The following is a 52,959-nucleotide window of genomic DNA, read 5'->3' as shown; positions in this document are numbered from 1 at the left end:
CGATCTCCAACCATTCCGTTCCGCTCCTATCGATGAAGGAGCTTATCTCACGGCCCCCATCACAAAAGAAAAGGTGGGCTGTTCGTCGCGCTCACTGATGAAGTGGGCACGCTGCGCCAGGTCCTGAAAACCGTCATCCGCCATAAATGGCTCAGCCATCTTCCCGACCCGTCGCCGCCCTACAAGACGCAGGGGAAGGTGTGCACCGGTCGTGGTTCAGCCCTGCCGAATACAAACAGCTTTATGAGGCAACCCGCCAGAACGCCAAGGAGCCGAAGAACAAGCACTTCCGTTGGGAAGCCGAACAGTTGCACGACTTCGTGCTGTTCATGGGCAATACCGGCCTTCGGCCCGACGAGGCCGAGCAGCTCCAGCATCGTGACGTGACCATTGTCGTGGATCCCGACAGCCGCGAGCGCATCCTTGAAATCGAAGTGCGCGGAAAGCGCGGCATCGGCTGGTGCAAATCCATGCCCGGCGCGGTGAAGCCTTATGAGCGCCTGCGCGATCGATTGAAGCCTGTGCGCGGAAATGGCAAATCGGAAAACGGAGAGCTTCCGGCACCGACTGATCTGCTCTTCCCCGGCAATTATCTCGAGATGTTCAGCAATCTTCTTGATGCGCAACATCTCAAGCTGGACCGCGATGGCAAACCTCGGACAGCCTACAGCTTACGTCACACCTATATATGCCTTCGGCTCATGGAACGTGCTGATGTTTATGCGATTGCCAGAAATTGCCGCACGAGTGTCGAAATGATCGAGAAATTCTACGCGGCGCACATCAAGACTACTTTGGACGCTTCCGTCATCAACGCGCGCAAACCCAGGAGGGCGAACCGCGATCGGAAGGGGAAGAGAGCGGCGGAACCGCCGCTCTACCACGGAAACGAGGCTCCACAGCCTCGTCGCGACACCCGAACGGGTGTCCAGACGAACCGCTTGCCGGTTCGAAGCGCCCGCTTGGCGGGGCGCTCATAGAATGGTTTAGCCTTCTCTCAATCCGGCCACGTCCTCCGGCGTGGCTTTCTGTGAACAATATTGACAATATATGTTACAAATCCCACAATAAAAGGAGAACGAGAGGATATGCCTATGGCATCAGGAAACATTCATGTGCGCGTGAGCGGCCAATTGGAAGCTCACCTTCAGCAGCAGATCGGCGAGGGCGGTCTCTACGAGAATGCCAGCGAGTATATTCGTGCCCTGATCCGCCGTGACCTGCAGACGCGCGAGGAAGCGTGGGAGACCTTGCAGAAGGAATTGGCCCCTGCCATGCGGGCCGATGACAGTGAATTCGTCACCGTCACGGCCGAGGATGTCATTCGCCGCAACCAACGCCGCTAACCATGGTGGCCTATCGGTTTTATCCGCGAGCGGATGCCGCTCAAGACAAGATCTGGGAAGATACCGTCAAGGATTGGGGCGAAGAGCAGGCCGTGACCTACGTCACAGGCTTGCATGCCCATTTGCGGCGCCTATGCGACAATCGAATGATATGGCGGAAGTTGCCGCAAAAGCTTGCGGTTCCTGTTGATGTCAAACGCGAGGCGTATTTCAGCCGGTACGAGCGGCACTGCATCTTCTTTCGCGTGTTGGACAACGGCGATCTTGGTGTCATGAGCATTCTTCACGAGCGTATGGACGTGCCGGTACGTCTGAAGGAAGACTTGGCTGCCCTCATCGCGAAGCAGGACAAGGCCGACGAAACTTAAAATCGACCGGAGCGTAGGCGAGGGGAAAGTGGTGGAAGTTCGGCCGATTCACACGTTCAACGCGCGTGGCAATGTGTTCCTAGAAGTGACACGCGATTATTTCAACGTCTCCTCTCCTGCGATGTTCCGTGAAATCCAGCGTCTCAGACGAGAGACCGAGGAAGCGCTGGCGCTGAAGGGTATTCGTTACGCGGACCTGAAAACCGCGCTCGTTACCGACAGGCAACGGAAAGAGATGGCTGTCCTCTCCGGCACTTCTTTATCTCACGAAGAAGCGCGAAAATCATAAGACAAGCATGTGCCGGAGCGTGTGGCGACCCAGGGCGACCAGAAGGGCATCGTCGAAATAGAAGCCGTCCATTGGGAAGAGCGCAGCGGTATCGCGCGCATCTCCATTGAGGATTGCGACGGCGTGTTCGGCCATGGCCGGGTTCAGTTTCTGACAGGCGAATTATAGGAGCACGAGGCCCGCAGGCTTTGTGATCACGACGGGCTGATCAGGGGGCTGATCGAAGCTTCGCTCAGTGATTCTGCATCGCTATGATCCTGCTCCCTCTCACGTCCGGCTGTGTTGATCTCATTTCGCGCCCAGAGGCTGGTGCTGGCGATAACGGCGCCACCGATGATTAGCACTCCGGCCCATAAGAGGGATAGGTCGAACGCGGCCGTTGTGAATGACGCGACGAAAAGGGCTCCGACAAACGGCTCGACATAAGAGAAGGCCCCGAGCGCCTGAATGTCCCCTTTCTTAAGCCCATGGTCCCAGAAATAGATGGCGAGCCCCATAGGCAAGCAGCCAAGCGCAGCCATTGCCAGCCATTCAGCCGTCGTGGGCCTAACCCACTCTTCAAACGACAGGTGGGCGACGTATGAGACGATGGCGGACGCTGCGTAAAACATTCCGAGAGCCGAGGAAGGAACTTCCGGCAGTGTTCTCGTCAGAACAGAATAAATCCCCCAGAGCGCCGCCGCAACGCCGATCAGCGAGAGATAGAAGGTCGCTCCCGCCGAAAAGGACGCTTCGCTGCTGCCGGCATCTACCAGACTGATGACGCCCGCCAACCCCATCAGCGCGCCGACAATGTGCCACCATCGGAGCCTCTCTCCCGGGAGGAAAGCAGACCCGAGCACGATCATAAGCGGTGTCGTTCCCTGAAGAAGGGCCGCGGCTGCCGCGGGCGCCTTCTGCGTAGCGTAGTAAATGCAGGCATGGTAGCCCACCAGCGAAATCACCACCAGCAGCCAGACGCGGGGTGGTTGGCGAAATGCGGCAAGCGGGTGGCTGCCTGTGACAAGCCACACGAAAGGCGACATGGCGGCGGCGAAGAGAAATGCGGTCGCCACCGTCTGAAGAGGCGGAATGGCCGTGGTGAAGGTAACGAGTGTCGTCTCGGTGGCCCAGAGGATGACTCCCACAGCTCCGACCAGCGAGGCGACCAAACGGCTGGAGCTGAATAAAGACATCGCGCTTTGCCTTTATTCACCCAGTGCCACGACGGTGTCGGCATAGAAGCCGTTGAACTGCGTGCGCATCGACAGGCTGTACGCACCCATCATGCCGATTTCGATCCAGTCGCCCTCGCGAACGTCTTCAGGCAGATTGAACGGTGCTCCCAGCACATCGTTCGAATCGCAGGTGGGCCCATAAATCTTGAAATCGACATTGGGGGCCGCCCAGCGTGTGCCGTTCCTGATAAGCCGGGTCGGGCGGTGCTCCTTGGGGTGACCGAGCTCCTGCAACGTACCAAAAACGCCATCATTGATGAAAATGTTCGATCCTCGGCGCATCACCACCTGAACGATTGCCGTCCCCGCCGTTGCCACGAGGCTTCGGCCGGGCTCGCAAAGCACGATGCAGCCGCGCGGCAGCTCGATCATTCGCACCGCTCGGACGATGTTCCCGAAATAGTGCTCTCGCCCCTCGATCTTGTCGCCGGGATAAGGTGCTGGAAAACCGCCCCCGACGTTCAGCACACTCAAGGGAACGCCCGCCTTGGTCGCGATCTTTCCAGCGAGTTCGACGGCTGCGGCAAACGCGCCGGGTGCCAGACATTGCGAGCCGACATGGAACGAGATCCCGGCCCTGATGCCTCGCGCGTGAATGGCCTTCAACATTTCGGCTGCGTCGCTGGGCTGGGCACCGAACTTGGTGGCGAGAACATACCTTGCGTCAGCGGGACGGGTAGCCAGGCGGACGGCGATCACCAGGTCGTCCCTGGAGCCAGCTTCGTCGACGATCTTTTCAATCTCTTCCATACAGTCGGCGGTATAGAAGCGAATGCCATGATGTTCGCTTGCAGCACGTATGGCGGGCCGTGTTTTCGCCGGGTTGTTGAAAAACTGGCCGGCAGCCTTCCCAAACATGCCGTCGATCAGTCGGATCTCATCCAGCGACGCGACGTCAAAATCCGTAATGCCGGAGCGATAGAGGGTCTCGAGCACGAATGGGTGAGGATTGCACTTGACCGCATAGAGCGCTCGGCCGGGAAACGACTGAAAGCTCTGCGCAGACTCCCGCAACTTCGCGGGCGAAATGCAAAAAACCGGTTCTGTTGGCTGCAGGTGAGCAATAACAGTGTTCACGTCAGGATAGCTCGCGAGTGGAGTACCTGTGTGGCGAGCCTTCTCCAGCGATGGAATGGAACTTTGTATCCGTGCCTGAAGCTGGCGCGGGGACAAATCCGGCTCGTCTAGGACGGCAGACGCGGTTTGCGCAGTCATTTCAATTTTCCTGTTTGATTTCTGTTTGCGGCTAGGCTGCTACAATTGATAGTATGTCCGACGCTTCCCAGCGATCGATGAACGCGGTGAGTTCCGTTGCTGTGATGGGCTTACTGAAATAAAATCCCTGGAGTTGGTCGCATCCTTCCTTGGTGAGGAAGCTGGCCTGCTCGATCGTCTCCACTCCCTCGGCGGTCGTCACCATGTTCAAGCTCTGACCGAGACTGATGACCGACTTCACAATCGCGCCGGACTTATCCTTGCTGCTCATATCTCCGATGAAGGATCTGTCGATTTTGATTTTGTCGAACGGAAACGAGTTGAGATAACCCAAGGATGAATACCCGGTGCCGAAGTCGTCCATCGCAATCCTGACACCGAGGCTCTTCAGACCGTTCAATATCTCGAGCGCGGCTGTGGCATCGTTGATAAGGACACTCTCGGTAATTTCCAGTTCCAGACGTGCTGGATCAAGGCCCGTTCGAACAAGAACACCCTTTACGCTGTCGACAAGGTCACGGCCTCGAAATTGGATAGGCGAGAGGTTGACGGCGACCCGGAGCTGCGGCCACTCGAGCGCCTGCAGACAAGCTGTTTCAAGAACCCATTCGCCAATAGCGACGATCAGGCCCGTCTCCTCTGCGAGTGGAATGAATTCCGCTGGTGAGACAAGACCCCGTGTGGGGTGGCGCCACCGCACTAGCGCCTCGACCGCTGCCACTGCACGCGCCTCAAGATCGATGAGTGGCTGGTAGTGAACTTCAAGCTCGTTCTTGAGGACTGCCTGGCGCAGGTCATATTCCAACGCCTTGCGGGCTTGAAGCTCCACGTCCATTTGCGCTTCGAAAACCCTATAGGTCGCGCGGCCGGCTTGCTTTGCCCTGTAGAGCGCGATGTCGGCATTCTTCAGGAGCCGCTCGGGATCGTTGTCACGAGTATCCGCAACCGCGATGCCAACGCTGACGCCGATATGAAGGTCCTGGCCGTCGAGTTGGAATGGAGCTCTCACAACCTCGATAAGCCGTCTGCTGAGTTGTTCGGATTCAAGAGGCTGGTTCACACCGACCTGGATGATCGCGAATTCGTCGCCGCCGAGCCGGGCGACGGTGTCGCTTGCACGGACACAGCCCAAAAGCCTGCTCGACAGTTGCTGGAGAAGGATGTCGCCGGCACCGTGCCCAAGTGTATCATTGATCTCTTTGAAGTGATCGAGGTCGAGACAGATGATGGAAACGCGCGATGTCTCGGCGGCATTCGCCGCCAAGGCAATGTTGAGCCGTTCGCGGAAAAGTACGCGGTTCGGCAGGCCGGTCAGAGCATCATGGTGTGCCAAGTGCGTTGCGCGCTCCTGTGCCTTGACCTCCTCGGTGATGTCGGTTGCCGTGCCACGGAAACCGAGGAATTCACCGCTCGCACCTGTAATGGGACGTCCTGCGAGCCGGCAGATGCGCGTTTGGCCGCCTGCATCGCGATAACAGCATCTCAGATCCCGGAATGACGTCCGCTCGTTGGTTTCCTCGATCAGCCGGCGCCAACCGTCGGTATCGGCGTCGCTGGAAAAAAACTGTTCAAGCGTCTTGCCCAAGACGCTCGCCGCCGCAACTCCCGTCACTTCCGTGAAGCGGGTCGAGAAGTATACCAGCCGCAGAACATTGTCGCTCTCCCAGATCCAGTCCGAGGATGCCTCCGCGACATCCTTAAAGCGAGATTCACTCTCCTTGAGCGTCTGTGCATAAGCTTCGACTGTCCTGGCCGACTCCTCCAGAGCGCGAGTGGACCGGCGGGCATTGCGGACCACCAGTATGGAAAAAGCGGCGAGGATAACAAGCGCGACTGCCAACGGCGGCAGGAGGAAGCGGAGCAACTGGTAACCAGGCTTGGCTGGAAACCAGGTAATCGAGCCCAGGTAAACCCGGTCCTGCGTCAGCAAGGGGATCGAAGCCTCTGCGTCGGTGGGATTGGTGGGCGAGATCGCCAGCCCATCTAGAAGATAGTCGCGGCCGATGCGGTCAAGGAACTTCTGATCTAGTTTCTTGGCAAACACCAGCATCGACAAATCCGCAGGCCGAACCGTCGATCTTTCGATGGAAGGGGGAAGAATTCCGGTGGCGGCGACAATGAACACGTCTTCCCCGGACTTGATGATGCTTGTGACCGGATCAGTCTGTATCGAGGCGACATGTAGGAGATCTTTCAAGCCATGCGGCATCACTTGAAGCGCATCGACGTTTTGGGGCGTTCCGTGGACCACCGCGTATACGGTCTTGCCGCTTGGATTGATCGCAAAGGCCATCTCGTAGCCTAGACCTTCGTAAATGTTCGCCCCAACGTTTCCGTCGGTTGCGGCCCATTCGGCGTTCACGGTGTCGTGGAGGTTCTTGTATACATCTTCCCAAACTGCGTAGTCACGGAGGTTGCGGGCAACTTCCCTCGCCTTAACCTGAAGGGCGGTGGTTGCGAGTTTGGTCGAGGCTTCGACCTCAAGTTTGTTCTGACCGCTTGCGGATACAAGCACGAAACCCAGCACGACCGCGATTGCGACGACCACGATGCTGGCCATGGGGAAAATAATACGTCTGGTGAAAGTCTCTGCCGACAGAGTCTGACTGTTTAAACTGACTGTATTCATGGCGCCCCGCCCCCAGTTCTGTTTCATAAACACTATGCTTCAACTGCAAACGATAGGTTAAAATCTGAAGTTGCATAACTCTACGGTTAATTCAAAGCTTACATTTGATGCGAATTACTACGGTCTATAATCCTCGCAGGTCGATCCCGGGCTACGGACTGGCTGCCAGATCGTAGACGAGTGACGTGCCCCCGTTTAATCAGGCTGACGTGCCCCGCTGCGGTTCAGCACCAACGCCGCCGTCTGGCATTTTTCGGCACGTCCTAAGATCGCATTACAATCTCATCTGCGTGGCGACGTTGCAAAAGATCTGTCGCCAAAACTCCGCTTGCAGGTGGATTGAGACGCCTGACCATCCTTTCGACGCTACCGGCTACTGCCGGCCGCTGCCGATCCGATGTTGCGGGTGAGGAGGCGAATGCGGAAGATCGTTTCGAGGCTCTGAATGGGGAGAATCAGTTCGGCAGACTGCATGGTGGCCATCCACCGAGGAGACCGGTTGCACGCAGGATCTCGTTGATCCTTGCTGTTTCCATTTGATTGAGCGCGGCGCGCGGGCGCGGCATGACGGCGGTATCGATGATGCCAAGGCTCTTCATTGCGGTCTTGAAGCCACCGATGCCGGAGGCGCCGCCGCTGACGCGGCCCTGGGCAACCCAGACGATTTCGAAGAGACGGCAGAGCCGCTCCTGCTCCTTGCGTGCGGCGACCCAGTCGCCACGCTGGGCCGCATCCCACAGGCGTACGTAACCATGCGGATCGACGTTTGCGATGCCCGGAACAACGCCGTGGGCGCCCATCAGCAAGGCACTGTCGACGGCAATCTCCGACCCGGTCATCAGGAACACGTCCGGCTGGTCGGCAAGATCGAGCAGCACATAACGGAAATTGCCGTCGTCGCCGCTGGAATCCTTGAGGCCGATAATCGTGCCTTCTCTTGCCAATGTCACCGTCGTCTGGCGTTGCAGCTTGACGTGCACACAGACAGGAATGTCGTAGGCGACGAGCGGGATATCGACGGCGTCACGGATAAAGCGGAAGTGGTCCAGGATCTCCGATTGGCTGGTGACGGTATAGAACGGCGCGGTGGCGACCACGGCATCGGCGCCCGCCCGCTTGGCGAAGTCTGCATGATGAATGACGCGATCCGTGGTCGGATCGATGACGCCGACGATCAGCGGCACGCGCCCGTTCACCACCTTTGCTGAGTGCTCGATGATCTCGCGGCGCATCTTGTCGTCGTGAAAGATCACCTCGCTGGTCGAACCAAGCACGAAAACGCCGTGGCATCCGCCCTCGATAAGATGCTCCAGAACCCGCGTATAGGAGGGATAATCGACCGTGAAATCCGCATTGAGAGGCGTCACGACTGGGGGAATTACACCCTTGAATTCTGTCATTGTCTCTTTCTTTCGCGGGATCAGTTTAGGTCAGCGCGGGGGTCAAAAACGGCCCCAAGACCGTCGCCGATGAGGTTGATGGCAGGCACCGCGACGAGGAGTGTGGCGCATGGGAACAGCCGCTGCCAGGCCGGGCGGGTGACGCCCGACGCCACGGCTGTTGCCATCATCGGCGATCGCGATCGCCGAAAGTCGCGGCAAATGTTTCACTGCGTTCCTCCCACATTTGAACTTGTCTTGCTGGTTGCGATAACCTGGGTGATACCCTCGTAATGGTGGTCGAGGCGCCGGCGGGCCTCGTCCAGCTCCCGGGCTTCAACAGCATCGACAATGGCGACGTGATCCCGCCAGGTGGCCATCGGATCGACATTGACGAGATTGACGAAATCCGAGGCCTTATGGAAAGCGAGCCAGAACACGTCGATCAGCCGGCTCAGCGTCTCGTTCTCCTGGCAGCGGAAGAGCAGGCGATGAAAAAGCTGATCGTCCTCGGCAAACGATTCCCCGCGTTCGGCATGCGCCTTCATCCGATTGACAGTAGCGCGCAGCTCAGCAATGTCGTCCGTGCCGATTGTCTCAATCGTCTTTCCAATCAGGCCGACCTCGAGGGTTCGGCGGATCTCGATGACTTCCTCGATCTGGCGAAGAGCGCCTCCAAGACCATAGGCAAGATTGTCGAGCAACGGCTCAAACGAGAACGTTTTGACGAATATCCCGACGCCGCGCCGCGATTCCAGCACGCCGAGAGATTCAAGTGCCTTGATACCCTCACGCAGGGAGTTGCGGCTGACGCCAAGCTGGGTCGCAAGCTCGCTCTCGGCCGGCAGAAGGGTTCCCGGTTTCAGGTCATTGTCACTGATGAAGGCGCGCAGGCTCTCCTGCACGGAAACATGCAGCAAGGGGGCTCTCGTCAAAGGCTTCATGATCTTGAGGGGCATGTCGATCTCACTGCGGAAACGTCTGATGGCGAGATACATATCTACTTGTAGGATATCCGTCAAATGAGCGTGCGCCAGGAGTGCCAAGGAAGATTCGTGCTCGGGATTTCATTGGGAAAATTAGGAGCGGGGGCGGTGCTTCGTCTTCTGACAGTCGCGGTCGCCCTACATCGACCACTCGACCGGTTTGCCGATAGCTTGCAGCCAGAACCTAAGCGGTATCGACGTTTGCATAAACGCTGTCGGGCCTTCGGCAGGTTTTTGCAGGGGACGTAGCCCAAGTGTCATAGCTTTTTGTTATCGTAATGATCAGTAAATCCAACTTAGCATTATAGCCTGGTTCCGATATGAAGGGGTAAAGGGAGGATACGCGTCGACCGGTACCCTCGGCTTGAGTGCCGAAAACCGTTTCCAGACGGCGCAGCTGAACCTGATGGTTGGCAGATATCCCTTTGGACGGCAGAAAATTCAAAGCAATCAAGGAGAACGATATGGACCAGAAACCCGACAGCGCAGGCAAATGTCCTGTCGCGCACGGCAGCACGCCCCGTGGTCGATCCAACCGCGATTGGTGGCCGGACCGGCTGGACGTTCAGATTCTTCACCAGCATTCCGGTCTTTCCGATCCGATGGGCAAGGCGTTCGACTATGCCGAGGAATTCAAGACGCTCGACCTCGATGCGCTGAAGAAGGACCTTCATGCGCTGATGACCGATTCGCAGGACTGGTGGCCGGCCGACTTCGGTCACTACGGCGGTCTCTTCATCCGCATGGCCTGGCACAGCGCCGGCACCTATCGCATTACGGACGGCCGCGGCGGTGCCGGTGCCGGTCAGCAGCGGTTTGCGCCGCTCAACAGCTGGCCCGATAATGCCAACCTCGACAAGGCCCGCCGTCTTCTGTGGCCGATCAAGCAGAAATACGGCAACAAGATTTCCTGGGCCGACCTGTTGATCCTGACGGGCAACGTCGCGCTCGAGTCCATGGGCTTTAAGACCTTTGGTTTTGCCGGCGGCCGCGCCGACGTATGGGAGCCGGAGGAACTCTTCTGGGGTCCTGAGGCCACCTGGTTGGCCGATGAACGCTATAGCGGTGAACGCGAATTGGCAGAGCCGCTAGGCGCCGTGCAGATGGGCCTGATCTACGTCAATCCCGAAGGTCCGAACGGCAATCCCGATCCGGTCGCGGCTGCCCGCGACATCCGCGAGACCTTTGCCCGCATGGCTATGAACGACGAAGAGACGGTGGCGCTGATCGCCGGCGGTCATACCTTCGGCAAGACGCATGGTGCTGGCGATCCGTCGCTGGTCGGTGCCGATCCCGAAGGCGGCGCGATCGAGGACCAGGGCCTTGGCTGGAAGAGTTCCTTCGGGACAGGCGTGGGCAAGGACGCCATCACCGCCGGCTTGGAAGTGACCTGGACGCAAACGCCGACAAAGTGGAGCAACTTCTTCTTCGAGAACCTGTTCGGTTACGAATGGGAACTGACCCAAAGCCCGGCCGGTGCGAAGCAGTGGAAGGCCAAGAATGCCGAAGCCTCCATCCCGGATGCCTTCGACACGTCGAAAAAGCATCTCCCGACGATGCTGACCACCGATCTGTCGCTCCGTTTCGATCCGGCATATGAGAAGATCTCTCGCCGCTTCCTCGAAAATCCGGATCAGTTTGCGGATGCTTTCGCTCGCGCCTGGTTCAAGTTGACCCACCGCGACATGGGCCCGAAGGTGCGCTACCTCGGCCCGGAAGTCCCGGCGGAAGACCTGATCTGGCAGGATGTGATCCCGGCCGTTGATCACAAGCTGGTTGACGACGCGGACATCGCCGAACTGAAGGAGAAGGTTCTCTCGACCGGCCTGTCCGTGCAGGAACTGGTCTCGACCGCCTGGGCATCGGCCTCGACCTTCCGCGGCTCCGACAAGCGCGGCGGCGCCAATGGCGCACGCATCCGGCTTGCGCCTCAGAAGGACTGGGAAGCGAACCAGCCGGCCCAACTTGCCAAGGTGCTTAGCGTTCTCGAAGATATCCAGAGGGACTTCAATGCTGCTCAGACGGGTGGCAAGAAGATCTCGCTCGCCGACCTGATCATTCTCGCCGGTGCCGCCGGTGTTGAGAAGGCGGCAAAGGCAGGTGGCCATGACGTCACCGTTCCGTTTACGCCTGGCCGCACGGATGCCTCGCAGGAACAGACGGATGTGGCCTCGTTCGCTGCGCTTAAGCCGCGCGCCGACGGTTTCCGCAACTATGTCGGCGGTCGCCAGTTCATGAAGCCGGAAGAAGCTCTCGTCGATCGCGCCCAGCTGTTGACACTGACCGCACCGGAAATGACGGTTCTCGTCGGCGGACTGCGCGTGCTGAAGGCCGGCCAGCCCGAGCACGGCGTCTTCACGTCTCGTCCCGAAGCGCTGACGAACGACTTCTTCGTCAACCTGCTCGACATGGGCACCCAGTGGTCTCCGGTTGCCGGCAAGGAAGGCGTTTACGAAGGACGAGACCGCAAGACAAACGAACTCAAGTGGACCGGCACCCGCGTCGACCTGATCTTCGGTTCGCACTCGCAGCTTCGTGCCCTTGCGGAAGTCTATGGCCAGTCCGATGCCAAGAAGAAGTTCGTCAAGGACTTCGTGGCAGCCTGGACCAAGGTGATGAACGCTGATCGTTTCGATCTCCTTTGATCGTTAAATCTTGCTTGGACGCGGCCCGGGCCGCGTCCAAGCTCTTTCGCACACAGGACCACCTTGATGGGGGCTGATGGGCGAAAATGGAGGGCGATCCGATTGCCCTTCAACAGTGGCTCCGCGGGGACAGGCCGTCCCCGCGACGCCGCAAGGATCGGCATGTCCGGCGAAACGTGCGGTTCCCGATGATTGCGGGTGGCCGAAGCTGAGTATGGAAGCTTCCTGCGCCGCCACATAGTTGCGTAGAGTTTCGGTCGACGCCAAATTCAATCTTAAATGGACATTTTCGAAGCATGCGGGAAATGTTATGTGTTTCCGTATAGGGCCAGCTAGACAGAAAAGTCCTCCCTGGGCGGGAATGCGGATACGACGGAGCATATTCGCCGGCTGCAACACGGCCTGTCGCCGCCCGTGGTCGCGGAGGCTTTTTCTGGTGACACGCGGCTGGTAAGCCGTTGGCACAATGTTCCTTTTGAATATGATCTGCCGCCGTTCGAACACCATGACATTTCCGCGATCTATGCCGGCTCCGGCACTGCTTCGGTAAAAATGGGTGGCCAGGTGATCTCGGGCGTTCCCGGGATGGGTACCGTCACGTTGGCTCCGCGGGGGCACGGCGGCTTGTGGCGAGCCGACTGCTCCATCGAAGCCTAGAACGGTTAAAGCAGCTCCAATCGGCTGCTCGGCCGGAGAGGCGGGTATCGTGCTTATTGCGCGGGTCCGAGTTTCCAGTCAGAGTCGCCGGACGGGCAGGCAAGGCCCTTGAAGCGGGTTTCTCCCTCGAGCGTGCGCTGGGTCGTTACAAAGGCGCGGCATGAACTTTGAGGATCAACGCCGATTTCTTCAATCACGCCGGCACTTCCGGTCGATGGGTTGGCCCAGGCAAGGGGCTTCACTCCGACGGGGCCGCGGCTGACTGTATCAGCAATAACCGCCTGATCCGTCTTCGCGGGTGTCGGGATCGCCTGTGTGACGGCGGCGGTTTCCAAGGGCTCGACCTTGGTACATCCCGCCAGCAGCACGGCCAGAAGAGCCAATTGCAATGCGCCTTTACTTTTCCGCGTCATCTGGACTTTCCGATGGTTGTTCTCCCGCATCGTAGCGTGCAATTCTGACAGCAAGCTGAGGAGCTACTATAGAAATGGGAGCAGTGCCAGTCCGTTCCGTCGATTCCGATGTTTTGCTGGTATGTTCCACCACAATCTGGTCCTTTCCCGGCTCAGGCCGGAACTCGATGCTGATGCCGCTCCCTGTGCCGTCGGGGTCTTTGGGAAGGCCTTCGATGAGCTTCGATTGCGGGCCTAAACCTAACCTGGACGGTTGGCAGATGTCTGATGAGCAAGCCAGCTCCTGACCGCAGCCACGGATGCGGGATGACGAGGCCTGCGTGGCGAGACCACGTAAAAATCGGTGCCAACAGTAAGTTCCGTTGGTAGCACGCGGACAAGGCGACCGGCTGCTAAATCATCCTCCACGAAGAACGTGCTCGTCAGAGCAAGGCCCTGACCGGCAATCGCGGCCTCAATCGCCAGCGACGTTTGATTGAACCGAATGTTCTTGGCGCCCGTCAGCGGAGTGGCGGGAAATGCCAACTCGAGAAATTGTGGCCAAAAATCGTGGCCGTCGTGAAGAAGCGGGTAGCGTGCGAAATTGCCATCTTGAGAGGGGCGGCCGAGCTTCTCCACCAGCAGGGGGCTGCCGACGGCAATAATGACGTGGTCGAATAAAAGTTCTGCGTTCAGGTTCGGTCCAAAGGGAGGGCGACCATGGCGGACGGCGAGATCCACTGCGTCGGTTTGGAAATTGGCAATGCGGTCACTCGCCAGAATGCGCAGATCGATGTTCGGATGGGTTGCCGTAAAATCGGGCAGGCGCGGGATCAGCCACTTCGAGGCGAATGTCGGCGTAACGCTGATCGTCAGACGGAGCGGTTCCGGCTTCAGCGTTTCGGTTGCTTCAAAGATCAGTTCGAATGCGCGGCGGATATTCGTCACATAGCTCTGGCCCGCCTCCGTCAACGCCAGCGTTCGCGGAAGCCTGTCAAACAGCTTCAAGCCCAGCTCTGCTTCCAACCCCCGTATCTGTTGGGCTACAGCCCCCTGAGTCACCCCGATTTCCTCCGCTGCCAGGCGGAAGTTCAAGTGCCGCGTGACGACCTCGAACACGCGAAGGCCATTAAGAGAGGGAAGACGCCTGATACCTTCTGCCATTCGATAGATTTTCTACTGCTTGCTGAGAATGGAACTCGTTCGCATTGCTGATGTCGTAGTGATATCACGCTTCACATGCGACTGCAGACGGCAATAGTGCGGATCCCTTTGAAAATAGGAGAAAGTATAATGTCAGTAGAAAAGGTAGCGGTGATTACGGCCGGCGGCAGCGGAATGGGCGCCGCCGCAGCGAAGCGTCTTGCAGCGGATGGGTTCAAGGTGGCAATCCTGTCATCGTCGGGCAAGGGGGAGGAGCTTGCCAAGACACTCGGGGGTGTCGGTGTGACCGGCTCGAACCAATCGCCCGACGATCTCGGCAAGCTCGTTGAGCTTGCAGTCTCGGCATGGGGACGCATTGATGTGCTCGTAAATAGCGCCGGCCACGGCCCTCGCGCGCCCATCCTCGACATATCAGACGAGGACTGGCACCGCGGCATGGAGGTCTACCTCCTGAACGTCATCCGCCCGACGCGCCTGGTGACGCCGCACATGCAGAAGCAGAGGGCCGGATCCATCGTCAACATTTCCACGGCATGGGCTTTCGAGCCGAGTCCAATGTTCCCGACGTCGGCGGTGTTCCGCGCCGGGTTGGCGTCATTCACAAAGATATTCGCGGAGACATATGCGGCTGAAAACATCCGCATGAACAACATTCTTCCCGGCTGGATCGATAGCCTACCGGCCACCGAAGAGCGCCGCGATAGCGTTCCGATGAAGCGCTACGGCACGAGCGAAGAGATTGCCGCGACTGTTTCGTTCCTTGCGTCGGCAGGTGCAGCCTACATGACAGGACAGAACATTCGCGTTGACGGCGGACTGACCCGTTCTGTGTGATGCTGGCGGGCACTGCTGCGGAGCCAAGTTGCCTCCGGGGTGGCGTACGACAGAACGTCGATCAGAAGCGGATGACCGCTCCGAAAATCGGGCCGTGCTCGATCACGTCGTAGGTGAAGCCATCGTTGCTGTAGTCGACACCGAGGGCGCGGTAACCCGCAACTGCGGAGATCGTGTCATTGAACTGATAGCCAACGCCTGCCAGCACGTCCCAATCCAGGTCGGCGCCACCGGCACCGATCATGCCCCAGCCGGTGAGATAGACTTTGTCGGTCAGCGAGTAGTTGCCCTTGACGCCCGCAACCCCGTCCACCCAGTTCGCAGAGTCGGTCCGCGACACGTTGCCGATAATGCCGCCGCTCAGCCCGATCGTCGTTTCGGCATGCCAGTATCTGGCGCCGGCAATCACATCCAAGCGAGCCTTCGGATCTTCGTAGACGGTGTATCCGACGCCCAGCAGTGAGCTGAACGTGACCGACTTGACATCGACCTCGTCGGCAATGACGCCGCGCGGCGTTGCAGCGTCCGTCGTTATGCGAGCATAGATTATGTCGGTGAAGATGCTGAACCGGTCATAGCGGGCTTCACCGGCTGCCATGAAGGCAAAGTCCAGATCCTTCAGGATGTCGCCGAAATCCTGACTTATGTCGACGGTCGGCAGGCCGAACACCTGGGTCTTGCCTCGAGGCCCGCAAACCAGAAGTAGGGCGCGAAAGAAAACGTCCAGCCATTCGGTTGCGCAGTCTGAGGCTGCGGTGCCGTGGCGGGCAACAGATCCGCGGCGTGCAGAGGCGCCACGAACGCCAAAGCGGAAACGGTGCATGCGATCAGCGAAATCCTGCTCCTCATGGTCAACCTGTCCCCTCTCGTGTTCAGGTTACAATCGCCCCGATTCACTGACCTGAACTGATAACGCAGGTTGCACCAAGTCCTGTGTCTCGCAAAGTGATTATATTCTGGTTCTCATATATGAAACCCGAAATCCCCGTTTGTCATTTGGCATCGTCCGGCATTCGGCTTCAGCGATCGCGTCCGGTCAGAAGTCCTCCGCATGGCGTCGGGCTTGTCCGCTTCATCCCCGCCAGAACCTTTTTCGCTCCATCAATTCATCCAGGGATGATTGTGCGGCGCTGACCAGTTTCTCGCTGTTGCCATGGACGATCAGGGAGTCGGCGTCGGAATGTGACTCCAGCTCCAGGGAGCGAACGACTGCCGGCGCGGTTGCCATGTCGTTCAGAAGGCCGAGTTCGTCCTGCAGTTGTTCCATCGTCTTGATGAACTTGCCGTATCGTCGCTCTGCCTGCCTGCTGGTGAACAACGAGCCCAGGAATTCGCTTGCATATCTAAGCTTCTTCGCCACCTTGCGCGCTTCGTGCCGATGCGCGTCGTCGGCTTCCGCCAGAGATTTACCCCGCTTTTTCAGCTTCTTGCGTTGACGATCGAGAACCTCGATTGCGAAATCGACCACCGGTCCGTTACGGATCTCCGCCGTTTCCGGCAGCGTCAGATACTCCCCGCAGTGGAGCCATTCGTTCAGGTCAAGCATAAGGGCCTTGGCGCGGGAGCCGTAGAGCGCGTTAAGCACCTCTTTATAGGCGCTGTCGCGCGCTTCGAGCAGGCGGCCTTTGATGTCGCCGCTTCCGACCCTGGCAATCATCACATCAATATTGCGCGCCGCTCCGAGAACGCCAGTCAGCCACTTCAACTCGTCCTTGAGCCGCTGGGATTCGGCATCGACCAGGATCTGCTTGTAGAGCGAGAAGGCAGAGCGCAGTCGCCGCAGCGCCACGCGAGCCTGATGGAGTGCCAGCGGATTTGCATTATCCAGGAGGATGGATTCGTTCAGCCGGAAATGCCGAAAACATGCTTGAGCAATGACCTGGAACGAAGCCCCGACCCGCAGGTCGCGATCGAGATGCACGGGTTCAGCCTTGAAAACCGATGCCTGCTCGCCGAGCAGGCGGTATCCTCTCTCCGCCTTTGAAGCGACACCAAAGCGGACAGGGACAAGCGCTTCGATCTTGCGAGCAAGGATGAACAACGCGCTTGGCTTACCGTCCTTCAGCTCCAGCTCCAACTCCCGTACCTGCATCTGGCGATCGCCGGCGACGATCAAGCCCATGTCCAGGGCAACTTCAATCTTGCTCCCGTCCTCGTCGACGTTCCACCGGTGCCGTTCCACCGGGGTGGAAAACTGTTGGATGAGAGCGCTGTCTTCGATATCGAGCTCCGCCCGCAGCGGCGTCGTGTAATCAATCACAGGCGTGTCGCCTGTCACCGCCGCTTCCCATTCGGAGCGCGCAAAGATGGCACTGTTCGGGCCCATCGCCTTTACGGTTTGGACGTGCGCTGCGCCAACCGTACGGATTCGCAGAGAATAGCCGCCCTCCCATACCTCGTGGTCGGGCGTGTCAAAATAGATGGACGTCAGGGGATCCGCCGAGACGGGGTTGCCCAGCAAGCCGGATCCCAGGAGTGTGTCAACCGCGTCAGCGCTCAGCTCTAGCTTCAATTCTGTTTCGATTGCCAAGTGCGGTCTCCGCTCGGTCACATGATGATCGGTGGATACAATTCTCTGACGAGAGATAGAGCGGTGCCATGCGGACAAAACGTCTTGATGACAAAAACGTCTGTGGCAGTACGACCGTAGCGACATCCCACAGGAAAATCCGGCCGTCAGAGCTCAGACGATCGACCGGAGCAAGAATTTGGCTTGGGCTACGTTCGATCTAGGATCCCGATTGGCGAGCCGCGGTATCCAAAGCAGCGAAATCCTCGTCATCCAGAGCGATGCTCGCCGCAGCGACATTCTCCTCAAGATGCTTCACCTTGGAGGTTCCGGGGATCGGCAACATCACGGGGCTGCGCTTAAGCACCCAGGCCAGCGCAATCTGGCTCGGCGTCGCCTCATATTTCTTGGCCAGCCTGTCGAGGATGGAGCCTGGCCGGGCAAGCGCACCCGCTGCCAGCGGATACCACGGAATGAAGCCGATGCCCTCGCGCTCGCAGTAATCGAGCACGTTCTCGCTGCCACGGTCGACGAGGTTATAGCGGTTCTGAACTGTCGCGACAGGAAATACCATTCGAGCCGCCTTAATGTCTTCGACTGAAACTTCGCTTAGGCCCGCATGAGCAATGAGGCCCTGGTCCAGAAGCGTCTTTACCGCGCCGAACTGCTCGTCGCGAGGAACTTTCGTGTCTATGCGGTGCAACTGCCACAGATCGATCCGGTCGATGCGAAGTTTCTTGAGGCTGCCTTTCGCTCGCTCGAGAAGATAGTCCGGCCGCCCGTTCGGCGTCCAGATGTCCGGTCCTTCGCGGGTCAGACCGGCCTTGGTCGCAATCAACAGCCCCTTGTAAGGATGCAGCGCTTCGCTGATGAGCTCCTCGGACACGTCGGGGCCGTAGGAATCGGCTGTATCTATGAAATTGACGGCGATCTCCGGTAACCGGCGCAAGGTTGCAAGTGCTTCGGCCTTGTTCGCAGGCGGTCCCCATATGCCGGGCCCCGTGACACGCATGGCGCCGAAGCCGAGACGATTGATGGTGATGTTGCCGATCGAAAATTGACCCGATGCGGCGGCTGAGATCGTGAAACCGTCTGGCACTGACCTTCTCCCGATTGCCTGTCTTGGTGGGCTCAATCGGGCTTAAGGTGGAGCGAGCTGGGCACAATGCAAGTCCACCTAGGCGCAATCCGCCATTGCCTTCCGCGGGCTGGTCCCCAAGGGCGGCAAAGTGCGGTCCCGGCGCGGAATTTCAGTGGATAGCGACAGCGCCGGGTCTAGGGATCAGGGCCGCCCTCAATCTACCGGTCGTCCTGAGATCATGCGCAGCCATGGCGGCAGGTGGAAGACGCACATCAGCAGATACATCGCCGTCATGCCGTCCATTGGAAAAGCGTCCGGCATTGCGGAGCAGATCATATCTGCTCCGCCGCCTGCCAAGGTGACAATCGCCATGATGGCGAAGATTGGCGCCGCTGCAAGGCACAGCCAGTTGCCGATGCTTGCTGCATTGTCTGTCGGCGTCTTGACCGAGGCGCCGTGCCGTGTTTGGCCGAAGGAAAGCATGACCGTCATCCCCGGCCGTATTCGTCGTGAAGCCGCCACCAGATGCCTTGCTCGTTGCGGCCCAGGGGTGCGCGGTCGAGCCACTGATACACGCCCCAAATACCGTCCACGCCGCGTGCATAGCTGGAGTAGGTGTGGTAGACCACGCCGCCATCGAGCACGAAAGCGCTGAGGCCCGGCCGGTCGCGCGTGTAGGTGGCGACGTCGGTTCCGGTCATTGCGGCGATCTGAGCGACTGGGCTCTCGCTGCCGCGCAGTTTCCATTCCTGCACGGTCTGGCCTTCCAGCGGTACGCGAGCTGGCGGTTCACGGCGGTAGTTGTATTCTATCCCGCCTTCGCGCTGCTGCTGCTCGCTGAACAAGACGCTGAAGTCGAGGTTGAAATCGCTACCGAAGGAGGATGCCCAGTCGAAGGTCCATCCCATCCGTTCCTTGAAAGCCTGCAGCTTTGGAAGCGGCGCGCGGGAAACGGCGGTGAAGGCGACGTCATGGTTTTCGAGGTGAACGACGACGCCGTTGAAGCCATCGGCGATCGACGAGCAGGACGGGCACCCGGCGGTATAGTCGGGGCCGAACATGAAGTGGTAGATCAGCAGTTGCGAACGGCCCTTGAAGAGATCGATGAGCGAAGCGCTGCCGTTGGCGGTCTCGAACCGGTAGTCCTTGTCGATCCTGACCCACGGCAGCTCCTGGCGGCGTAGCGCCAGCATATCGCTGCGCCGCGTCAGTTCCTTCTCTTCCGCTAGCAGCTCGAGCCGTGCCGCAAGCCATTCTTCGCGTGTGCCTGTAATATGCATCGTCATCATGCTTCTCCTCTTGGTGTCCGTTGGCGTAGCATGCCGCCACTTGCGGCTGCTTGGTGGTCGTGAGCAGACTATGGCCAGAGCGGGAGAAGGTGGGAGTTACAAGTTTGACGGGATTCCGATGGACTCGATGATCATCGCTGCGGCGAGGCTGCTTGCGACCGGCGATCTTCTCGGTGCCTTGAAGAGGGTTGCGTTGCGCAATGATGCGCCGGCGCTCGCCCTTCGTGGCATCGCGATGGCGCAGCTTGGTGATCTCGCCCGGGCAAAGGTTTTGCTGAAGACGGCTGCGCGCGCGTTCGGCTCAAAGGAGCCGGTCGCGCGCGCACGCTGCCTCGTGGCCGAGGCGGAAATCGCGCTTGTCTCGCGTGATCTGACCTGGCCCGCCAAGACACTCGCCGCCGCGCGGGACGTGCTCGAAGCTCACGATGATCGCTTGAACGCAGCGCATGCGCGACATCTGGAGGCAAGGCGGTTGCTACTCATCGGCCATCTCGATGAGGCCGAACGCCTACTCGCCAGCGTCGATCCGGCACCGCTTCCCCCGCCATTGCGGACCGCCCACGAGCTGGTCGTTGGAGGGATTGCCATTCGGCGTCTTCGCACGAGTGCTGCAAGTACAGCTCTCCGCCGAGCGGAAAATGCTGCGCGCGAGGCGGGTATTCCTGCCCTCAATGCCGAAGTCGAGGCCGTGTCCCAGGTTCTGAAAACGCCGGCAGCGCGGCTGATCGGGCAGGGAGGGGAGCGCTTCCTGCTGCTGGAGGAGGTAGAGGCGGTTCTGACGTCGGGGGCGCTGGTCGTCGATGCATGCCGTTACGTCGTGCGCAATGGTGACGAGGTTGTCTCGTTGACGACGCGTCCGGTGTTGTTCGCGCTCGTTCGGGCACTTGCGGAGACCTGGCCGAAAGACGTGTCGCGGACCATGCTTCTTGCTCGCGCGTTTGGGGCCAAACATGTCGATGAATCGCACCGTGCCAGGCTGCGTGTCGAAGTCGGGCGGTTGCGCGGCGAGCTTCATCGCATAGCGGATATCAATGCGACCAAGGACGGTTTCGTGCTCGCGCCGCGTCGGGCAACCGACGTGGTCATGCTCGCCCCGCCCGTCGAGGAACAGCATGGCGAGATCCTCGCATTTCTGGCCGATGGGGAGGCCTGGTCGAGTTCGGCGCTTGCAATCGCGATCGGTACCAGCCCACGCACGGTGCAGCGGGCACTTGATGCACTCGCGGAAACAGGCAAGGTGCAATCGTTCGGACGCGGGCCGGCGCGCCGGTGGACGATCCCATCGCTGCCGGGGTTCCCGTCAACTTTGTTACTCCCAGGTCCACTCCCCAACGACTAGGATAGGCCCATGAAACACTCCAAAGCTGAAATCCTTCGTGAATATGGCCCCTTTCCGGATGTGAAGCAGGTGGGCGGCGTCACCTATGATGGTCGACATGTCTGGTTTGCCTCCGGCGACAAGCTCAATGCCTTCGATCCCGATGCCGGCGAGGTTGTCCGTTCGATCGACGTTGCGGCACATGCCGGAACCGCTTTCGATGGACGGTATCTTTTTCAGATTGCGGAGGATCGAATCCAGAAGATCGATCCGAAGACCGGTACTGTGCTCTCGACGATCCCGGCACCCGCGAACGGTGGTGATTCCGGGCTCGCCTGGGCTGAAGGAACGCTCTGGGTAGGAGACTACCGTGGCCGAAAGATCCATCAGATCGATCCGGAGACCGGCGCACTTCTTCGCAGCATCGAGTCCAACCGTTTTGTTACCGGCGTGACCTGGGTCGATGGCGAGCTTTGGCATGCCACCTGGGAAAGCGATGAGAGCGATATCCGACGCATTGAACCCGAAACCGGACGGGTGCTGGAACGCATCGACATGCCGGCGGGCATAGGCGTATCGGGACTTGAGTCCGATGGCACGGATCGGCTGTTTTGTGGCGGTGGCAACAGTGGCAAGGTCCGGGCCATCCGCCGGCCCGGAGTTAGCCAATCCTGATGTCTCCTGCCGTCTAGTCCAATGTCCTGCGGAAGCGGCGGACAGCAATCAGCATGGCGACTGTCATCAGGCAGGCGAGGGCGATCGTGTCATAAGCAAGGATCTGGATACTCGCGCCCTTCAGCATGATCGCCCTGACAATGCGGATATAGTGGGTCAGCGGCAGCGCCTCACCGATCCATTGCGCCCACTTCGGCATGCCGGCGAACGGAAACATGAAGCCCGACAGCAGGATATTCGGCAGGAAGAACATCATCGCCATCTGCATGGCCTGCAGCTGATTGGCAGCGATCGTCGAGAAGGTGTAGCCGATCGACAGGTTGGTGATGACGAAGAGCGTGGTCGCAGCCGCCAGCGAAGCCGGGCTGCCAAGGATTGGAACGCCGAAGACAAGCAGGCCGGCCGCGATGATAAGAAGCGACTGAACGAGACCGATCAGCACATAGGGCGCAATCTTGCCCAGCATGATTTCCAGCGGCTTGATCGGCATGGAGAGCAGGTTCTCCATCGTGCCGCGTTCCACCTCGCGAGTGACCGAGAGAGCCGTGAAGATCAGCAGCGTCATCGTCAGGATTGTGCCGAGCAGGCCGGGCACGATATTCAGGGTCGATGAGCCGGCCGGATTATAACGACGGTGCTGGACGATGGAGAAGGCGGGCTTGGTCGGCTCGGCGAATTCGACCTGCCGGTCGTTGGCAAGTGCCGACGTCACGATGCCGGAGAGCGCACCGAGCGCCGAGCTCGATGCGACCGGATCGGTGGCATCGGCTGCGACCAGCAGGGAGGGTGTATCGCCGCGCCGAAGCGAGCGTTCGAACCCTTCAGGAATTTCTACGACAAACAGAGCCTTGCCGGATTCCAGAAGCGAATCCATGTCTTCGGCACGGGTAACGACAGAACGAATCTCGAAGAAGTCGGTATTCTCCAGCGCTGCCAAAATCGACCGGCCGATATCGGTGTTCTCGCGCATCAGCACCGCGGTTGGCAGGTTGTGCGGCGTCGTGTTGATCGCAAAGCCGAACAGGAACAGCTGCATGATCGGCAAGGCGACCATCGTCGCCAGCGTTATGCGGTCGCGGGTCATCTGGATGAATTCCTTGATCGTCATCGCCCAGAAACGCCCGAAGGAGATACCGTTGCCGTTCGCCGTTGTCGTCGTCATTGGAAATTGTCCTCCGAGCGGCGCATCAGATCGATGAACGCATCTTCCAGCGTCGCTTCGCCCTCTTGCCACTTGAGATCGGACCGTTCTCGGTATGGCGCGATTGCTTTTTCAAGCGCCTCGGGATCGCGACCGGCAACATGCAGGCTGGTCCCGAAGGGCGCGATCATGTCGACCCCTGGCTCGTTCTCCAGTTCGGCTTGGAGGCGATGCACGCCCGTTCCGGAGACGGTCCAGGTGACCAGACCGGTGCTGGCGATCACCTCGTCCACTGTTCCCTGCGCCAGCAGTTTGCCGTAGGCAATATAGGCGATCTCATGGCAGCGCTCTGCCTCGTCCATATAATGGGTGGACACCAGCACCGAGAGGCCGTCGGCGGCAAGCGCGTGAATCTCGTTCCAGAAGTCACGGCGGGCTTTGGGGTCGACGCCTGCCGTCGGTTCGTCGAGGAGGAGCAGGGCCGGTTCCGGTAGGATGCAGGCGCCAAGTGCGAGGCGCTGCTTCCAGCCTCCCGAAAGTTCCCCAGCCAGCTGCTGTTCCCGACCTTTCAAGCCGAGACGTTCTATTGCGGCGCTTGCTCTGCCGCGGGCATCTGCCAGGCCGTAGACGCGGGCGACGAACTCCAGGTTCTCCCGGATCGACAAATCCTGATAGAGCGAGAACTTCTGCGTCATGTAGCCGACGCGACGGCGGATGCGATCGCTTTCGGTCAGGATGTCGAAGCCAAGGCATGTGCCATCGCCGCTGTCTGGCGTCAGCAGGCCGCAGAGCATGCGGATCGTCGTGGTCTTGCCGGAGCCGTTCGGACCGAGAAAGCCGTGAATGCGGCCCTTCTTCACTGACATCGACACATCGTCGACCACCTTCCGGCTGCCGAAACTCTTGGTGAGGTGATGGACGTCGATCACTGTCTCGGGAGCGTATATGGGCATTGCCGTGTCGCTCATGGGCGGGCTCCCGCGGTGACATCCACCGGCTGGCCAGGGCGCAGCGCCTTTGGATCGGCGGGGACTGCCTCGACACGGTAGACGAGTTTGGCACGCTCTTCGAGGCTGTAGATTACCGGCGGTGTATACTCGGCATTCTTTGCGATGAAGCTGATCTTCGCATCGGTGGGTCGGCAGGCGTTACAGGCGACGCGGATCGATTGATCAAGCGAAAACAGTGCAATCTCGCCTTCGGGCACGAAGAAGCGGATGCGAATGTTCTCTGGCGGTAAGAGGGCCACGATCGGCCGGCCGGCGGGCACGACCTCACCGGCGCGGTAATAGACGGTCTCGATGCTGCCTGTTGCCGGAGCAGACACGAAGCGGCGGGCAAGCGCGGCTTTCGCAGAGGCTAGATCGGACTTTGCCGCAGCGACCGCCTCCCTTGATTGGCGCAGCATTTCAATACGGGCCGGCAGGTTCGCAAGCGTAATCTGGCTGCGGACATTATCGAGGACGGCACGGTTGGCGGCTTCGGTGGCCGTCGCCGTGTCGAGGTTTGCCTTTGTCGCCGTGCCGCGCTCGACCAGCACGCGGGTGCGATCGAGATCCTGTGCGGCAAGCTCAAGTCGGGCGACCGCCTCGCGTTCGCTGGCGCGCAGCATGTCGATTTCTTCCGGCCGCTTTTGCTTCGCCTCGGCGAGTTCTAGTTCGGCCTGCAGACGAGCCAGCGAAGCGCGCGCGGCGCCGACAGCGGCCTCTTCGGTTTGAGAATCCAGACTGAAAAGCGGCGAGCCGGGCGCAATTGCCTGCCCTTCGGCGACATCGAGTTTAACCACACGGCCGCTGGTGTCGGCACCGATGAACAGCGTGTCGGCCTCGACCCAGCCCTGGTAGGCGCGCTGGGATTTGTCGGAGAACAGGAAAGGCAGGGCGGCAAGGGCCGCGCCGGCCACGATGACGACGATAAGGATTCGTTTCATGTCGTGCCTCCTTCCGGCACGAAGAGCGTGTCGAGGAACGTGTCGAAGAGTTTCTGCGCGTCGAGGTGCTCGTAGCCTTCGAAAAGCGTCGTCCAGACGATCGACATCAAGGCCGGTGCCATGACCAATTGCGGGACGTCAGCGACGGCGGGATTGCGAAGCTCGCCGCGCGCGGCGGCACGGGCAAGCAGGACACGCACGATCGCGAGGCCTTTGGTGATAATCTCGCGGTAATAGAATTCGGTCACAACGGGGAACATCGGACCCTCGGCGAGGATTAGCCGCAACAGGTGCCGGCGCTCCGTCTCCAGGATCTCGCGCTTGAAGAGCGCATAGAACATCGAAACGGCAGCGCGCGGCGGGATCGCCTCCTTCTGGACCATGCCGCCGACTTCACCGAGGAGCGGCGAGGCGATGCCGGACACGAGCTCGATGAAAAGTCGCTCCTTGTCGGGGAAATGCAGATAGACCGTACCTTTGGCGATGCCGGCGCGAGCCGCGACATCCTCCATGCGGGTCGCGGCAAAGCCCCGTTCCGCAAAGCAGGCGAAGGCCGCCGCCAGGATCTCGGCCCGGCGCTGCTCCGGATCTCGTCTTTCTCGCTTTTTCTCAGGCATTCGCTTCATTTTCTATTATGACTGACTGGACAGTCATTAACATCATGTGTGGTTTTTTGCAAGAAAATATTGAGCACGCAAGTGTTCCTGGGCCCACGAAATCGGCGCTTCAAAGAGGTGGAGAGCCGCCGATGCGACTGCAGCGCGCCAATTTGCGCCGACCTATCCCGATGCAGGTTTCGACGCCATGATCTGGCCGTTTGTCCGGTTGGCGAAGGAATGACGCTTATTCCACGCGTGGCGGCGGCCTCGAGGATGGAAAAGTTTTCGCCAAGCGGGGCCGTGGCAGCGAATAAGGCAGAACTTGTCGCTGCTGCGGTTGCGATCTTTCGCGGTTAGAACTTCACCTGAGTTGCAAAATGCCGGCAAATATTAGAAGTTTGTTTTCAACTGAGCTTTTGCTGGAGGTCGCGGACCATGCCAACCTCCCATCCGATGGATCCGGTCAGTCACAGGGATGCCAAAATCTGCCGGGGTTGTTGGGATCAAATGCATGTCCCCATTCCGATTCGTGGCGCGCTTGCGCTGCCGTTCCGCATGTTTGGTGTCACCCGCAGCAAGATGAACCCCAACATCTGCACGATTTGCGAGCGGTCGTTTCGTTACGTCAAGAAGCAGCGCCATGTTTCCGCGACCGCAACCATCTTGTTTGCTGATATCAGAGGGTTCACTGCCCTCTCGGAGCAGATCGAGCCGATCAGGTTGAGTGAGATTGTCAGCCTGTTTCATGACCGATGCGCGCAGGCGATCTGGGCTCACGACGGTATCGTCAACAAGCAGATGGGCGATGGCTTGATGGCGATCTTCAATTTTCCGATCCTGAGAAAGGATCATGCCGCCGCCGCGGTTATGGCGGCGCTCGACATACAGCAACACTGCACCGCGGTATTCGAAAGCCTTGATCGTGGTCACAGCTTCGGTGTCGGTGTCGGTATTCACACCGGCGAGGTCGAGATCGGTGAGTTTTCGAGCTTCCGTAGCGATTTTACAGCAATTGGTGGTGCTGTTAATCTTGCGTCGAGGCTGGAATCGCAGGCAGGCGCAGGCGAGATCGTCATGTCGCCAGAGTCTGCATCTCAGGCTGCGCATCTCACAGCCGCAGCGCATGCCCGTACGCTGTCGCTGAAGGGCATAGAACTGCCGGTACAGGCGAGCGTGCTGGTTCGGAGATGATTTTCCGACTACACAGCGGCAGAATAGATCGAGGCCGTCGCCGACTCTATAGCGATAACATCTCGCTTTCGATCAATAGGGACCGCTAATCCACGCACATTGGCCTCGAAAGGGTAAGCTTTTTCCAAACGGAGCGAACGCGGCGAACGAGAGAGCTCGTTACCGCCGCGATAGCGATCTTTCGCACTTGAGGTTGAGCGCGACGCCTCCGGAGATCGGTCTCGCGCTGCCGCGCCCTGAAAGGCTCTGGCGCGCAATCAGCGTGGGCAGCTGGCGACGTATCGCCGGCCGTATCGATCGCGGTAGTAGCACTGGCCGGGCTGCCCGGCGACATTGCCGATGACGGCGCCAGCGGCGCCACCTATGGCCGCACCCACAGCGGCGCCGCGCACATTGCCGGTCGCTATACCGCCAATGACCGCGCCCGAGGCCGCACCAATTCCCGCTCCTTGCTGGGTCGGCGTGCATCCGGCCATCGTGGCTCCTGCTAGAAGCAGCAAAATCGACATGCGTTTCATCTTGTTTCCTTCCTGCTGAATTCGTTCGCGCGACGGTAGATAGAGGCATTTCGGAAAAGACAATCGCTGCTTTGCGTTCGCTTCTGTTGCCGGCTTCTTTCGATCAATCGATGCCGGTGTCTCCATTGCCTATTGGACCGCTTGCGCCAATTAAGATTGGTTTCAACAAGCAGCAGGGTCCCGTCATGAACGAGCATGAAGAGAACATTCGCCGCCGTGCCTATGAGATCTGGGAGCAGGAGGGCCGCCCACACGGGCAGGATATGAAACATTGGCTACAGGCATTCAAGGAATTTGGCGAGCGCGTCGATGCTGCGACAAAGCCGACGGTGAAGGTGAAATCCGCCAAGCCGCGAGCCGCAGCGAAATCCGCGGCTGAAAAGCCGGCGACGAAGAAGACAAAAGCGGCTGGGGTCGCAATAGCCGCGTCTTCCCAAGACAAGCCCCGTCGCTCACGCTCTCCGAAGTCCGTCACGACGCATTAGATTTTCATTACGGCTTTGGGCCGAGTGATACGACGCGGCGCGTCCGTATGTTTGGGCGTAACGATTTGAGTCGCGCGCAATTGGGCGGGCGACGAAGACGGCCATGACCGCAAGCAGCCTTCGGAGTTGATTAGGCCAACACCTTGGCCTCCACAGCGGCTGCGACGAAGGCATCTCTGGCGGCTTCCAGGTGCGCGAGGTGGTTCATGGCCTCCACGCACCGGCGCTTGGCCGCCTCAACGTGCATGCTGCTTTCGAGCGGCCATCTGTGCTCCAGATACTCAACCGCTTCGGCCGGACCATGGATATATTCAGAGGGTCGTGTCCCAATCTGAATTGCCACGGGCGCCGCCCATGTTGGTTCAGTTGCGTGGCCGATCGTGTTCATGACGAACCTCCTCTTTGCCAACGAGCGATAAGCGGGATGTAGGTGTTTGTGTGAACCGATCAACCCGTCGTGAGACCGTGACTTGATTGGCATTTTCATCCGTCGATCAGCCACGCGGGCCAATCAGTGAACGCTCGGGAACTTGGCCAACACGGCGTAGTCCTCTGCGACGAGTTCACTGATTGCAATCAGAACCTCTTCGGCTGAGAAGCCGGAGGCGATTGTCGTTCGAATGAGCTCCTGGAGATCCGGTTCGATCACCTCCCGGCAGTCCTCGAGCCGTTCATCGGAAACAGTCAGGCTGTGCAGTTCTTCCATAGTTGGTCCTTTCTCGGGATGGGGCTGCCGTTGAGAACATCGGACGGCAATATTTTTGACAGCCTATCGGCTGGAGGAGCGTCGCCTCGGCGAGGCCAGGAGACCTTCGCGCTGCAACTTCTTCCGGGCAGCCTTGCGCTGCCTGGCGATTGCCTGCGCCCGTTCACGGACTCTCCGCTCGGATGGCTTCTCGTAGGATCGGCGTTCCTTCATTTCGCGGAACAGTCCCTCGCGCTGCATCTTCTTCTTCAGCGCGCGCATGGCCTGCTCGACGTTGTTGTCTCTGACGATGACCTGCATCTTTTTCTCCTGGCTTTGAGGATGGGGTGCGTCTCAGCCAAGCTGCTGAGCGATCAGTTCCTGCAGTTCTCGCAGCGTGAGAAGGCAGGGGTAAGGTTTCCAGTTCTTGTCCGGGCTGCGAGCGGCGTCATCGCGCTCGCGCGGACCGCCGCTGATGCGACGGCGATATTGGGTTTGTTCAGTTGAAATCCTTCGCCGCACTTGCGGCATGCTCAACACGGTGCCGGTTTTTCGATCACGCAGACCGAAGGAAAGCGAAGATACGACGCGCGAGGCATCGGCCGTGCCAGGTTCGTATTTTTTGGGTGTCCGCCATAAGATGGGAATGCGAGCGACCCGTTGCAAGGCTTCGATCGCCGCACACGCCGTTCCGGAGCGTCGCGCTTCGTCAACCGTCACATGCTTGATGTCGTGGAGGTCGAGAGACAGGATCCGCCGCTCGCGGATTTTTGGCGAGGTCACCGCAAAACAAACGATGTGAGTTTTGCAGTGACCTCTTGATGACTAGGAAATGTAATCATCCAAGCACATGCTACCTGAAGTGCAGCGATATGGAATTTATCACATGCGGTAATCCACATGTACTTTGGGAGCGGGTGCCTTGCGTGGATGACGGCTATGAGCCTTTCGGGGGAATATCGGGTCTGAACGGTGATACTGCGGTTTGTAGCCGCCCCTATTTCGTATGATGCGTCAACCGGGCGAAAGGTGATTCGGCCGTTTCTGTACCACGATCTTTGATAAATAAATCGCATCCGATTAAATCGGATGTTGACGTTTGCGCGCGGCCCGCGTATTTAAAGCGTATCCGAGTTATTCGCGCGCGAAATAAATCGGGCGGCGGAAAGGACTTCGCTATGTGGCACGGGAACAGATTCATGCAGTCGGTACAATCGGTCGTCAGTGTGACGAAGGCCAAGGAACGCTGGATCGTCAGCGATCATCCAAACACGCCCCAGGCCTATGGCGAATTTTCGCGGGTGCTCGACCCATCCGTCTATGAGGCGCTCCCCGATGATTGGTTGATCGGGATAACCGACGTCGTCGACTCGACGTCGGCGATCAAGTCAGGGCGCTACGAAGACGTCAACTACGCCGGCGCATCGGTGATCGCCGCCGTGGGAAACGCCTGGGGCAACTTCGATTTTCCCTTCGTGTTTCGCGGAGACGGGGCTGCGTTCGCACTGCCGCCCCATGGGATCATGACCGCGACTTCCGCGTTGCGGCAGGTGGTCGCCTTTGCCAGTGCCAATCTCAACCTGGCTCTTCGGGCCGGTTTGGTGCGCGTGGGCGCGATCCGTGCCAATGGACGTGACGTGCGCATCGCGCACTATGCCGCCTCTGAAAACGCGACCTATGCGATGTTTGCCGGCGGCGGCCTAAAATGGGCGGAGCGTCAGATCAAGAATGGTCGATACCTCGTAAAGCCGGGCAGCTACACGACGAAACCCGATCTGACCGGCCTGACCTGCGATTGGGAGCCGTTTCCCAGCCAGAGGGGCGAGATCCTGTCGCTGCTCGTCGAGCCAGCCGAAGATAGGAGCCCGGAGGTCTTTGCGTCCTTGGCGAAGTGCGTGCTTTCGGTTCTCGACGCCGGCACGCGGCAAGCCCAGCCGGCATCGCGGGAGACCGCCATCCCCAGGGACGGTGCCAGGTCGGTCGACCGCGAAAGCTGGTTGGCCGTCGCCTCCAGCTCCGACTTCCGCAAGTATGATGACGGCCTGCGTCTCACACTGGATTGCACGAGCGAACAGATCGAAGCGGTCGAGGCCATCCTCGTTGCGGCAAAGGCGCGAGGTGAGGTCAACTTCGGACTCCACCGCCAGTCTCATGCGCTCATGACCTGCTTCGTGCCTTCGGGAAAGCCGGATTCTCACCTGCACTTTCTCGACGGTATGGGGGGCGGGTATGCCAAGGCAGCCGAGATGATGGAGGCAAACGACCTTCCGATGGTGTCATCACGGTAGGTGTGGCTCTGTTGGAATCGGGCGACATTCGGAATAATATCCGATGCTGCCCGATCGGCTTTGCGCTTTCCAGGGGGCTTCGGGTGATTCCGGTGCTCGGCTGTTCGATCAGCCGATCTCTCTTCAAGCGTTGCGCGGCGGCTCGTAGCCAGCGGTGCTTCTCTAATCGGCGTGTCGAGGTCAAGCGCTGTTCGCGTTTTTTTCTTGGGGCGCTCTCGGCGGGACGAGATCACACCATCGTCTGCAGTCGGCCCGAAGCCGACTTACCCGGACCGGCTAACGCCTACTTTGCGCGATGTTTGCTAAAGAGAGCGACTACGCTGTGAGGGGCATTATCACCAAGAAATCGGCTGAGGTTCTGTGCGGTTTCTTCGGCGACCTTCATGCTTCTGGGAAAGAGATTCATTTCATAGAGCGCAAGTGCGGCTTCCACATCATCGGGCGTCGAGATGAGCACACTTGCAAGCTCGTAGCCATCATACAGGGCAAGGTTGGCACCTTCTCCCGCGAACGGCGACATCAAATGTGCCGCATCGCCAAGCAACGTCACGCCGGGTACTCGTCGCCATTGGTGTTCGACTGGCAGCGCATAAATCGGGCGAAGCACGGGATCGGCCTCGCCCTCTGTGATAAGGGCGGTTAGGTGGGAAGCCCATCCTTCGAACTGCTCGGCGATACGAGCCAAGCCAGCCTTCGGGTCGGCGAAGTCGATTGAATTCGCCCAGTCTTCCGGCTTGTTCAAGGCCGCATAGGTATGCAGCATTCCGTTTGCATAGCGGTGCGCCAAGATGGCCTTGCCCGGAGCGACTGCCATAAGCGTGCCACTTCCTATTGCTTCCGCGCTTGCCTTATGGCGCGTGTGGCCGTCGAAAAGGATGGTTTCGATGAACAATGTGCCTGAGTAGAGGGGCTTAGCAGGGGACAAAAGCGGACGAACTTTCGACCACGCGCCATCGGCACCCACAAGCAGATCAGAAAGGACGGTTGAACCGTTGGCAAAAGTGACCTCGTGCTGATCTGCGCCATGCGGGGCTATCGATGTGACCCTGTGGCCCCACTTAATCGTCTCCGGGGGAAGCGAGCCGATAAGCATGTTCCGAAGGTGGCCTCGATCAATTTCAGGACGATTGGCGGCGTTGTCGCCAGGACTGTCGAATAGGATATGACCGTCCTTATCAACGACCCGTTTTGCATCTTCGCCGTGGCGGACGAGGCCAAGGAAGGTTTCAAAAAGTCCTGCGGCCTTAAGGGCAATCTGGCCGTTGTATTCATGGATATCCAGTAGCCCGCCCTGCGTTCTCGCGCTCGCCGAGGCTTCGGATTCGTAGATGACCGAGGGGATGCCGTGAAGATGGAGAACACGGGCTAACGTAAGGCCACCGAGACCAGCACCGATGATCGTAACTGGGTTTCGCATTGCAGCGCTCCTATCAAATGCAAGCATGCAGCGTCCGCAGCGCTGATGATTGCTGTAGCCTGATCGTATCAGGCGATTGCTTCGGGAGACGCTGGCCGAGCCGGAGCTATGTGCTCGTCCGACTTGTATTCGGCGGCTGAAATCGGCCTGCCGTTTTTCGCGACGGCATTAGCCTGTATTAAAAGCCTGAGTGATGCAACCCTGTCTTCTGAATTAGCAATCGGACGCCATTCTCGGATGACGACCGCAAATGGCGCATTCCAGCCGAAATCGCTGCTCTAAGGAGCAAAAGTCTTCTGACAGTCACTGCCGTTTCCAACTTGTGCAGCGTTCAACGTCTTTTCGCGGCGCGCGCTTCTCTGCGGGGTCGGCTTGGTGAAGATCGGGAACGAAGCCGATTAGCCCATCTATGCTCTACCGCCACGCCCAATCCTGCCCGCCGGTTGGTCGCGGATTGTTGCCAGCGCGCCAAATGCGCGACGCCCTCGTCCCGCATGCCAAGCGAGCGCCGCATACATCGACGCTTACAGCAGTGAGAATGATCAATCCTTCGCCGGCCCGTCTTGCGTTGCCTTTAGGAGGTTGTCGCGCAGCCGTACCACGGATTTCTGCACGACCGGAAAGTCCTCGCCGAGGCCGGTGGCTTCCACCAGTGGCGCGCCGGGAACCGCCTCAACCAGATTGCGTCCGGCCGGCGTCAGGCTCAGTCGCACCTGCCGCTCGTCAGCGGGATCGCGTTTGCGTTGGATATAGCCCAGGGACTCAAGTTTCTTGAGCATCGGCGTCAGCGTGTTTGATTCCAGGAAGAGCTTTTCGCCGAGCGTTCCTACGGTCTGGTCGTCCTTCTCGGAGAGGGCGACCATTGCGATATACTGGGTGTAGGTCAGATTCAGCTTGTCGAGGATCGGCTTGTATGCGCGGCCGAAGGCCAGATTTGCCGAGTAGACCGCGAAGCATAAAAAGTTGGAGAGCTTGTTGCTCTTGCTGTCGCTCTCGCCGGAAGAGGGCGCTCCTGTCTCCAGGTTCTTGGCGGTTTTGGATGCGGACATGGGAGATCCTATTCGGCTGTTCGTTCTGCTTTTTATATAAATCGCATCCGATTAAATCGCAATGGTATTGACAATGCATTTTCATCGACCTATTTAGATCGTATCCGATTAAAGCGGATACGATTAACAAATCCCAGAAAGGATTTTACCATGACCGAGAAACTCCTCTTTACCGGCAAGACCCACAACAAGGGCGGTCGCAATGGTTTCACACGCAGCAGTGATGGCGAGCTTGACCTTCAGTTGTCGCAGCCGCACCCGGCGGCCGAACGCCTCTTCGGCGCTGCTTGGTCGGCTTGCTTCATTGGTGCCATTGAGGTCGCTGCAGCGCAAAGAAAGATCAAGCTGCCCGTTGAGCCCGAGATCGACACGGAAATCGATCTGAACGCCGACGGTGGTTCCTACTTCCTGCGCGCACGCCTGAACGTCAGCGTGCCGGGCATTGAGCGTGATGTCGCCGAGGAACTCATCCACGCAGCGCATGAGATCTGCCCGTATTCTAAGGCAACGCGCGGCAACATCGACGTGGCGCTCAACCTCGTTTGAAGGGATGAGAACGCTCTCGGCGAGAACCAATCCAAAGGTATCGCCAACACCATCATGCAACGGGATGCGCGCCGCCTTCAGTGAAATCGTGCCCGCATCCCGAGCAACCTCAAGCACAGGAGGATATCATGACAGCTCCAGTATCATCGATCACACGGCGTAGCCTGCTTGGATGCGCGGCGGTTGCCGGCGTCGTCAGATCGCGGACTCGCCGGTCGGTCTGGCAGCATGGATGATCGACCACGATATCCGCAGCTACGAGATGATCGCACGCGTCTTCGATGGAAAGGCCGAAGGCCTGACGCGGGACGATATCCTGGACAACATTACATTCTACTGGCTGACGAACACGGCCGTCTCGTCGGCGCGGCTCTACTGGAAAAACAAGCTGGCGTTCTTTGCCGTCAAGAATGTCACCATTCCGGTCGCCGTTAGCGTTTTTCCGGATGAGATCTATGCGGCTCCGCGCAGCTGGACGGAACGCGCCTATCCGAAGCTCATCCACTACAACAAGCTCGACAAGGGCGGGCACTTTGCTGCTTGGGAGCAGCCGAAGGGCTTCGCTTCGGAGCTCAGAGCGGCCTTCCGCTCGCTGCGGTCGGCGTAGGGGCGGTTAGGACGGCGCTTCAGCGGCGCCGTCTCTTTGGTGACGGTAATCTGCGCGAAGAAGGTCTCGGGAAACCGCCGGATCGAAGGAAAACCAGGAATGCGTGACGTCGTCGAATTGCAGTTCGATCTTACCCCTCCCACTCGGGAACAGATGGAGCAGCTGGTGGCGGACCTCAGCGAGGAGGATCGCCATCTGCTTTTGGAGCATGGTGAGGAGGCGCCATTCTGTGGCGTGTTCCTCCACGAGCGACGCGAGGGGTTTTTTACCTGCCGGCTCTGCGGACTTCCGCTGTTCAAGGCCGTTGCGAAATTCGAAAGCGGTACAGGCTGGCCGAGCTTCACGGCCCCGGCAGCCGACAATCACCTGCGGCGCGTTCGTGATACCCGCTACCGCATGCTCAGAACGGAAATTGTTTGCGCGCGTTGCAACGCGCATCAGGGGCACGTCTTTCCCGACGGCCCGCCTCCGACAGGCGAGCGCTTCTGCATAAACTCAGGGTCGCTCGAATTCACCCCGAAAGGGCAGCCGCTTCCTGACAAGCTTGGTCGCGGTGGCCCGGAAGGAGCGCCAGCACGATAGATGCTCGCCGCCGGAGCGCAATCGTCGCCGTCGAGACGGCGATTGCTCCGGCCCACAGGCAGTTTTAACCGATCATCAACGCTGATGGGCGACTTCCCCGCGATTTGTCGCAAATGGGGTGCGGCCCAGTCTGTAGATGATTGCGCAATGCACAGGTCCGTCTATTTTGGCCGCATCATCTCGGCGCTTGTGGCAACACTTCGCGCACAACCGGGGCAGGGGATCATGAAAGCGGCCTTCCATACGACCTTGGGGATCGTAGTCCTTCTACCAGCAGCGGCCTTGGGTCAGTCAGGCGGTTGGCAACCCAATGGCAGTGGTATGAGCACCTGGCATGTGTCGCCATCGGAAGGCACCTGCAACGTCAGTCAGGCGCAGAACCGGGCCCGCCGCGCTGGCATCTACCGCACCGACCTTGTCTATCGCGACGAGAACGTTCTGACGCTGAGGGGACTGACCGAATGGGGCGATCGCCGGGAGATCACCTTTGCCAACATCCGAGGATGTCCTGAGGTCGGATTTCAAGATATGCAGCAGAGCCAACCCGGACGAGCGCCCACCAATCGATGACTTGACGTCGCACGGCTCGCCGGCGTAACTGAGCGCGACGGTTCCCCAAGGACGACTCTAAGGGGATTAATAGGGAACATGGTGAGGACGACCCAAGAGGGACCAAAACCGTGGCTGCCCCCGCAACTGTAGGCGGATTGTCGCTCATCCGAGGTCGTTTAGGACCATGTCACTGCGAACCAATCGCGGGAAGGCAGATGAAGGCATATATCCGTGAGCCAGGAGACCTGCCGTCAATCACGATCCAATCACCCGGGCGGGGATGCCCGGAAAGGAACAGCCATGATTGACCTGAGCCTTCGCCGATATAGAGCACACATCCGTCTCGATTGGGTTTTCCGTCGCTAGCGTTAGCCCGGCGTGCCGTCATTCCTAGCGGTTGCGCCGGCAATGAACGCTGGCCCCTTTCCTCCTAATCGAGATTGCCTATGCGTAAATTTCTTGCAGCCATTGCGCTTGCCTTCGGCTTTGCTGGCTTGGCGGCGCCAAGTCTTGCCGCCACCCAGTATCCATTGACCATCAACAATTGCGGCCGCGAGGTCGTCTTCAATAAGGCGCCGGCCAACATCGTATCGGTCGGTCAGGGCATGACCGAAGTTCTTTTCTCGCTCGGGCTGGCGGACAGGATTGCCGGAACGGCAGTCTGGGTCGGCCCGGTTTTGCCGCAATATGCCGAAGTCAACGCGAGGATCAAACGGCTTGCCGACAACGATCCGAGCTTTGAATCCGTCGTCGGTCAGGAACCGGATCTGGTCGCCGCCGAGTTTGAGTGGCACGTCGGTCAGCAAGGGTCCGTCGGCAAGCGGGAGCAATTCGCCGAACTCGGCATCAATACCTACATCGCGCCGGCGGATTGCGTCGCCAAGGTCAATGCCGACAGCGGCGACGGCGTTCGCAAGGAACTGTTCACGATGGACCTGATCTATCGGGAGATCGCTGAGTTGGCCGAAATCTTCGACATCACGGAGCGCGGCGATGCGCTCATCGCCGAGCTGCAGCAACGCGAAGCGCGGGCCGTCGCATCGGTTGCCGGTGCCGCTGCAAAGAACCTCCCGGTCGTCTTCTGGTTCTCCAGCAAGGAAATCAACGGCGATGCATTCATCGCCGGAAAGAACAGCGCCCCGGCCTATGTCCTGAAGATGCTCGGTGCGAAGAATGTGGTCGCGACAGACGAGGAGTGGCCGCTCGTCGGCTGGGAGACGATTGCAGAGGCCAATCCGGCTGTGATCGTCGTAGCGACGATGGACCGGCGCCGCTATGCGGCGGATGACCCCACGGTAAAGCTCAACTTTCTGGCAAAGGACCCGGTCACGAGCCAACTCGATGCCGTCAGGAATAAGCGCTTCGTCATGATGGATGCCCAATCGATGAACCCGACGATCCGGACGATCGACGGGATCGAGATACTGGCGAAGGGCATCAATTCCTTCGGTCTGGCGCAGTGAGCGGCGCCATTTTCAGGCAGTCGGTATGGTGGGCGCATGGTGCGCTCGCCATTGCTGCATTCTCCCTGCTCGCTCTGATGATCGGTCTCGCCGTTTCGATCGGGGAGATATCGATCCCGCTGGCGACGACCGCGAAAGCGGTGTCGAACCGCCTCCTCGGTACGACTTTCGAGCTTAGCCGCATCCATCAAGGCATCATCTGGGACTATAGATTGAGCCGAGCGTTGGTGGCCGCAAGTGCCGGGGCGTCGCTCGCGCTCAGCGGCGCGGTTCTGCAGGCGTTGCTGCGAAACCCGTTGGCCGAACCCTACGTGCTCGGCGTTTCCGCAGGAGCCTCGACCGGCGCGGTTGGCGTGATGCTGCTCGGCTTCGGCTATGGTGTTCTCAGTCTGTCCAGCGGCGCCTTTATCGGCGCCGTGATCGCATTCCTGCTCGTTGCCTTTCTTGCGGCAGGCGCCGGAGGCACTAGCGAACGCATCATTCTTTGCGGCGTCGCCGGATCGCAGCTCTTCAATGCGGCCACCTCCTATATCGTCACGACCTCGGCAAATGCCGAGCAGGCGAGGGGCGTCATGTTCTGGTTGCTTGGCTCGCTGAGCGGTATCCGCTGGCCTGACGTCTATCTGGCCGTGCCGGTGACGGTGCTCGGCTTCGTCGTTTCGCTGTTCCATGTGCGGGCGCTGGATGCCTTCGTCTTCGGAACGGACGCGGCGGCATCGTTGGGTATTGCGGTCAGGCGTGTGCAGGTGGTGCTTCTTGGAACAACGGCGCTGATGACGGCAACCGTGGTCAGCATGGTTGGCGCAATCGGTTTTGTCGGACTGGTCATCCCGCACGCCGCGAGATTCCTTGTCGGGCCCACGCATGATCGCCTGCTTCCCGCGACTGTGCTCGGCGGCGCGATCTTCATGGTCGGCGCCGATATCATCTCGCGGATCATCATCCCGCAACAAGTCTTGCCAATCGGGGTCGTCACGGCCTTGTTCGGCGCGCCTGCCTTTGCGGTCATCCTGTATCGCGCTCGGAAGACGGCATGAGCATCAGCCTCGACAATGTGAGCTTTACAGCAGGCAACTCCCTGATCGTCAACGGCGTCAGCCTGACGGTGCAGACAGGAACGATTCTCGGGCTGCTCGGGCCGAACGGATCCGGCAAGTCGAGTCTGTTGCGGCTGATCTGCAGGTTGCGGAAGGTGCGCAGCGGCATTGTTCGTTTGGGCGAGAGCGACGTTTCGACTATGGCGCGGAGCGATCTCGCGCGCCGTGTTGCTTTCGTCGAGCAGCAGGCGACAACCGAGACGCAGTTGACCGCAAAGGATGTTGTGCGCCTCGGGCGCACGCCTCATCGCAGTCTCCTGTCGCCCTTGGGTGCAAAGGATGATGCTGCCGTGGATGAGGCGCTCTCGCGCGTCGGCATGGAAGGCCGAGCGAAGCAACTTTGGCAGACGCTCTCCGGCGGCGAGCGCCAGCGTGTCCATATCGCGCGTGCCCTTGCGCAGAGCCCGACCGAACTACTCCTTGATGAGCCTACGAACCACCTGGACATCCAGCATCAGCTCGAGATCCTGGGCCTGATTTCCAGGCTCGGCGTCACCTGCATCATCGCCCTGCACGATCTCAATCTGGCCGCCATGTTCTGCGATCAGCTGGCTGTGCTCCAGCGGGGTAAAATCGTTGCGACGGGGACGCCGCAGCACGTGCTGACGCGGGATCTGATCGGCGACGTGTTCGGCGTGCAGGCGCATGTCGAGACGTCCTCGATCCATGGGCGGTGCAACATTCAATACATTATCGCCTGACGATGCTGCTGTTGGGCCCAAGCATAGCGGGCTGGACGAACTACCGACGTACGGTGCCCTTCGGGCCTGTTGCTCATCGACAAATACCTCACCAAGAACTGGCACGACCATCCGTGGCGCTGTCAAGGAACGGCGTATGCTACCGTAAAATACGTTGGGTACTCCGCCCAATGCGCTTATGCTGCATCTGCTAACAAAACATGTGTCTGACGGCGCGAGCTGTCCATTCACAGAGCGGACGCAGACCGAGAATACTATCCCGGGCATACGATTTTGATCCCTCGCAGAGAGGGTGGATGAGGGAGCTTTGGCATGCGGTACTCTTCCTATCTTCCGACGACCAGTTTTGCCGCTCAGTTTGGCCCAGCCGGTCTTGCTTTCGACTATGCCTTGGATGCCGCCCAGCGCAGCGTGTTGTTCTGGGATGTCATGCGCAAACGCGGCAACCAGTATAGGGCTCATGCCGAAGCGACGGCGCCGCATGTCCTAAGCTTCACACCCGAAATCGTGCTCGACGGGCGTACGTTCGAGCGGCCGGTCAACTACGCGCTGGTCCGGATCGTCCCGCCTGATGGAATAGAGGTTGACCAGACACGCCGACCTTTCGTTGTCGTCGATCCGAGAGCCGGGCACGGACCGGGCATCGGCGGGTTCAAGGCGGACAGTGAAATCGGCGTCGCGCTGAGAGCTGGGCACCCATGCTATTTCATCGGTTTCCTTCCGCAGCCGGTGCCGGGACAGACGATCGAAAACATTGCTCTGGCGGAAGCGGTCTTTCTGGAGAAAGTCATTTCGCTGCATCCGCAGGCGGACGCCAAGCCCTGTGTGATCGGAAATTGCCAGGCGGGCTGGGCCGTCATGATGCTCGCAGCCATGCGCCCGGAACTCTTCGGATCGGTTATCATTGCCGGTGCGCCGCTTTCCTATTGGGCTGGTGAGCGCCGCAAGTATCCGATGCGCTATACGGGCGGGTTGCTGGGCGGCACCTGGCTCACCGCGTTGACGAGCGACCTTGGCCACGGACAGTTCGACGGCGCCTGGCTGGTTCAGAATTTCGAGAACCAGAACCCCGCCAACACGCTCTGGACCAAGCAGTATAATCTCTACTCGAAGATCGATACTGAGGCGCCGCGCTATCTCGGCTTCGAGGAGTGGTGGGGCGGGCACGTCAGCCTGAACGCCGAAGAGATCCAGTTCATCGTCGACGAGCTCTTCGTTGGCAACAATCTCGCGGCAGGCCGCATCGAGGCATCCAATGGCGAGGCAATCGATCTTCGCAATATTCGTGCGCCGATCGTGGTCTTCTGCTCCAAGGGAGACAACATCACACCCCCCGCACAGGCGCTCGGGTGGATCCTGGACCTCTATGATGACGTGAACGAGATACGGTCGCACGGGCAGACGATCGTCTACACCGTTCACGAAACCGTCGGCCATCTCGGGATCTTCGTGTCCGCCAGCGTTGCCCGCAAGGAGCATGGAGAACTCTCCAGCAACATCGACCTGATCGATGCGTTGCCGCCAGGCCTCTATGAGGCAATCTTCGAGGCAAAGACCGATGAGACCATCGGCGGGGATCTCGTCGAGGGCGATTGGATTATGCGCTGCGAGGCAAGGACGCTCGATGACATCAAAGTATTCGGCTGCAATAGTGCCGAGGACGACCGCCGCTTTGCAACCGTCGCCAAGGTGTCGGATATCAACCTCTCGCTTTATCGCAGGTTCCTCCAGCCTGTTGTCCGCGCGATGGTGCCCGAATGGGCGGCCAGTCAGTTGCGCGAAGCGCATCCGCTCCGGCTGCAGTACGAGCTGTTTTCTGACATCAATCCCCTGATGGCACCGATTGCAGACCTTGCCGTCGATGTTGAGGACGAGCGGCGCCCCGTTGCTGCGGACAATCCCTTCCTGGCGTTGGAACAGGCATTCTCCCGGCAGATTGTTGCGGGGCTGGATGCATGGCGCGAAGCAATGGAGGCCCTAGGCGAGGCGACGTTCCTCTCTGTCTATGGCTCTCCGCTTTTGCAGGCGGCCGTTGGTATCGATCCGTCCGACGCAAAGCCGCACCGGCGCGCGAGCAAAACCGGACTTCATCGTCAGGTCCTTAAGACGAAGGTCGAGGAACTCAAGGCGCAAATCGGCAATGGTGGGCTTCGCGAAGGCCTGGCGCGTAGCCTGCTTTACGTCGCCATGGCGAGCGGCGCAGCCGATGAGCGTGGATTTGCCGCGATCCGTCGGATGCGCGACGCCGAGGACGCAATGCCGGCAATGACGCTGGCGGAGTTCAAGGCGTTGATCCGCGATCAGTTTTTCATGCTGGTGATCGATGAGGAGGCTGCCGTCAATGCGATACCTCGCCTGTTGCCGGCGGAAGAAGACGTTCGCCGCGAAGCCTTGTCGTCTCTCCAGCAGGTCTTGAATGCGCGTGGGCCGCTTTCGGAAGAAGCCGAGCGGCGCTGGCAGAGGGTTATCGGGCTTTTCGATCTCTCCGCAGAGCCGCTTGCCGGACCCGTATCGCCACCGAGGAAACCCACGCCGCTCAAGGCGGTCAGGCGCGCAAACTGAACGAGAGTTGCCGACGGTCGACAACTTGTACTCGTCCTTCAACACGGAGCACGTGCAGATGCCGGATTTGGACAACATCGGGGAAGAAGCCGGGCGTCATGAAAAGTATGAACGGCTGATCGCAAAGGCAAAACAGGTGCCGCAGATGCGGACGGTTGTCGCCCATCCTTGTGATGAGACATCGCTGCGTGGAGCGGTCGAGGCGGCCGAGGTTGGGTTGATGCGTCCGATCCTTGTCGGGCCGGGAGAGAAGGTGCGCGCGGTCGCCAAATCTCACGACCTTGATATCTCGCCATTCGAACTGATCGACACGCCGCATAGCGATGCAGCAGCGGCGAAGTCGGTGGAGATCATCCGGGAAGGCGGTGCCAACCTGCTGATGAAGGGGAGCCTGCACACGGATGAGCTCATGCGGGCCGTCACCTCATCGGCTACCGGGCTGCGGACGGCGCGCCGGATCAGCCATGTCTTTGTGATGGATGTGCCGAACTATTCGGAAACGCTTTTTATCACCGATGCCGCAATCAACATTGCGCCGGATCTCGATGCCAAGCGGGATATCATCCAGAACGCGATCGACTTGTTCACACAGGTCGGCCTTGGCGTGCCCCGGGTGGCAATCCTTTCGGCTGTCGAGACCGTCACGTCGAAGATACCCTCGACCATTGACGCAGCCGCCCTCTGCAAGATGGCTGAGCGCGGGCAGATAACGGGTGGCATTCTCGACGGGCCGCTTGCCTTCGACAACGCGATCGATCCGGAAGCGGCCCGGATAAAGGACATCAAGTCGCCGGTTGCGGGACGCGCCCAGATCCTCGTCGTTCCCAATCTCGAGGCGGGCAACATGCTAGCGAAGAACCTGACCTTTCTGGCAAGAGCGGACGCAGCAGGCATCGTGCTGGGTGCGCGCGTGCCGATCATTCTGACATCGCGGGCGGATTCAGTGCGGGCGCGCCTTGCCTCCTGCGCTGTCGCAGTCTTGCTCGCCGATGCGCGCCGTCGCACGGCACCGATACAAGGCGGCTGATGCCATGGACACCATCCTCGTCGTGAATGCCGGTTCGTCCAGCCTGAAGTTCGAGGTGTTTTCGGTCGCGAACTCACTGGCGCGGCTGGTCAAAGGACAGATGGAGGGGATCGGAACGACGCCGCACCTTTCCATCAAGAGCAGTGACGGAGAGCGGCTGGCGAACGAAAACTATCCACCCGAAGCCGTTCCCGACCTGCCGGCGGCGATGCGCCTGGTGGGGGAATGGTTGCGGCAGCGGCAGCAGGGCCGGCTGATTGCCGTCGGCCATCGCGTCGTTCATGGCGGACCGAACCATTCGCGTCCGGCACGCGTCGATGACGATTTGCTCCGTGAACTGGAACGGTACACGCCGCTGGCGCCGTTGCATCAGCCCAACAATCTCGCGCCGATCCGTGTACTGCTGGAACGCCAGCCGCAACTTGCGCAGGTCGCGTGCTTCGACACGGCCTTTCATCGCGGCCATGACCCCATGACGGACCACTATGCCATTCCGGCGCGTTATTTTGATGAGGGTGTCCGGCGCTACGGCTTTCACGGGCTGTCCTACGAATATGTGGCTGGAAGACTGGCCGAGATCGCACCCGCTGTCGGCAGGGGACGGGTTATCGTGGCGCATCTCGGGAGCGGAGCATCGATGTGCGCGCTGTATCAAGGGTTAAGCATCGAGAGCACCCTCGGATTTACCGCTCTTGATGGACTCCCGATGGGCACACGATGCGGACAGATCGATCCTGGCGTGCTTCTCTACCTCCTCCAGCAGCATGGCATGACGGCACCGCAACTGCAGGACTTTCTCTACAAGGAGTCCGGCCTGAAGGGGCTTTCCGGCATTAGCAACGACGTGCGCGACCTGCTTGCCAGCGGCGAGGCGGGCGCAACGCTTGCGCTTGATCATTTCGTCCACCGCATCGGCCTGAATGCGGGTGCGCTTGCTGCCGCCCTCGGTGGACTGGACGCCTTCGTGTTCACGGCGGGCGTAGGCGAAAATTCGGCCGTCATGCGGGCACGGATTGCCAAAAAGCTGGGCTGGTTCGGAGCGTCGCTTGACCCCGAGAGAAACGACACCGGCGACCTGCTCGTCTCGAGCGACGACAGCAAGGTCGCCATCTATGTCGTGCCGACCGACGAGGAACTGATGATCGCACGACATACGTTCGCGCTTATCACTGCGTAGAGAGATCGCGCGATACAGAGCGTTTTGATGCTGAAGAGAGGGCTAATATGATTCCCGAGGTAAAGGCCAAGCTTCTCGAAGGAAAGCGCGGGCTGGTGGTCGGCATCGCCAATGACCAGTCGATCGCCTGGGGCTGTGCCAGGGCATTCCGGGCCTTGGGCGCGGAGCTGGCTGTCACCTATCTCAACGACAAGGCCAAGCCCTATGTTGAGCCGCTAGCTGAGGCACTGGAAGCACTGATCGTCATGCCGCTCGACGTCGCGGTGCCTGGACAGTTGGAGGCCGTGTTCGACCACATCACCGAGCAATGGGGCGAGCTCGATTTCGTCGTGCATTCGATCGCCTTCTCGCCGAAGGATACGCTGCAAGGACGTGTGGTCGACGTACCGCGCGACGGGTTCTTGAAGACGATGGACATCTCCTGCTGGTCGTTTATCCGCATGGCGCATCTTGCAGAACCCCTGATGAAGCGCGGCGGCACCCTGTTCACCATGACCTACTACGGCAGCCAGATGGTGGTGAAGAATTACAATGTCATGGGGGTGGCCAAGGCGGCGCTGGAAAGCGCGGTTCGCTACATCGCTGCCGAACTTGGACCAAAGGGCATTCGCGTTCATGCCATCTCGCCTGGCCCGCTGGCAACACGGGCGGCGTCCGGCATCCCGGAATTCGATGAGCTCCTGAACAAGGCGCAGGAAACGGCACCGACTCGCAGCCTCGTCTCGATCGACGATGTCGGCATGGCAACCGCCTTCCTTGCCCATGATGCGGCGCGATTGATCACTGGTGATACGATCTACATCGATGGCGGTTATCACATCATAGATTGAAGCGACGCGGGCTGGCGCTCTGCGAAGTGCTGTCGAGGCACATAACGCCCGGACCCGTCGCTCGCAATGTGAGCAACGGGTCCGGGCGCAGGCCTTTGACAGCTTCAGGACTTTGCTGCCGCGGCGCGCTGTTTGCGGTATTGCACGGTGGGCAGGCCGCCCCAGCCCCAATTGTCGAGATCGACCTCCTCGATGACGACATAGGTTGATTCAAGCGGTTTGTTGAGCACATCGAGCAGCACCTGGCTGACGCCCTTGATGATAGCGGCCTTCTCAACGGCCGTGACCGAATTGCGGTCAGGCGTGGTTCCTTCGCGGGTAACCTGTACGGTGACGATGGGCATTGCAGTCTCCTTTTTCGGGTTCGATTTAAATGTCGCTATGCGGCGAGCAGGGTGCCGATCTCGGGTTCCAATGTTTCGACATGGGCATATCCGTTGCCGACCCGGCGCTGGGAGCCGAACCGGAATCGCGCGCCCTACCAGCGGCCAGCGTTCTGACCGCCATCGACGTGGAGGATTTCGCCTGTGACGAAGCTTGCCGCCTCGAAATAAAGGACGGCATCGACGACATCGCGAATTTCACCCATTCGGCCGACCGGATGCAGGGTCGAAAGCGCTGCATGCGTTTCCTGCGGATGCATCGGCGTCTTAATCACGCCTGGCGAGACTGCGTTGACGCGAACGCCGGTCTTTGCGTACTCGATGGCCAGCTCCTTGGTGACCGCGTTCAAGCCGCCCTTTGTCAAGGAGGCGAGGGCGGCGGGTACACCGGCGATCGGCTGATTGACCAGGCTGGTGGTAATCGTGACGATGTGGCCCGAGCCCTGTTTCAGCATTTCGGCGATTGCGCGCTGCGTGATGTGAAAGAAGCCGGCGACATTGACGCTCATGTTGTGGTCGTAGTCCTGTTGAGTGAATTCGGTGAATGGCTTAGCGAGGAAAACGCCGGCATTGTTCACCAGTGTGTCGATACGGCCGAAGCGCTCAAGCGCCTCGCGGACGACCCGCTCGGCAGTCTCGGGCTTGCTGATATCGCCGGGGACGGCCAGGATGCCGGTGTCCGAGCTGGGCTCGATCGACCGGGAGGTGGCGACGACGCGATAGTTCCGGTCGCGATAGGCCCGCACCAATTCTGCGCCGATGCCTTGCGATGCGCCGGTGATGATGGCGACCTTCTGTTGCGTGCTCATGGTGTGATCCTTTCAATTGTCGCGGCCGCTACGTTGGGGCCGCCCTACGCCCTCGGCGTTGGTGCAATTGATTTAGATCCATTCGATATTTGGGAGAATTGCCGCTGATTGAGCGACAATAAACCATATTTCGGCATAATCAGGCGAGAGTGCCTGCCGCTGCTGCCATGCGCGCGAACTCGGAGCGCAGGCGTGGAGTGGCGAAATCCACGAAGGCGCGGACCTTCGGCACCGACATACGGCCCTGCGGCGCGAGTAGGTGCACCGGCAGCGGCGGGTGCTCGGCGTCGGCAAGCACGATCTTCAACCGTTCGTCGCGCACATAAGATGCGACATGGTAGGAGTAGAGCCTTGTCAGGCCGCCGCCTGCAGCAGCGGATGCGGCGGCGGCGCGAACGCTGTTGACGATGCACCGCGGCGTGAAGTGAACCGTGCGTGGGATGGAGGAGCCCTTCGCCGGCGTGAAGCTCCAGGACTCCAGGCCGAAGTTACTGAACGCGATGATCTGGTGCTTTGACAGGTCTCCGGGCTCGTCGATGCGCGGATGGCTAGCAAGATAACGAGGAGAGGCGACCACGACGCGTCGCACGTCGCCACCGAGACGCGTGGAGACATGCGAGGAGTCCGACAGGTGGCCGATACGCACGGCAAGGTCGACGCCTTCATCGACCAGATTGACGAATCGATCCAGCATGAGAAACCGCACGGAGACCGTCGGGTGAAGGTCAAGGAAGTCGTCCAGTATGGGGCGCAGCACCTCTTCGCCAAGGATCGGCGGCGCCGAAATTGTCAGCGTTCCGCGCGGGGCCGCCCGCTCGCCGCCCGCCAGCATGTCGGCTTCCTCAAGATCCACCAGCACGCGCCGACAGGCAGCCGCATAGCGTTGACCCGCCTCGCTCAGCTTCAGCGTCCGGGTCGTCCGGTGTAGCAGTTCGACACCGACATGTGCCTCCAGGAAGCTCAGGGCGCGACTGACCGCCGTCGGCGATCGTTTGAGATTGCGGGCTGCTCCGGCGAGACTGCCCTCATCGATCGCCGTCACAAACACCTTCATTGCGTCGATGCGATCCATTCTGCCGCCTCGCGGAATAGTGATTGTCCGGCGGCAAGTATTCACCCGAAATCGGCAGGAAGTAAATACGGAGAGGTGAAGCAAGACAGGTTGCGCTACCGCTCTATCTGTTGGGTAAGCCGGCAGCTGTTCAAGGTTCGATGACGAGAGCCTGGGGTGCGAAGTGCTCGCGGGTGCGAGGATAACCGGCCAAGCCGCCTCTTGCGTTCGCTCAACAAAGGGAGACTGACGATGAAGATCCTGATGGTTTTGACATCGCATGATCAGCTCGGGAATACCGGCAAGCCGACGGGCTTCTGGCTCGAGGAGTTCGCTGCACCTTACTATGTGTTCAAGGATGCGGGTGCCGACATCACCTTGGCGTCGCCGAAAGGAGGGCAGCCGCCGATCGATCCGAAGAGCGACGAGCCAGCCAACCAGACGGGGCGATGGCACGCTTCAAGGGCGATCCGGCAGCTCAAAAGGAGCTTGCAAACACCGTACGGCTAAGCGAGGTTAAAGCGGATGGTTTCGCCACGGTCTTCTATCCCGGTGGCCACGGCCCGATGTGGGATCTCGTCAACGACCAGGACTCGATTGCCCTGATCGAAAATTTCTACAATGCGAGTAAGCCGATCGCCTTGGTGTGTCACGCCCCCGGCGTCCTAAGAAGGGTAACCTACCAGGGGCAGCCCCTCGTCAAGGGCAAGCGCGTCACCGGCTTTGCCAACAGCGAGGAAGAGGCTGTCCATCTCACCGAGGTCGTGCCCTTTCTCGTCGAGGATGAGTTGAAGCGTTTAGGCGGGCACTACGAGAAAGCCGGCGATTGGATCGATTTTACGATTGTCGACGGGCGGCTGATCACGGGGCAGAACCCGGCTTCATCAGGCTCGGCTGCCAAGAAACTGCTGAAGCTCTTGGACGGTTGAACCCGTGGTTGGCGTCGGTTGCATTCTGATACAAATCCGGCGGAACGCGACACATCCGGGATACTTCGGACTGATCCCCTGCAGTCACCATCAACGACCAGTGCGCGAGCATTGGTTAACTGCAAGGGATGACAATGATCCTATTTCTGATCGCCTATCTAGCAGGGGTGCTGACCATCGTCAGCCCCTGCATTCTTCCGGTCCTGCCATTCGTGCTGTCACGAGCAGGTCAGCCGTTTACAAGAAGCATCCTGCCGATGCTGATCGGCATGATCGTGACCTTCGCGGGCGTGGCAACGCTTGCCGCGGTCGGCGGAAGCTGGGCAGTGCATGCGAACGAAATCGGCCGATACGTTGCCATTGCATTGATTGCCGGCTTCGGCGTGACGCTGCTTTCGCCGCGTATCGCGGCGGTGGTAACGCGGCCAGCCGTGGCGCTGGGCAGCCGCTTGTCGCAGCAAGCGAGCGGGAAGAAGGGGAGTGTCGGCACCTCCTTCCTTCTCGGCGTCGCAACCGGTCTTCTTTGGGCGCCCTGCGCCGGCCCGATCCTCGGACTGGTCCTCACCGGCGCCGCCCTGCAAGGGGCAAACGTGCAGACCACGCTCCTGCTGACGGCTTACGCCGCAGGTGCCGCTACCTCGCTCGCAATGGCTGTTCTTGCCGGGGAGAAGGTGTTTGCCGCGATGAAGCGATCGCTCGGCGTCGGCGAGCGTGTGCGGCAGGGCCTTGGCGTTGCCGTCCTGGTCGGCGTCACGGCCATCGCGCTCGGGCTCGATACCGGACTGCTGGCGCGTCTCTCCTATGCCAGCAGCACCGGCATCGAGCAGTCGCTGCTGGACAGGCTGCGCGGCGCTGGCGGTACTGCTGGGAAGCCGGCAGGCAATGCGATGGCACTCGCTGCGAGTGATGCGCGCAAGGGATACCAGAGCGACTTGCCGGTGCTGGGCCGCTTCCAGTCGCTTGACGGTGCTGTGGAATGGTTGAACTCGAAGCCGCTCACGGCCGAAGAATTGCGCGGCAAGGTTGTTCTGGTCGATTTCTGGACCTACTCCTGCATTAACTGCATTCGAACGATCCCTTACCTTCGGGCATGGGCGGAGAAGTACCGGGACCAGGGCCTTGTCGTGATCGGCGTCCATTCCCCCGAATTTGCCTTCGAAAAGCGGATCGACAATGTCCGTCAGGCGATCGACAAGTTCCAGATCGGCTATCCCGTCGCGATCGACAACAACTTCAAGATCTGGCGGGCATTCGGCAACAACTACTGGCCGGCTCACTATTTCATCGATGCGAAAGGCCAGATTCGGCACACGCAGTTCGGCGAGGGAGACTACGAACAATCCGAACGGCTGATCCAGGATCTGCTGGCGGACGCCGCAGGCAGCAAAAGGGTTGACACCGCTACTGTCGTGCTGAACGCCACAGGTGCCGAAGCGGCGCCCGACCTCGCGCGGCTGCAGTCCGGCGAATCCTATATCGGTTATCTCCGAGCTGCGAACTTCATCTCGCCGGAAGGGGTCGGAGCAGACGTTGCACGTGATTACACGGTGGGAAAACCAAGCCTCGATGAATGGGGTCTATCGGGCAAGTGGACCGTAGGGGGCGAGCAGGCCTCGCTTGAGCAGGTCGGTGGAGGCATCACCTACCGGTTTAGTGCACGGGATCTCCATCTCGTCCTTGGGCCTGGAACGGGCGGCAAGAAAGTCCGCTTCCAGGTGACGGTGGATGGCGCAGCGCCGGGGGTAGACCACGGCTCGGATATTGACGCCGAAGGCAACGGTACCGTTTCAGAAACGCGCCTCTACCAACTGGTGCGCCAGTCGAAAGACGTACGGGAACGGACCTTCGAGATCCGATTCCTCGATCCCGGTGTCGAAGCATTCGTCTTTACCTTCGGATGAAAGGGACAGGATCATGAAAACTCGAGAAAAAACCCGTTTGTCGCCGCTGGGTCGCATCGCGCGCCTCGGTCTTGTGGCCCTGGCGGTGATCGGTGGCGGCGGCCTTGCACTGAAATTGACTGGCGGATCGGCGCCTGAAGAGGCCAGGCCCGTTCCCCCGGCCCTGCATGACGTAGCCGCGACATCCGGAATGCAATCGCTGGTGCTTGCCGGCGGCTGCTTCTGGGGCGTGCAAGGGGCGTTTCAGCATGTTGCCGGCGTTGTGAGCGCCACGGCAGGGTATGCCGGCGGGAGTGCCGCGACTGCGACCTACGAGATAACCGAGACCGGGCAGACCGATCATGCGGAGGCGGTGGAGATCGTCTTCAATCCGAAGCAGATCACCTACGGTCAGTTGCTGCAGATCTTCTTCTCCGTGGTTCACGACCCGACGCAGGTGGATCAGCAAGGGCCCGACGTCGGGAAACAGTACCGCTCGGCGATCTTTCCGCTGAGCGACGAACAGGCAAAGGTCGCTTCCGACTACGTTGCGCAACTAGGCAAGGAAGGCGCGTTTGGTCGCCCGATTGCGACTTCAATCGAAATCGGGAAGACGTTCTATCGCGCCGAGGCCTATCACCAGGACTACGTCTACAACAATCCCAGCCAGCCCTATGTCTACATCTACGAGCAGCCCAAGATCGAAGCACTGAAGCGGCTTTTCCCGGTGCAGTACCGGGAGCGTCCAGTTCTCGTTGCAGAGCAGGCAGGCTGACTTTGGCCACAGCGATGCTGTGGGGATGTCGCCTGCGGCATATGGAGGGTCAATACAATTCGGGATCGGGGGTCGGTCGAACCAGCCCGCGCCTACACAGCGATACAGTTCTCACCGCGTCCGAACACATTCGGGATACGCGCAGCCATCAGGCTGAATTCAATCCGCTCGCCGGAAAAATCACAGCTTGCCGGGATTGGCTTAAACGGACCAAGCAATTGAGGAGAAAGCAATGCGCATTCTAGTCACCACTTTTGCCATGCTTGCGTTGGCCGCTGTGCCTTGCGCCTGGGATACCGCTCCGGGTGAACCACCCCCGATCGCGGCACTCTTCTCCCGATTGTCGCCTCCAGCCGATGCTGCCTTGGTGACGACGTCGGCCGATAAAGCACTGCCCCAACGCGCGAATTACTGAGGGGATCCACGATGAAACTCTTCGAAGACAAGATTTCGTCGGCAGCATCCCGTGTCAGGATCGCGCTGGCTCTGAAAGGGCTCGACGTCGAGCGTGAGACAATCGGTATCCTCGGTGCCGATGCCATCAATCGCAAGCCCGACTATCTGCAGGTCAACCCGCAGGGGCTCGTCCCAGCTTTGCTGACGGATGAAGGCGTGCTCCTGACGCAGTCTCTCGCCATTATCGAATATCTCGATGAGCGCTACCGCGAACCTCCACTCCTGCCCGGAAAGCTTGAAGATCGCGCCTTTGCGCGGACAGTCGCCTTGGCGGTCGCCGCGGATATCCATCCGCTTCTTCCGCCCCGGGTGACTGCCTACTTAGGGGGCGTAGACCTCAGCACCGAGGACATCGCCGACTGGAGTCGCCACTGGATCCGCGTCGGACTGACGGCAGTCGATGAATTGCTCGCGCGGCGTCAGACAGGTCGATATGCCGCCGGCGATGCGCCGTCGCTGGCCGACATTTGTCTTTTCCCGCAGGCGGTGAATGCCGAACGGATTGGCCTTTCGCTCGACCAGTGGCCTCGCATCGCAGCGGTTATGGCCAGACTTCGGGAGATTCCCGCCTTTGCCGACAATGGCCCGGCCCCCCGAACCTGAGCGTCCGTGAGCTGAACATTCACCTCAGGTCGCTCAGTTATGGCCGAATGTATACCAATGTATCTCTCGACCTGATCCCTACACCGGCATTCAATTCCCGCCATCGGGCACACATTGGATATACACGCGTACCGGCTTTTATGAATGTCTTTAACGCAATCTGGAGAACATCGATGGCTGAGGAAATCAATCAACAGCGACGGCGGTTCATGGGCGTGGCGGCCCTGACTGTCGCTGCCGTGCAACTGGGCGCCATCGGGACGAGCGTTGCACAAGCGGCGACGCCGGCTGCCGTCCGCATTCCCACAATCGCGCCAGGCACCAACACGTCCTTCGGCACAATCAAGCAGATCGATGCAGGCCTGCTCAACGTCGGTTATGCCGAACTTGGAGCGAGCGACGCGCCTCCGGTCATTCTCCTGCATGGCTGGCCCTACGACATCCACACCTATGTTGACGTCGCACCGCTGCTTGCAGCGGCCGGATATCGCGTCATTGTGCCCCATCTGCGTGGCTACGGCACGACGCGATTCCTCTCCGAGAAGACGATGCGCAACGGTCAGCAGTCTGCAATTGCTTCCGATATCGTCGCGCTCATGGATGCGCTGAAGATCGAGAAGGCGCTGATCGCTGGTTGTGATTGGGGAGCCCGGACGGCCGACATCATTGCGGCTCTTTGGCCGGAGCGTTGCAAGGCGCTGGTTTCCGTTAGCGGTTATCTCATAGGCAGCCAGGAAGCCAACAAGGCGCCGTTGCCGCCGAAGGCCGAGCTTGCCTGGTGGTATCAGTTTTACTTTGCTACCGAACGCGGTCGGGAAGGCTATCAGCAATACCGGAGCGAGTTCGCCAAGCTCATCTGGCAGCTTGCGTCACCGAAATGGAATTTCGACGACGCGACGTTCGACCGCAGCGCCGCCGCCCTCCAAAATCCCGATCACGTCGACATCACCATCCACAACTACCGTTGGCGCATCAGCGCGGCCGAGGGCGAGCGGAAGTATGACGAGTTCGAAGCGCGGCTGGCCAAGTTCCCGGTCATTGGCGTGCCTGCTATCACGCTGGAAGGCGATGCCAATGGGGCGCCTCATCCGCAGCCGGAGGCGTATGCCAAGAAGTTCTCGGGAGAGTACGAACACCGGCTGATCACCGGCGGTATCGGTCACAACCTGCCACAAGAGGCGCCGCAAGCCTTTGCCCAAGCCGTGGTTGACGTCGATCGCTTCTAATCGTTTTCCCGGCGACAGCGCGGCGGTTGACCGCGACGTCCTCCGATTTCACTTTGGTTTGAATTCTGCGGTGTTCGTGGCAAATCCTACCAACCGCAGCTGTCGGCCCATAACCGCTGTTGGAGTAGTCTCGACGGGCCTATGTATCCCCGAGATCGCCAACAGGGAGGACGTTCCGCCGGGATTTCTTGATGGCGTACCGCGAGGTCGCCTGGAGCCGGAGACCGTCATCCGTCTCCTCAGGGACGTTGCGATGAGGACGGATATCGTCGGCTTGGCCATCACCTGGTACATCTCAGGGGACGCCATCCAGAAACGGCAGTTCTTGGCGGGACTCCCTGATACGCGGATGACCGTTGTTGAGCGGCGGCGGCCGTCAAGGGTTGCCGCTTTTTCCACAGTGCCGA

At 59.9% G+C, this 52,959-nt stretch carries 52 protein-coding genes, 3 pseudogenes and 1 riboswitch; of the genes and pseudogenes, 29 read left to right on the top strand and 26 right to left on the bottom strand.

What is annotated here, in order from left to right:
• Positions 1-200: 200 nt before the first annotated feature.
• The 5 genes from FHT71_RS23055 (at position 201) to FHT71_RS23035 (ending at position 2,171) form a co-directional block, all read left to right on the top strand.
• The gene (locus tag FHT71_RS23055) at positions 201-980 is read left to right on the top strand and encodes a hypothetical protein (protein ID WP_183722189.1); all 780 of its coding nucleotides are present in this window, start codon (positions 201-203) and stop codon (positions 978-980) included.
• Between the two features lie 114 nt (positions 981-1,094).
• Entirely contained in the window at positions 1,095-1,346 is a 252-nt protein-coding gene (locus FHT71_RS23050) for a transcriptional regulator (RefSeq protein ID WP_132593065.1), read from the top strand.
• A gap of 2 nt (positions 1,347-1,348) precedes the next feature.
• A complete protein-coding gene (locus FHT71_RS23045; RefSeq protein ID WP_132593063.1) occupies positions 1,349-1,714 on the top strand; it encodes a type II toxin-antitoxin system RelE/ParE family toxin in 366 nt (121 codons plus the stop codon).
• A 31-nt stretch (positions 1,715-1,745) separates the two neighbouring features.
• Positions 1,746-2,003 (top strand): hypothetical protein, encoded by a 258-nt coding sequence (locus FHT71_RS23040; protein WP_183722186.1) that lies wholly within the window; start codon positions 1,746-1,748, stop codon positions 2,001-2,003.
• Positions 2,004-2,012: 9 nt separating this feature from the next.
• Positions 2,013-2,171, top strand: a complete 159-nt coding sequence (locus FHT71_RS23035; RefSeq protein ID WP_165933162.1) for a hypothetical protein — start codon at positions 2,013-2,015, stop codon at positions 2,169-2,171.
• Between the two features lie 26 nt (positions 2,172-2,197).
• Here the strand turns inward: FHT71_RS23035 and FHT71_RS23030 are convergent, their stop codons facing one another.
• From FHT71_RS23030 to FHT71_RS23010, 5 genes are all read right to left on the bottom strand, one after another.
• Positions 2,198-3,178 carry a DMT family transporter gene (locus tag FHT71_RS23030; RefSeq protein WP_132593059.1) on the bottom strand — a complete coding sequence of 327 codons (981 nt, stop codon included), beginning with the start codon at positions 3,176-3,178 and terminating at the stop codon, positions 2,198-2,200.
• Positions 3,179-3,190: 12 nt separating this feature from the next.
• On the bottom strand, positions 3,191-4,435 hold the full coding sequence (locus tag FHT71_RS23025; RefSeq protein WP_183722183.1) for a type III PLP-dependent enzyme: 1,245 nt from the start codon (positions 4,433-4,435) through the stop codon (positions 3,191-3,193).
• A 31-nt stretch (positions 4,436-4,466) separates the two neighbouring features.
• Positions 4,467-7,064 (bottom strand): EAL domain-containing protein, encoded by a 2,598-nt coding sequence (locus FHT71_RS23020; RefSeq protein WP_132593055.1) that lies wholly within the window; start codon positions 7,062-7,064, stop codon positions 4,467-4,469.
• A gap of 455 nt (positions 7,065-7,519) precedes the next feature.
• Entirely contained in the window at positions 7,520-8,464 is a 945-nt protein-coding gene (locus tag FHT71_RS23015) for a dihydrodipicolinate synthase family protein (RefSeq protein ID WP_183722181.1), read from the bottom strand.
• Positions 8,465-8,670: 206 nt separating this feature from the next.
• Positions 8,671-9,402, bottom strand: coding sequence for a FadR/GntR family transcriptional regulator (locus tag FHT71_RS23010; RefSeq protein ID WP_132593051.1), 732 nt, complete (start codon positions 9,400-9,402; stop codon positions 8,671-8,673).
• 491 nt (positions 9,403-9,893) lie between these two features.
• Here FHT71_RS23010 and katG point away from each other — a divergent pair, with 491 nt between their 5' ends.
• Positions 9,894-12,074 (top strand): catalase/peroxidase HPI, encoded by a 2,181-nt coding sequence (katG, locus tag FHT71_RS23005; protein WP_183722179.1) that lies wholly within the window; start codon positions 9,894-9,896, stop codon positions 12,072-12,074.
• Positions 12,075-12,784: 710 nt separating this feature from the next.
• Here katG and FHT71_RS23000 read toward each other — a convergent pair.
• Positions 12,785-13,144 carry an RT0821/Lpp0805 family surface protein gene (locus FHT71_RS23000; protein WP_132593047.1) on the bottom strand — a complete coding sequence of 120 codons (360 nt, stop codon included), beginning with the start codon at positions 13,142-13,144 and terminating at the stop codon, positions 12,785-12,787.
• A gap of 240 nt (positions 13,145-13,384) precedes the next feature.
• Positions 13,385-14,287, bottom strand: coding sequence for a LysR substrate-binding domain-containing protein (locus tag FHT71_RS22995; protein ID WP_183722175.1), 903 nt, complete (start codon positions 14,285-14,287; stop codon positions 13,385-13,387).
• A 129-nt stretch (positions 14,288-14,416) separates the two neighbouring features.
• On the opposite strand from FHT71_RS22995, the gene FHT71_RS22990 reads away from it, so the two are divergent.
• On the top strand, positions 14,417-15,121 hold the full coding sequence (locus tag FHT71_RS22990; RefSeq protein WP_132593045.1) for an SDR family oxidoreductase: 705 nt from the start codon (positions 14,417-14,419) through the stop codon (positions 15,119-15,121).
• A 61-nt stretch (positions 15,122-15,182) separates the two neighbouring features.
• Here the strand turns inward: FHT71_RS22990 and FHT71_RS22985 are convergent.
• From FHT71_RS22985 to FHT71_RS22965, 5 genes and pseudogenes are all read right to left on the bottom strand, one after another.
• Positions 15,183-15,970 (bottom strand): annotated as a pseudogene (locus FHT71_RS22985) (DUF481 domain-containing protein).
• Positions 15,971-16,193: 223 nt separating this feature from the next.
• A complete protein-coding gene (locus FHT71_RS22980) occupies positions 16,194-17,651 on the bottom strand; it encodes a CHAD domain-containing protein (protein WP_183722172.1) in 1,458 nt (485 codons plus the stop codon).
• Between the two features lie 199 nt (positions 17,652-17,850).
• Complete coding sequence (locus FHT71_RS22975) at positions 17,851-18,729, bottom strand: aldo/keto reductase (protein WP_132593041.1); 879 nt, start codon at positions 18,727-18,729, stop codon at positions 17,851-17,853.
• A gap of 195 nt (positions 18,730-18,924) precedes the next feature.
• Positions 18,925-19,194: a hypothetical protein gene (locus tag FHT71_RS22970; RefSeq protein ID WP_132593039.1), complete on the bottom strand. Its 270-nt coding sequence runs from the start codon at positions 19,192-19,194 to the stop codon at positions 18,925-18,927.
• A 5-nt stretch (positions 19,195-19,199) separates the two neighbouring features.
• Positions 19,200-19,997 (bottom strand): thioredoxin family protein, encoded by a 798-nt coding sequence (locus tag FHT71_RS22965; RefSeq protein ID WP_007791285.1) that lies wholly within the window; start codon positions 19,995-19,997, stop codon positions 19,200-19,202.
• 121 nt (positions 19,998-20,118) lie between these two features.
• On the opposite strand from FHT71_RS22965, the gene FHT71_RS22960 reads away from it, so the two are divergent.
• Together FHT71_RS22960 and FHT71_RS22955 are read left to right on the top strand one after the other, a co-directional pair.
• The gene (locus FHT71_RS22960) at positions 20,119-21,339 is read left to right on the top strand and encodes a helix-turn-helix domain-containing protein (protein WP_132593037.1); all 1,221 of its coding nucleotides are present in this window, start codon (positions 20,119-20,121) and stop codon (positions 21,337-21,339) included.
• 9 nt (positions 21,340-21,348) lie between these two features.
• The gene (locus FHT71_RS22955) at positions 21,349-21,993 is read left to right on the top strand and encodes a PQQ-binding-like beta-propeller repeat protein (protein WP_132593035.1); all 645 of its coding nucleotides are present in this window, start codon (positions 21,349-21,351) and stop codon (positions 21,991-21,993) included.
• 13 nt (positions 21,994-22,006) lie between these two features.
• Here FHT71_RS22955 and FHT71_RS22950 read toward each other — a convergent pair whose 3' ends face one another.
• The 4 genes from FHT71_RS22950 to FHT71_RS22935 are packed head-to-tail and all read right to left on the bottom strand — an operon-like array spanning position 22,007 to position 25,681.
• The gene (locus tag FHT71_RS22950; protein ID WP_132593033.1) at positions 22,007-23,155 is read right to left on the bottom strand and encodes an ABC transporter permease; all 1,149 of its coding nucleotides are present in this window, start codon (positions 23,153-23,155) and stop codon (positions 22,007-22,009) included.
• Positions 23,152-24,102 (bottom strand): ABC transporter ATP-binding protein, encoded by a 951-nt coding sequence (locus FHT71_RS22945; RefSeq protein ID WP_183722169.1) that lies wholly within the window; start codon positions 24,100-24,102, stop codon positions 23,152-23,154. Before FHT71_RS22945 ends, FHT71_RS22950 begins: the two co-directional genes overlap by 4 nt.
• On the bottom strand, positions 24,099-25,064 hold the full coding sequence (locus FHT71_RS22940; protein ID WP_183722166.1) for an HlyD family efflux transporter periplasmic adaptor subunit: 966 nt from the start codon (positions 25,062-25,064) through the stop codon (positions 24,099-24,101). The genes FHT71_RS22945 and FHT71_RS22940 overlap by 4 nt, the downstream gene beginning before the upstream one ends.
• Positions 25,061-25,681 carry a TetR/AcrR family transcriptional regulator gene (locus FHT71_RS22935; RefSeq protein ID WP_132593027.1) on the bottom strand — a complete coding sequence of 207 codons (621 nt, stop codon included), beginning with the start codon at positions 25,679-25,681 and terminating at the stop codon, positions 25,061-25,063. Before FHT71_RS22935 ends, FHT71_RS22940 begins: the two co-directional genes overlap by 4 nt.
• Positions 25,682-26,098: 417 nt before the next feature.
• Here FHT71_RS22935 and FHT71_RS22930 point away from each other — a divergent pair, with 417 nt between their 5' ends.
• Entirely contained in the window at positions 26,099-26,854 is a 756-nt protein-coding gene (locus tag FHT71_RS22930) for an adenylate/guanylate cyclase domain-containing protein (protein WP_132593025.1), read from the top strand.
• Between the two features lie 257 nt (positions 26,855-27,111).
• Here the strand turns inward: FHT71_RS22930 and FHT71_RS22925 are convergent, their stop codons facing one another.
• Positions 27,112-27,372 (bottom strand): YMGG-like glycine zipper-containing protein, encoded by a 261-nt coding sequence (locus FHT71_RS22925; protein WP_183722163.1) that lies wholly within the window; start codon positions 27,370-27,372, stop codon positions 27,112-27,114.
• Between the two features lie 185 nt (positions 27,373-27,557).
• On the opposite strand from FHT71_RS22925, the gene FHT71_RS22920 reads away from it, so the two are divergent.
• Positions 27,558-27,857 carry a DUF2934 domain-containing protein gene (locus tag FHT71_RS22920; protein WP_007791319.1) on the top strand — a complete coding sequence of 100 codons (300 nt, stop codon included), beginning with the start codon at positions 27,558-27,560 and terminating at the stop codon, positions 27,855-27,857.
• A 130-nt stretch (positions 27,858-27,987) separates the two neighbouring features.
• Here FHT71_RS22920 and FHT71_RS22915 read toward each other — a convergent pair whose 3' ends face one another.
• The 4 genes from FHT71_RS22915 to FHT71_RS22900 all read right to left on the bottom strand — a co-directional run bounded on the left by FHT71_RS22915 (position 27,988) and on the right by FHT71_RS22900 (position 29,325).
• Positions 27,988-28,245, bottom strand: coding sequence for a DUF982 domain-containing protein (locus FHT71_RS22915; protein WP_132593021.1), 258 nt, complete (start codon positions 28,243-28,245; stop codon positions 27,988-27,990).
• Between the two features lie 123 nt (positions 28,246-28,368).
• Entirely contained in the window at positions 28,369-28,563 is a 195-nt protein-coding gene (locus FHT71_RS22910) for a hypothetical protein (RefSeq protein WP_007791326.1), read from the bottom strand.
• Between the two features lie 63 nt (positions 28,564-28,626).
• Entirely contained in the window at positions 28,627-28,863 is a 237-nt protein-coding gene (gene rpsU / locus FHT71_RS22905) for a 30S ribosomal protein S21 (RefSeq protein WP_007791329.1), read from the bottom strand.
• Between the two features lie 33 nt (positions 28,864-28,896).
• A complete protein-coding gene (locus FHT71_RS22900) occupies positions 28,897-29,325 on the bottom strand; it encodes a hypothetical protein (RefSeq protein ID WP_132593019.1) in 429 nt (142 codons plus the stop codon).
• A gap of 416 nt (positions 29,326-29,741) precedes the next feature.
• Here FHT71_RS22900 and FHT71_RS22895 point away from each other — a divergent pair, with 416 nt between their 5' ends.
• On the top strand, positions 29,742-30,830 hold the full coding sequence (locus FHT71_RS22895; RefSeq protein ID WP_210294259.1) for a DUF3095 family protein: 1,089 nt from the start codon (positions 29,742-29,744) through the stop codon (positions 30,828-30,830).
• 283 nt (positions 30,831-31,113) lie between these two features.
• Here the strand turns inward: FHT71_RS22895 and FHT71_RS22890 are convergent, their stop codons facing one another.
• Positions 31,114-32,247 carry an NAD(P)/FAD-dependent oxidoreductase gene (locus FHT71_RS22890; protein WP_132593017.1) on the bottom strand — a complete coding sequence of 378 codons (1,134 nt, stop codon included), beginning with the start codon at positions 32,245-32,247 and terminating at the stop codon, positions 31,114-31,116.
• A 542-nt stretch (positions 32,248-32,789) separates the two neighbouring features.
• Positions 32,790-33,296, bottom strand: coding sequence for a MarR family transcriptional regulator (locus FHT71_RS22885; protein WP_007791338.1), 507 nt, complete (start codon positions 33,294-33,296; stop codon positions 32,790-32,792).
• Between the two features lie 150 nt (positions 33,297-33,446).
• Here FHT71_RS22885 and FHT71_RS22880 point away from each other — a divergent pair, with 150 nt between their 5' ends.
• The 11 genes and pseudogenes from FHT71_RS22880 to fabI all read left to right on the top strand — a co-directional run bounded on the left by FHT71_RS22880 (position 33,447) and on the right by fabI (position 44,440).
• Positions 33,447-33,842, top strand: a complete 396-nt coding sequence (locus tag FHT71_RS22880; RefSeq protein ID WP_132593015.1) for an organic hydroperoxide resistance protein — start codon at positions 33,447-33,449, stop codon at positions 33,840-33,842.
• A 199-nt stretch (positions 33,843-34,041) separates the two neighbouring features.
• Positions 34,042-34,449 (top strand): annotated as a pseudogene (locus tag FHT71_RS22875) (epoxide hydrolase); the annotation flags it as partial.
• A 99-nt stretch (positions 34,450-34,548) separates the two neighbouring features.
• On the top strand, positions 34,549-35,031 hold the full coding sequence (gene msrB / locus FHT71_RS22870) for a peptide-methionine (R)-S-oxide reductase MsrB (protein WP_132593013.1): 483 nt from the start codon (positions 34,549-34,551) through the stop codon (positions 35,029-35,031).
• A 225-nt stretch (positions 35,032-35,256) separates the two neighbouring features.
• Positions 35,257-35,601 carry a hypothetical protein gene (locus FHT71_RS22865; protein ID WP_037082391.1) on the top strand — a complete coding sequence of 115 codons (345 nt, stop codon included), beginning with the start codon at positions 35,257-35,259 and terminating at the stop codon, positions 35,599-35,601.
• A gap of 21 nt (positions 35,602-35,622) precedes the next feature.
• Positions 35,623-35,851: riboswitch (cobalamin riboswitch) on the top strand.
• Positions 35,852-36,029: 178 nt separating this feature from the next.
• Positions 36,030-37,046: an ABC transporter substrate-binding protein gene (locus FHT71_RS22860; RefSeq protein ID WP_183722160.1), complete on the top strand. Its 1,017-nt coding sequence runs from the start codon at positions 36,030-36,032 to the stop codon at positions 37,044-37,046.
• Complete coding sequence (locus FHT71_RS22855) at positions 37,043-38,083, top strand: iron ABC transporter permease (protein ID WP_132593009.1); 1,041 nt, start codon at positions 37,043-37,045, stop codon at positions 38,081-38,083. Before FHT71_RS22860 ends, FHT71_RS22855 begins: the two co-directional genes overlap by 4 nt.
• Positions 38,080-38,844: an ABC transporter ATP-binding protein gene (locus tag FHT71_RS22850; RefSeq protein WP_132593007.1), complete on the top strand. Its 765-nt coding sequence runs from the start codon at positions 38,080-38,082 to the stop codon at positions 38,842-38,844. Before FHT71_RS22855 ends, FHT71_RS22850 begins: the two co-directional genes overlap by 4 nt.
• A gap of 312 nt (positions 38,845-39,156) precedes the next feature.
• The gene (locus FHT71_RS22845; protein WP_183722157.1) at positions 39,157-41,406 is read left to right on the top strand and encodes a DUF3141 domain-containing protein; all 2,250 of its coding nucleotides are present in this window, start codon (positions 39,157-39,159) and stop codon (positions 41,404-41,406) included.
• A 58-nt stretch (positions 41,407-41,464) separates the two neighbouring features.
• Positions 41,465-42,433, top strand: coding sequence for a phosphate acetyltransferase (locus tag FHT71_RS22840; protein ID WP_132593003.1), 969 nt, complete (start codon positions 41,465-41,467; stop codon positions 42,431-42,433).
• A 4-nt stretch (positions 42,434-42,437) separates the two neighbouring features.
• Positions 42,438-43,610 (top strand): acetate/propionate family kinase, encoded by a 1,173-nt coding sequence (locus tag FHT71_RS22835; protein ID WP_132593001.1) that lies wholly within the window; start codon positions 42,438-42,440, stop codon positions 43,608-43,610.
• Positions 43,611-43,657: 47 nt separating this feature from the next.
• The gene (gene fabI, locus FHT71_RS22830) at positions 43,658-44,440 is read left to right on the top strand and encodes an enoyl-ACP reductase FabI (RefSeq protein WP_007791369.1); all 783 of its coding nucleotides are present in this window, start codon (positions 43,658-43,660) and stop codon (positions 44,438-44,440) included.
• A gap of 104 nt (positions 44,441-44,544) precedes the next feature.
• Here the strand turns inward: fabI and FHT71_RS22825 are convergent, their stop codons facing one another.
• From FHT71_RS22825 to FHT71_RS22815, 3 genes are all read right to left on the bottom strand, one after another.
• Positions 44,545-44,784, bottom strand: coding sequence for a 4-oxalocrotonate tautomerase family protein (locus tag FHT71_RS22825; protein ID WP_132592999.1), 240 nt, complete (start codon positions 44,782-44,784; stop codon positions 44,545-44,547).
• 134 nt (positions 44,785-44,918) lie between these two features.
• Positions 44,919-45,632 carry an SDR family oxidoreductase gene (locus FHT71_RS22820; RefSeq protein WP_132592997.1) on the bottom strand — a complete coding sequence of 238 codons (714 nt, stop codon included), beginning with the start codon at positions 45,630-45,632 and terminating at the stop codon, positions 44,919-44,921.
• Between the two features lie 139 nt (positions 45,633-45,771).
• The gene (locus tag FHT71_RS22815; RefSeq protein WP_132592995.1) at positions 45,772-46,704 is read right to left on the bottom strand and encodes a LysR family transcriptional regulator; all 933 of its coding nucleotides are present in this window, start codon (positions 46,702-46,704) and stop codon (positions 45,772-45,774) included.
• 231 nt (positions 46,705-46,935) lie between these two features.
• Here FHT71_RS22815 and FHT71_RS22810 point away from each other — a divergent pair.
• From FHT71_RS22810 to FHT71_RS22785, 6 genes and pseudogenes are all read left to right on the top strand, one after another.
• Positions 46,936-47,612 (top strand): annotated as a pseudogene (locus tag FHT71_RS22810) (type 1 glutamine amidotransferase domain-containing protein).
• A gap of 134 nt (positions 47,613-47,746) precedes the next feature.
• Positions 47,747-49,513 carry a cytochrome c biogenesis protein DipZ gene (locus FHT71_RS22805; RefSeq protein WP_183722153.1) on the top strand — a complete coding sequence of 589 codons (1,767 nt, stop codon included), beginning with the start codon at positions 47,747-47,749 and terminating at the stop codon, positions 49,511-49,513.
• Positions 49,514-49,526: 13 nt separating this feature from the next.
• Positions 49,527-50,267, top strand: a complete 741-nt coding sequence (gene msrA, locus FHT71_RS22800) for a peptide-methionine (S)-S-oxide reductase MsrA (protein ID WP_132592989.1) — start codon at positions 49,527-49,529, stop codon at positions 50,265-50,267.
• 232 nt (positions 50,268-50,499) lie between these two features.
• Positions 50,500-50,682: a hypothetical protein gene (locus FHT71_RS22795; protein ID WP_132592987.1), complete on the top strand. Its 183-nt coding sequence runs from the start codon at positions 50,500-50,502 to the stop codon at positions 50,680-50,682.
• An 11-nt stretch (positions 50,683-50,693) separates the two neighbouring features.
• Entirely contained in the window at positions 50,694-51,326 is a 633-nt protein-coding gene (maiA, locus tag FHT71_RS22790; RefSeq protein ID WP_132592985.1) for a maleylacetoacetate isomerase, read from the top strand.
• Between the two features lie 173 nt (positions 51,327-51,499).
• Entirely contained in the window at positions 51,500-52,552 is a 1,053-nt protein-coding gene (locus FHT71_RS22785) for an alpha/beta hydrolase (protein WP_132592983.1), read from the top strand.
• The last annotated feature ends 407 nt before the right edge of the window (positions 52,553-52,959 follow it).

It is taken from the genome of Rhizobium sp. BK060 (assembly GCF_014193145.1).
Lineage (GTDB): Bacteria > Pseudomonadota > Alphaproteobacteria > Rhizobiales > Rhizobiaceae > Rhizobium.
Note: the sequence above shows the minus strand (reverse complement) of the source record. Positions and strands in the feature narration are given on the sequence as shown.

Bases quoted from the DNA above. Each gene is read 5' to 3' on its own strand.
- FHT71_RS22960 (WP_132593037.1), top strand. From the start codon at position 20,119: ATGGACTCGATGATCATCGCTGCGGCGAGGCTGCTTGCGACCGGCGAT.
- FHT71_RS22935 (WP_132593027.1), bottom strand. From the start codon at position 25,681: ATGCCTGAGAAAAAGCGAGAAAGACGAGATCCGGAGCAGCGCCGGGCC.
- FHT71_RS22795 (WP_132592987.1), top strand. From the start codon at position 50,500: ATGCGCATTCTAGTCACCACTTTTGCCATGCTTGCGTTGGCCGCTGTG.
- FHT71_RS22845 (WP_183722157.1), top strand. From the start codon at position 39,157: ATGCGGTACTCTTCCTATCTTCCGACGACCAGTTTTGCCGCTCAGTTT.
- FHT71_RS23045 (WP_132593063.1), top strand. From the start codon at position 1,349: ATGGTGGCCTATCGGTTTTATCCGCGAGCGGATGCCGCTCAAGACAAG.
- FHT71_RS22840 (WP_132593003.1), top strand. From the start codon at position 41,465: ATGCCGGATTTGGACAACATCGGGGAAGAAGCCGGGCGTCATGAAAAG.
- rpsU (WP_007791329.1), bottom strand. From the start codon at position 28,863: ATGCAGGTCATCGTCAGAGACAACAACGTCGAGCAGGCCATGCGCGCG.
- FHT71_RS22815 (WP_132592995.1), bottom strand. From the start codon at position 46,704: ATGGATCGCATCGACGCAATGAAGGTGTTTGTGACGGCGATCGATGAG.
- FHT71_RS22880 (WP_132593015.1), top strand. From the start codon at position 33,447: ATGACCGAGAAACTCCTCTTTACCGGCAAGACCCACAACAAGGGCGGT.
- FHT71_RS22885 (WP_007791338.1), bottom strand. From the start codon at position 33,296: ATGTCCGCATCCAAAACCGCCAAGAACCTGGAGACAGGAGCGCCCTCT.
- FHT71_RS22945 (WP_183722169.1), bottom strand. From the start codon at position 24,102: ATGAGCGACACGGCAATGCCCATATACGCTCCCGAGACAGTGATCGAC.
- FHT71_RS22925 (WP_183722163.1), bottom strand. From the start codon at position 27,372: ATGAAACGCATGTCGATTTTGCTGCTTCTAGCAGGAGCCACGATGGCC.
- FHT71_RS22835 (WP_132593001.1), top strand. From the start codon at position 42,438: ATGGACACCATCCTCGTCGTGAATGCCGGTTCGTCCAGCCTGAAGTTC.
- FHT71_RS22820 (WP_132592997.1), bottom strand. From the start codon at position 45,632: ATGAGCACGCAACAGAAGGTCGCCATCATCACCGGCGCATCGCAAGGC.
- FHT71_RS22850 (WP_132593007.1), top strand. From the start codon at position 38,080: ATGAGCATCAGCCTCGACAATGTGAGCTTTACAGCAGGCAACTCCCTG.
- FHT71_RS23010 (WP_132593051.1), bottom strand. From the start codon at position 9,402: ATGCCCCTCAAGATCATGAAGCCTTTGACGAGAGCCCCCTTGCTGCAT.
- FHT71_RS22860 (WP_183722160.1), top strand. From the start codon at position 36,030: ATGCGTAAATTTCTTGCAGCCATTGCGCTTGCCTTCGGCTTTGCTGGC.
- FHT71_RS22915 (WP_132593021.1), bottom strand. From the start codon at position 28,245: ATGAACACGATCGGCCACGCAACTGAACCAACATGGGCGGCGCCCGTG.
- FHT71_RS22895 (WP_210294259.1), top strand. From the start codon at position 29,742: ATGCAGTCGGTACAATCGGTCGTCAGTGTGACGAAGGCCAAGGAACGC.
- FHT71_RS23015 (WP_183722181.1), bottom strand. From the start codon at position 8,464: ATGACAGAATTCAAGGGTGTAATTCCCCCAGTCGTGACGCCTCTCAAT.
- FHT71_RS22825 (WP_132592999.1), bottom strand. From the start codon at position 44,784: ATGCCCATCGTCACCGTACAGGTTACCCGCGAAGGAACCACGCCTGAC.
- FHT71_RS22785 (WP_132592983.1), top strand. From the start codon at position 51,500: ATGGCTGAGGAAATCAATCAACAGCGACGGCGGTTCATGGGCGTGGCG.
- FHT71_RS22805 (WP_183722153.1), top strand. From the start codon at position 47,747: ATGATCCTATTTCTGATCGCCTATCTAGCAGGGGTGCTGACCATCGTC.
- FHT71_RS22890 (WP_132593017.1), bottom strand. From the start codon at position 32,247: ATGCGAAACCCAGTTACGATCATCGGTGCTGGTCTCGGTGGCCTTACG.
- msrA (WP_132592989.1), top strand. From the start codon at position 49,527: ATGAAAACTCGAGAAAAAACCCGTTTGTCGCCGCTGGGTCGCATCGCG.
- FHT71_RS22920 (WP_007791319.1), top strand. From the start codon at position 27,558: ATGAACGAGCATGAAGAGAACATTCGCCGCCGTGCCTATGAGATCTGG.
- fabI (WP_007791369.1), top strand. From the start codon at position 43,658: ATGATTCCCGAGGTAAAGGCCAAGCTTCTCGAAGGAAAGCGCGGGCTG.
- FHT71_RS22865 (WP_037082391.1), top strand. From the start codon at position 35,257: ATGAAAGCGGCCTTCCATACGACCTTGGGGATCGTAGTCCTTCTACCA.
- FHT71_RS23000 (WP_132593047.1), bottom strand. From the start codon at position 13,144: ATGACGCGGAAAAGTAAAGGCGCATTGCAATTGGCTCTTCTGGCCGTG.
- FHT71_RS23050 (WP_132593065.1), top strand. From the start codon at position 1,095: ATGGCATCAGGAAACATTCATGTGCGCGTGAGCGGCCAATTGGAAGCT.
- msrB (WP_132593013.1), top strand. From the start codon at position 34,549: ATGCGTGACGTCGTCGAATTGCAGTTCGATCTTACCCCTCCCACTCGG.
- FHT71_RS22970 (WP_132593039.1), bottom strand. From the start codon at position 19,194: ATGCTTTCCTTCGGCCAAACACGGCACGGCGCCTCGGTCAAGACGCCG.
- FHT71_RS23030 (WP_132593059.1), bottom strand. From the start codon at position 3,178: ATGTCTTTATTCAGCTCCAGCCGTTTGGTCGCCTCGCTGGTCGGAGCT.
- FHT71_RS22955 (WP_132593035.1), top strand. From the start codon at position 21,349: ATGAAACACTCCAAAGCTGAAATCCTTCGTGAATATGGCCCCTTTCCG.
- katG (WP_183722179.1), top strand. From the start codon at position 9,894: ATGGACCAGAAACCCGACAGCGCAGGCAAATGTCCTGTCGCGCACGGC.
- FHT71_RS22990 (WP_132593045.1), top strand. From the start codon at position 14,417: ATGTCAGTAGAAAAGGTAGCGGTGATTACGGCCGGCGGCAGCGGAATG.
- FHT71_RS22965 (WP_007791285.1), bottom strand. From the start codon at position 19,997: ATGACGATGCATATTACAGGCACACGCGAAGAATGGCTTGCGGCACGG.
- FHT71_RS22940 (WP_183722166.1), bottom strand. From the start codon at position 25,064: ATGAAACGAATCCTTATCGTCGTCATCGTGGCCGGCGCGGCCCTTGCC.
- FHT71_RS22950 (WP_132593033.1), bottom strand. From the start codon at position 23,155: ATGACGACGACAACGGCGAACGGCAACGGTATCTCCTTCGGGCGTTTC.
- maiA (WP_132592985.1), top strand. From the start codon at position 50,694: ATGAAACTCTTCGAAGACAAGATTTCGTCGGCAGCATCCCGTGTCAGG.
- FHT71_RS23025 (WP_183722183.1), bottom strand. From the start codon at position 4,435: ATGACTGCGCAAACCGCGTCTGCCGTCCTAGACGAGCCGGATTTGTCC.
- FHT71_RS22995 (WP_183722175.1), bottom strand. From the start codon at position 14,287: ATGGCAGAAGGTATCAGGCGTCTTCCCTCTCTTAATGGCCTTCGCGTG.
- FHT71_RS23020 (WP_132593055.1), bottom strand. From the start codon at position 7,064: ATGAATACAGTCAGTTTAAACAGTCAGACTCTGTCGGCAGAGACTTTC.
- FHT71_RS22910 (WP_007791326.1), bottom strand. From the start codon at position 28,563: ATGGAAGAACTGCACAGCCTGACTGTTTCCGATGAACGGCTCGAGGAC.
- FHT71_RS22930 (WP_132593025.1), top strand. From the start codon at position 26,099: ATGCCAACCTCCCATCCGATGGATCCGGTCAGTCACAGGGATGCCAAA.